This is a genomic window from Streptomyces sp. NPDC047515, assembly GCF_040643055.1.
GTDB lineage: Bacteria > Actinomycetota > Actinomycetes > Streptomycetales > Streptomycetaceae > Streptomyces.
Genome location: NZ_JBEYTM010000001.1, coordinates 114,501 through 171,463, shown reverse-complemented (window position 1 = coordinate 171,463; position 56,963 = coordinate 114,501). Strand labels below are relative to the sequence as shown.

The following is a 56,963-nucleotide window of genomic DNA, read 5'->3' as shown; positions in this document are numbered from 1 at the left end:
CTCGGCATCAGCGGCGCCGCGGAGATCATGAACGTGGTCATCCTGGTCGCCCTGCTCTCCGCGATGAACGCCAACATCTACGGCGCCTCGCGCATGGCCTGTTCGCTGGTCGCCCGCGGCCAGGGCCCGAAGCGGCTCGGCAGGATCTCCTCGGGCGTCCCGCGCGCGGCCGTCCTGGTCTCGTCCGTGTTCGGCTTCCTGTGCGTGCTGCTCAGCTACTGGCGTCCCGATGACGTCTTCCCGTGGCTGCTCAACATGATCGGCGCGGTGATCCTGGTCGTCTGGATCTTCATCGCCCTCTCCCAGCTGATCCTGCGCGACCGGCTGGAACGCGAGGCACCGGAGAGGCTCGTCGTACGGATGTGGCTCTTCCCCGTCCTGACGATCGTGGCGCTCCTGGCCATGTTCGGCATCTTCGTCCTGATGCTGCGCCAGCCCGGCACGCGTGACCAGCTGTTGGCGTCCGGCGCCCTGACCGTCGTGCTGGCGGCGATCGGTCTCGTACGGCAGCGGCGGTCCGCGGCCGTCAAGGGCTGACGTCGGGCGCGCACGGCACGTTGAGGGAGAGCAGCGCACCGCCCTGCTCCCCGATCCGCACCTCGCTGACCGCACCGTTGCGCAGCTGCGGGAAGACCCTGCGGTAGGCGCCCAGCGGAATCGACAGCAGTTCGCACAGGACGAGCCGGAGCAGGGTGTTGTGGGCGACGACGAGAACGCGCTGCCCCGGGTGCCCGTCCGCGATCCGGCGCAGCGCCACCGCCCCCCGGGCCGCCGCCGCCCTGGGGTCCTCGGCCCTGGGGAAGGGGTGGGCCACCGGATCCGCGCGGTACCGCCGGGCCCGCTCCGGGTGCTCGGCCGCGAACTCCGTCAGCGTGCGCCCCTCCACCTCGCCGAAATCGCATTCGCGCAGGTCGTATTCGAGCCGGGGGACGAGACCGAGCGCCCGGCGGACGGGCTCCGCCGTCTCGATGGCGCGCGTGAGCGGCGAGGTCCAGATCGCGTCGACCGGGTGCCGGACCGCCCACTCGCCCAGCCGCTCGGCCTGGCGACGTCCTTCGTCGGTGAGGGCGATGTCGCTGACCCCGGCGTAGCGGTTCTCCGCGTGCCAGACGGTCTGCCCGTGGCGGACGAGCAGCAGGGCGGCCGGTCTCCCGGTCATGGCTTCTCCGTTCGGGTGCGAGTGGTCATGACTTCTCCGTTCGGGTACGGGCGTGGGCGGCGACCGGGCCCGGGAGCCAGCCCCGTCGCTCCAGCTCGTCCACCAGCGTGAGGTACGGCTCGGTGTACCACGCCGTACGCACCGGATGCGGGCGCAGCACGTGCCGCAGTCGCACCATCCGGCCCGCCGCCTCCTGCAGCGTGGTCGTGGCTCGCGCCCCGTACGCGGCCATGACGGCCATGCCGAGAGCCGGCTCGCTGTACTGCGGGATGTACACGGGCCGGCCCAGGATGTCGGCGCGCAGCCGGCTCCAGTAGCCGCTGCGGACCGCGCCGCCGGTGAAGGTGAGCCGGCCGTACAGCTGGGCGCCGAGCAGGTCGAGGTAGTCGAGGCAGAGCCGTTCGACCAGGCCCACCCCGGTCAGCAGGGCGGCCCAGTGTTCGGCGTCGGTGGCGGGCTCGCCGAGCAGGAAACCGGTGGCCTCCGGCGCGACGAAGGGGAAGCGCTCGCCCGGCGCGGCGAGGGGGTACGCCACCACGCGCGCGGGCTCGTGCTCGCGAGCCGTCGCGTCCATCCGCGCCGGGTCCACGCCCGGGAAGGCAGCGGTCAGCGCCCCGCCGCCCACCCCCGAGGCCCCACCCGGAAGCCAGAGCCCGTCCGGAGCCCGGTGGTTGTAGACGACCCCGGCCCGGTCCGCGACCGGCGACGAGGTCACCCCCTTCAGGACCAGCGTCGTACCGAGCACCGAGTTCCAGGAGCCCACGGTGAGTGCGCCGGAGGCGATCTGCGCCGCGCACCCGTCCGTCATCCCCGACACCAGGAGCGTGCCCGCCGGAATCCCGGTCTCCGCCGCTGCCGCCCGCCCCACCTCACCGATCTGCCAGCCCGGCCGCACCACGTCCGGGAACAGCCCCTCGGGCAGGGCCAGCTTGCCGAACATCCGGTGCGGCCAGGCGTCCCGCTCCAGGTCGTAGCCGGTCTTCAGGGCATGGCTGGAGTCGGTGGGCAGAGGAGTCCCGGCGAGCCGCGCCAGCACCACGTCGGCCTGGTGCATGATCCGCACGGTCTCGCCCGCCCCTGCCCCGTACTCCTTCAGCAGCCACATCACCTTGGGCAGCGCCCAGCTCGGCGGGGTCCGGGCCCTGGCCGCCTCCGTCACGGCGCGCCCGTCGTCGTACATCACCCCCGGGGTCAGCGGCCGGCCGGTCCGGTCGCCGAGCAGAACGGTGCCGGAGGTGGCGCAGACGGCGAGCGCACGCGGCGGGGGGCAGTCGCGCAGCGCCTGGCGGCTGGCCGCGCAGACGGCCGTCCACCAGTCGAGGGGGCTCTGCTCATGCCGTACCCCGTCGCGTCTGCCGGCGAGCGGGGCGGAGCCGCTGCCGAGGATCTCACCACGGTCCCCCGCCACCACCGCACGGACACTCTGCGTGCCGAGATCGATGCCCATCCACATATCGGCCCTCCTTGTGAAGTTCTCACTCTGCACCGAGAATTTCCGTTGCGCGAGGGATTGACGGCCAACTTCCGTTGTTCCAAGCTCTGTTAACCAGTCGATTCGACGTGTGAACGGCATCGCTCCGCTCCCCCCCACCCATCTCCGGCCGGACCGTGGAGGTCACGGATGGACATGCACGCGCACGACCGGCGGCGTTTCCTCGCCCTCGGTGCGGCGGCGGCCGCGTCCGCCGCCCCGCTGCTCACCGCCTGCGGCGCGGGCTTCGGCGGCGGCGACAGCAAGGGCGGCGGCTCCGCGGCCGCCGACGTCACCGGCTCCTTCGACTGGAAGCGGGCCAAGGGCAGAACGGTCAAGGCGCTGCTCAACAAGCATCCGTACACCGATGCCCTGATCGCCGATCTGAAGGCGTTCACCGAGAAGACCGGCATCAAGGTCGAGTACGACGTCTTCCCCGAGGACAACTACTTCGACAAGCTCACCGTCGACCTCTCCAGCGGGCGCGCCTCCTACGACGTGTTCATGCTCGGCGCGTACATGGTGTGGCAGTACGGCCCGCCGGGCTGGCTGGAGGATCTCGGTCCCTGGATGCGCAATTCCTCGGCGACCGGGGCCGAATGGGACCAGGCGGACTTCTTCCCCAACCTCCTCCGGGCGGACCAGTGGTCGCTGAAGGCGGGTGCTCCGCTCGGGCAGGGCGGGCAGTACGCGCTGCCGTGGGGCTGGGAGACCAATGTCGTCGCGTACAACACCGAGGTGTTCGAGAAGCTGGGCCTGAAGCCCGCCGAGACCTTCGACGAACTGCGCGAGGTCGCCGGGGCCATCACCCGCAGGGCGCCGGGGGCGGGCTTCGACGGGATGTACGGGGTCGCGGTGCGCGGCTCGCGCAGCTGGGCGACGATCCACCCGGGCTTCATGACGATGTACGCCCGCAACGGGCTGAAGGACTTCACCGTCGAGGGCGGCGGGGTGAAGCCCGCGATGAACTCCCCGGAGGCGATCGCGTTCACCCGGGACTGGGCGGAGATGGTCAGGAAGGGCGGGCCGCCGTCCTGGACCTCGTACACCTGGTACCAGTGCTCCAGCGACCTCGGCGCGAAGAAGGCGGGGATGCTCTTCGACGCGGACACCGCCGCCTACTTCCAGGCCGTGAAGGGGGCCTCCCCCGCCTCCGGGAAGATCGCCTTCCACCCCGGCCCCAAGGGCCCCGACGGCTCGCTCGCCACGAACATGTGGATCTGGTCGCTCGGCATGAACGCCAGAAGCCGCAACAAGTCCGCGGCCTGGCTGTTCCTCCAGTGGGCGACCGGCAAGGAGCATCTGCGCAAGGGCGCGATCGAGCACAACCACATCGATCCGGTACGCAGGTCGGTCAGCCAGGACCCCGCGTACAAGGAGAAGATGCGAGCCATCCCCGGCTTCATCGAGACGTTCGAGACGGTCGTCGACCAGACGAAGATCCAGTTCACCCCGCAGGAGCAGTTCTTCGACGCGACGACCAGCTGGGCCGCCGCGCTCCAGGAGATCTACGGCGGGAAGAACGCCTCGTCCGTGCTGAACTCCCTGGCCGGCGATCTGGCGTCGAAGGCCGGCTGACCGATGTCCGGACGTGTGGCGCCCGTGCCGGAGACCGCCCATGGGGCGGCCTCCGGCACGGGTGCCGGGAAGCGGGCACAGCGGGCGCTGCCGGCGTGGCGCCGCTCGCTGCGGCCGTATCTGCTGATCGTGCCCGCGCTGCTGCTGACCGGGGGCATCCTCTACCCGTTCGGACTCGGTCTCTACTACACGGTATTCGACTTCGCGGCGAGCAAACCGCGGCCGGACCTGGTCGGCATCGAGAACTACCGGCGGATCCTCACCCAGCCCTCGTTCTGGGACTCGGCGCGGGTGACGACGCTGTACGCGCTGGGCGCGGCGGCCGTCGAGACCGTGCTCGGGGTGGCCGTGGCCCTGCTGCTGCACCGGTCGAGCTTCGTGGGGCGGGTGCTGGAGAAGATCCTGATCCTGCCGCTGATGATCGCGCCGGTGATCGCCGCGATCATGTGGAAGCTGATGCTCCAGCCGTCGGTCGGTGTGATCAACCATCTGCTCAAGCCCTTCGGCCTCGGCGGTGTGCAGTGGACGGACACGCCGACGGGCGCGCTGCTGTCGTCGATCGCCGTGGACGTGTGGGTCTACACGCCGTTCGTCGCGATCCTCGCGCTGGCCGGACTGCGCTCGCTGCCCGCCTCGCCGTTCGAGGCGGCAGCGGTCGACGGGGCAGGCTGGTGGTTCACCTTCCGGCGCCTCACCCTGCCGATGCTGTGGCCGTACGTCCTGGTCGCCGTGATCTTCCGGTTCATGGACTCGCTGAAGGTCTTCGACATCATCTACGCGCTGACCGAGGGCGGTCCCGGCGACTCCACGATGGTCCTCCAGATCCGGGCCTATCTGGAGGCGATCCGCTTCCAGCGCTACTCGTTCGGGATCAGCTACATGATCGTGCTCTGGGCCGTGGTCTACCTGGTCACGACGGTGCTGGTGCGCTATCTGGGCCGGATCCAGAACCGGGCGGCGGAGGTGCCGGGATGAGACGCGGACGTACGCGGGACGGACGCGGAGGTGCCGGGATGAGACGCGGACGTACGCGGGACGGACGCGGAGGTGCCGGGATGAGACGCAGGGTGCTCGCCATCGCCGCCGACCTGGCGCTGATCCTCTACTTCGTCTTCGCGCTGTTCCCGGTCGCCTGGATGCTGATCCTGTCGCTGAAGCCGACGAACGAGCTGTTCAGTACGTACTTCGCGTTCACCCCGACCTTCGACTCCTACCGCACCGTGCTCGGCGCCGGGGACGACCAGGGCGTGCCGTTCGTGCGGTTCTTCGTGAACAGCCTGGTCGTGTCGCTGGGCGCGGTCACGCTGTCGCTGCTGATCGGGCTGCCCGCCGCGTACGCCGCCGCGCGGTGGCGGTTCCGCGGCTCGGAGAACCTGATGTTCACCCTGCTCTCGTTCCGCTTCGCACCCGAACTCACCGTCATCATCCCGCTGTTCGTGCTCTACCAGAAGCTCGGGCTCTTCGACACGTATGTCGGCATGGTGTGGGTGCTGCAGCTGGTGACCCTCCCGCTGATCGTCTGGATCATGCGGTCGTACTTCTCGGACCTCTCGCCCGAGCTGGAGCAGGCGGCGCTGCTGGACGGCTACACCCGCAAGCAGGCGTTCTTCAAGGTCGCGCTGCCGTTGGTGAAACCGGGCATCGCGGCCGTCTCGCTGCTGGCGTTCATCTTCGCGTGGAACAACTTCGTCTTCCCGCTGATCCTCACCTCGTCGGACGCCCAGACGGTGACGGTGGGCGCGCTGTCCTTCCTCGGCGGCGACCGGCCCAAGTACAACCTCACGGCCGCGGCGGCCCTGGTCTCGGTGGTCCCGCCGCTGCTGCTGGCGCTCACCATCCAGCGGTATCTGGTGCGCGGGCTGTCGTTCGGGGCGGTGAAGTCGTGACCGGCCCGGCGGCGATCACGCTGCGCGGGGTCAGCAAGCGGTACGGGAGGAACACCGCGCTCGACGGTCTGGACCTGGAGGTGGCCGAGGGAGAGTTCTTCTGCCTGCTCGGCCCGTCCGGCGCCGGGAAGACAACCACGCTCAAGACGATCGCGGGCCTGGAGGAGCCACAGGCCGGGACGGTCGAGCTGGGCGGGACGGACATGGCGGGCGTGGAGCCGTACGACCGGGGCGTGGCCATGTGTTTCGAGTCGTACGCCCTGTACCCGCACCGCACCGCGTACGACAATCTCGCCTCCCCGCTCCGCTCGCCGCGCCACCGCCTCCCCGCGCACGAGGCGCGCGAGCGGATCGGGGAGGTCGCCGAACTCCTGGGCATCGGCGCCCTGTTGGACCGTCCGGTGGGGCGGCTCTCCAACGGCCAGCGGCAGCGGGTGGCACTCGGCCGGGTGCTGGTCCGGCCGGCCCACGCGTTCCTGCTCGACGAGCCGCTGTCACATCTCGACGCGAAGCTGCGGCAGGCGATGCGCGCGGAGCTGAAGGCGATCGGCTCGGTCCGGAGCACGACCACGCTGTACGTCACCCATGACTCGGTGGAGGCGCTGGCGCTCGGGGACCGGATCGGGGTGATCAGCGACGGCCGCATGGTGCAGACCGGCACCCGCGAGGAGCTGTGGCACCGCCCGTACGACACCTTCGTCGCCCGGTCCTTCGGCAGACCCCGGATCAATCTGCTGCCGGGCACGGTGACGCCCGAGGGGCACTTCCGATCGCCGGACGGGGCGTACGAGCTGCCGCTGAGGGTGCCCGCACCGCCCGGAACCGCGGTCCAGCTGGGCGTACGGCCGCGGGACATCCGGCTCCTGGGGCCCGGCGAGGACCCCGGCGCGGCGCCGGCCGGCAGCGGCGAGGGCACAGGTGCGGAGCCGACCGGCGAGGACCCGCCCGTGGCGAGGGCCGGCACCGGCGAGGGCCTGGCGCTGACCGGGGCCGTCCATGTGACCGAGCTGCTGGGCCGGGCCACCGAGGTCACCGTCCGGATCGGCGGGCAGCGGCTGTCCCTCGTCGTCCCGCGCGCCGACGCGGCGGGCCTGAGCCCCGACCGCCCGGTCCGGCTCTCCGTACCGCCTGAGAGTCTGCTGCTGTTCGAGGCCGACCGGCCGGCACGTCCAGGACGAAGGATCAGCACGTGAGCAACGTTCCGCAGCGGGGCCCCGCCCCGCGCCAGGCATCCATAGCCGAGTACGTCCTCGCGCAGGGCGAGGTGAGCGCCGCCGAACTGGCGGAGCGCTTCGACGTCAGCCTGATGACCATCCACCGCGATCTGGACGAGCTGGAACGGCAGGGCATCGTCCGCAAGTTCCGCGGCGGTGTCACCGCCCAGCCGTCCGGGGTCTTCGAGTCGAACGTCTCCTACCGGCTGAAGACGATGCGCGCCGAGAAGGCCGCCGTCGCCGAACGGGCCCTGCGGCTCATAGAGCCGGGCATGGCGGTGATGCTCGATGACTCGACGTCCACCCTGGAGATAGCGCGCAGGCTGCGCTCCATCACCCCGCTGACCGTCGTCACCAACTTCCTGGAGGCGATCAACCTGCTGTCGCAGGAGCGCGGCATCCATCTGATGGGCCTCGGCGGCGACTTCGATCCGCTGCACTCCTCCTTCCTCGGCGTCTCGTGCGTGGAGGCGGTGCAGTCGCTCCAGGTCGACATCTGCTTCACCTCCACCTCGGCCGCGTCCGGCGGTTACGCCTACCACCAGGAGCAGCACATCGTCTCCGTGAAGCGGGCGATGCTCGACTCGGCGAGCCGCAATGTGCTGCTGCTCGACCACTCCAAGCTGGGCCGGGTCGCCCTGCACCGGCTCGCCCCGCTCTCCCGGTTCGATCTGCTGCTGGTCGACGACGGGGCGTCCGAGCGGGACCTGCGCGAACTCGACGAGCACAAGGTGCCCTACGAGGTCTGCGGCACCGGCCGCGAGTCCGGACCGGGAGGCGGCGATGACGGATGACTGAACTGGTCCTGCGCGCACTGCGCAAGACCTACACCGGACGTGGCCGGGCCGCCGTCGAAGCGGTCCGCTCCCTCGACATCGAGCTGCGCTCCGGCGAACTGCTGGGGCTGCTCGGCCCGTCCGGCTGCGGCAAGTCCACCACCTTACGGATGATCGCCGGACTGGAGCCGGTCACCGGCGGCGACATCCTCATCGGCGGCACCTCGATGGTGGGGCTCCCCGCCCAGCGGCGCAACATCGGGGTGGCGTTCGAGAACTACGCCCTGTACCCGCCGCTGACGGTCGCGGAGAACCTCGGATTCGGACTCGCCGCCCGGCGCCGCCACGGGCGGGCCGAGATCCGCCGCCGGGTCGCCGACATGGCCGCACGCATCGGGATCGCGGATCTGCTGGACGCCCGCCCCGCCGCGCTCTCCAGCGGCCAGAAGCAGCGGGTCGCCCTGGCCCGCGCCCTGATCCGCACCCCGGACGTGCTGCTGCTCGACGAGCCGCTGTCCCATCTGGACGCCGCCCAGCGCGACACCACCCGACGGGAGTTGAAGCGCATCCAGCGGGACAGCGGCCACACCACCATCCTCGTCACGCACGATCAGGAGGAGGCGCTGTCGCTCGCCGACCGGATCGCGGTGATGCGGGACGGCGAGATCCAGCAGCTCGGCACCCCCGAGGAGATCTACGACGCGCCGGTGAATCTGTTCGTCGCCGACTTCGTCGGGGAACCCGCGATCAATCTGCTGCCGGGGACGGCCGACGGGGCGGGCGGGGTGCGGCTCTCGGACTCCGTGCGCATCCCCGTACCGCACCGCCCGGCGGCGGGACGCGCGGTGGTGCTCGGCATCCACCCGGAGGACCTGCGCCTGGACGACACTGGTGTACGGGCCCGGGTCGCCGCCCATGAACCCCTGCTGGAATCCGGCATCGCCACGCTCTCGCTCGACGGGGTGGCGCAGCCGCTGGTCGCCGTGACCGGTCCGGAGGTACGGCTCGACCGGGACGACACCGTACGCATCACCGCCGATCCCCGGCACATCCATGTCTTCGACGCCCGGACAGGAGACGCTCTGCGATGAACCGCCCCGCGACGGTCCGCCCCCCGACGAGAATTCTGATCGCCGGTGACCATTTCGTCCGCAACTCCCTGATCGCCGAAGCCCTGCAGCACGCCCTCGGCCCGCTCGGCACGGAGCCTCACCTCACCGAACTCGCCCTCCCCTGGCCCCTGGAGCCCTTCGGCAAGGTCGCCGAGGTCGACGAGGCCGCCGACGCCGAGGACGCGCTGATCGCCGCCCTGGACGGGGTGGAGGTGTGCGTGACGCAGATGGGCCCGTTCACCGAGCGGGTCCTGGCCGCCGCACCCGATCTGCGGCTCGTCGTGGTCTGCCGGGGCGGCCCGGTCAACGTGAACGCGGCCGCGGCACGGGCCCGGGGGGTGCGGGTCTGCTTCGCGCCCGGCCGCAACGCGGCGGCGACCGCGGAGTTCACCGTGGGTCTGATCCTCTGCGCCCTGCGCCGCATCCCCGACGCCCACCACTCCCTCGCCGCCGACGGCCGCTGGGACGCCTCCCACTACACGTACGAGAACTGCGGCCTGGAGCTGGAGGACACCCCCGTCGGCCTGATCGGCTACGGGGCGGTGGGCAGCCGGGTCGCCCGGGTGCTCTCCGCGTTCGGCGCCGAGGTCGAGGTGTACGACCCGTATGTGCGTGGCGACGTCCACGGCATGCGCGCACCCTCGCTGGAGGCACTCCTGGACCGCTCCCGTGTCCTCACCCTGCACGCCAGGCTCACCCCGGAGACCCGGCATCTCATCGGCGCCCGCGAGCTGGCCCTGCTGCCGCGCGGCGCGGTTCTGGTCAACGCGGCCCGGGGCGGACTGCTGGACACGGAGGCGCTGTGCGACGCCCTGGACTCGGGGTGGTTGCGGGCCGCAGCGCTGGACACGTACGAGCAGGAACCGCCCCCGGCCGACTCGCGGCTCTTTTGCACCCCGCATCTGCTGATGACCCCGCACGTGGCGGGCGCCAGCCGGGCCGTCGCGCAGAAGGCGGCCCGGATCGCCGCGGCCGAGGTGGCGCGCTATGTACGAGACGAACCTCTCGCCCACGCCCTGTGAGGAGGGCCGGACCCATGACGAGATACATCGGCATCGATGTCGGCACATCCGTGGTGAAGGCCGCGGCCTTCGACCCGCGCGGCCGCACACTGGCCGTCGAATCCCGCCCGGTGGGACTCACGATCCACGGCGGATCCGTGGAACAGGACATGGACGAGGTGTACGGGGCGGTCTGCGAGGTCCTGGCCGCACTGGGCTCCGACGAGGTCGCGTTCGCCGGTCTCACCGGCCAGGGCGACGGGGTCTGGCTGGTCGACGCGGCGGGCCGGCCGGTCCGTACGGCGATCTCCTGGATGGACGGCCGCGCCCATGAGCTGGTCGACGACTGGCAGGCGTCCGGTGTCTTCGGGGCGGTCTACCGGCGCACCGGCGGCGCGATGTTCCCGGGCTGTCCGGGCCCGGTGCTGGCCTGGCTCGACCGTCACGCCCCGGCCTCGCTCGACGCGGCGACGACCGCGCTGTACTGCAAGGACATGGTGTTCCAGCGGCTGACCGGGGTGCGGGCCACGGACGTCTCCGACGCGTCGATGCCGTTCCTGGACCCGATGACCCGTACGTACTCCTCCGACGTGGTGGCCGCGCTCGGCCTCGACCACCGGGCCTCGCTCCTCGCCCCGGTCAGCGACCCGGTCGCCACCGCCGAGCTCCCCTCCGGGGTGCGGATCTCCAACGGCCCGTACGACCTGCCGGCCTGCGCCCTCGGCGCCGGCGTCACCCGTCCCGGTGACGGTCTGCTGATCGTCGGCACCTGTCTGGCCGCCCTGGTGGCCACCGAGCGGCTCGATCTGAACGGCGAGCCCGCCGGTCTGCACATCTCCACCGACCGACCCGGCCACTGGCTGCGCGCCATGCCCGCGATGGTCGGCACCGCGGCCCTCGACTGGGTCCTGAACACCACCGGCGTGCGTCACACGGAGGTCGACCCCCTGCTCGCCGCCACCCCGCCCGGCGCGAACGGTGTCCGGGTACTCCCCTACTTCGCCCCGTCCGGCGAGCGCGCCCCCTTCGTCGAGCCGCGGCTGCGCGCCGAGCTCACCGGCGTGTCCCTGGAGTCCACCCCGGCGGATCTGATCCGCGCGGTCTGCGAGGGCATCGGCTTCGCGGCCCGCCACTGCCTGGAGGCCGCGGGCCTCACCGGCTCCCTCGCCCTGTGCGGCGGCGGCACCCGCTCTTCCGCCTGGATGCGCCTGTTCGCGGATGTACTGGGCCGACCGGTCCGGATCGTGGAGGGCGAGGTCGGTGCGCGGGGCGCGGTGCTCGCGGCGGCGCGGCGCTTCGGCGCGGAGCTGGAAACGGCCGCCTGGACGGCCCCGACGACGGTGGTCGAACCGGACCCGGAGCGGGCGGTGTTCTACGCGAAGGCGTACGAGGACCATCTGGCCCGGCTCGCCGATGCCCGTGCGCGGGCCCGTGCGTGACCCTGGTCCCGGGACTGAACCTCTCACGCCGGCGTGCGCACGTGAATGATCGAAGCCCGAATGGGGAAATGTCGGAAAGTGAGCACGCGTAGAAAATTTCTCGGCGCCGCTACCGCGGTCGGCGCCATGGCGTTTCTCGGCGACACTCAGGCCGCATCCGCGGATGAGGGCGATCCGGGACCGGACTCGGAGGCCCTGGAGCTCCATGCCCGCAACGCAATCGTGGCGGTCGATACCGACACGCAGAAGAATTACGGCGCGCTCCGGGCCGAGTTGATGAACCATCTCAGCCCGGTCATCGTCGTTCAGAATGACGACCGGGGCGGCCTGTACACCCTCATCCACAACGGAGAGCAGGAGTCGTTGCACCCTGTCTCCGAGATCTTCGAGCAGGCCAAGTCGATCGCCCACGCTCCGCTGGGTATCTACTCGATCATCGCGCCGTACCTGAGCCACCGGATCCCGAACCTCCCCAGCTCCGCCCGTCTCGACCAGCACGACGTGGACATGGTGGCGTTCAAGGGGCCCGGAACGAACGACTGGGTCAGCCCACTTCAGGCTTTCGGCGCCACCCTGACCACCGCCCGACAGCGGCTCGACCACGCGCACATGCCGCAGGAGCTGGAAGCGTCGAGCACGCAGATCCTCGACATCGCGCTCAAGTTCATCAACGAGTCCGTGCGGCGCGGTTCCTTCGACATGAAGTCGTTCGAGAACTTCACGGGCCGCTTGAGCGGCGCTATCGGTACCAACATGAGGTACGCGACCCGGGCGCAGATCGAGGGCGTGGAAAACCTCATGAAGCGGTGGCGGGGCAAGGTCGGCAGGGAGGACTGGCCCGGCCTGTACATCGTCGTCCTGTCGATCTGGACGACGTCCGCCCTGAACCAGAACTCGATTGTCGTCAAGCGGTTCATGGATCCCGCGAGGGCGGACTCGCACCTGATCGACCTGCCGACGGCCCAGTCGCCCGCCGACCCGGTCTTCGTCGCCCTCGACAACTTGGCCCGGATCGTGCAGGACAACGTCGCGGCGGAAATGGTGTTCCCCCTTGAGCAGAAACTGGCGGACGCGCTGAAGGGACCCGAGGATCTGCTGGCGCAGGAGATCCTGCACCAGCTCGCCTGCCCCTACCGGGGCAAGACCGGGACGAAGAAGGCCGTAGGCACGGCCTCGTAGAAACGCCCCGGCCACATCCGCCTCTGATCCGCCCGGTGCTCCAAACGACGACGGCCTGGGTCGAAGGACTGATCACCTTCCAGCCCTCCTGCTGCTAACCTGCTCCTGCACATTGGTTGCAATAACAACAGCACGGCATCTGGAGGGTTCGACCACATGGCCACGTACACGCTCCCGGAACTCCCGTACGACTACGCGGCGCTCGAACCGGTCATCAATCCGCAGATCATCGAGCTCCACCACGACAAGCACCACGCCGCCTATGTGAAGGGCGCGAACGACACCCTGGAGCAGCTGGCGGAGGCGCGCGACAAGGAGGCCTGGGGATCGATCAACGGACTCCAGAAGAACCTCGCGTTCCACCTCTCCGGCCACATCCTGCACTCGATCTACTGGCACAACATGACCGGCGACGGCGGCGGCGAGCCGCTCGCGGCGGACGGCGTCGGTGACCTCGCGGACGCGATCGCCGAGTCGTTCGGCTCGTTCGCCGGTTTCAAGTCCCAGCTGACGAAGGCCGCGGCCACCACGCAGGGCTCCGGCTGGGGCGTCCTCGCGTACGAGCCGGTCAGCGGCAAGCTGATCGTCGAGCAGGTCTACGACCACCAGGGCAACGTCGGCCAGGGCTCCGTCCCGGTCCTGGTCTTCGACGCCTGGGAGCACGCCTTCTACCTCCAGTACAAGAACCAGAAGGTCGACTTCATCGAGGCGATGTGGGCCGTCGTCAACTGGCAGGACGTGGCGAAGCGTTACGCGGCCGCCAAGGAGCGCGCCGACGTACTGCTGCTCGCCCCCTGACCGGGAGGCGCAGATTCGTCCTGCCTCGTGATCGTCTTCTCAACCTTCACCGGGCAGGCGGATGAAGGGAGGACCCTCGCCTGGACGTGACAGGCGGGGGTCCTTCTGTCGTGGCGGGCGTCGGGGGTGGTCAGGAGGCGGGGGCGTGCTTCAGCAGCGTGCTCAGCACCTGCTCGGCATGCGTCCAGAGCACCGCCCCGCCCGCATCCGGCACCAGGTGCCGGACAGCGCCCGGGATACGAGAGGTCAGCCCGGCGCCCTGGTCGGGCGAGTGACCGGTGTCCTTCTCCCCGTACCAGAGGTCCACCGGTACGTCGATGTCCGACAGTGCGATCCCCCAGCGGCCCATGGCCAGGACGGTGTCCCGGGCATAGCCGTCGGCCCCCTGCGCGAAGGCTTCCTCGAGCGCGCGCCGATAGGCGGCCGCGAACGCGGGCTGCTGATAGACGGCGAGGTCGCACTCCGGGCTGCCGGACATGACCATGTCCCACATCGCCTGCGCGGTGAACCCGGCGAAGATCTTCTCGGCGGCGGCCGGGTCGGACACCGCCAGGTCGACGAGGCGCCGCAGTTCACCCGGCAGCGCGTCGGCGAAACACGGCGCGGCGATCTCGTCCGCGCCGGAGACCACCGCGAGCGCGCCGGCCACTCCGGCAGCGGCACACGCGAGGGCGAAGGGTGCCCCCTGCGAGTTGCCGACCATCAGAGGCCGCTCCAGGCCACGCAGGACGGCGAACGCGCGGATGTCGTCGACGAAGTCGTCGAACGTACGGCCCGGCAGCGGCGAGGAGGCGCCCAGCCCCGGACGGTCGAGCGAGATCAGCCGTACGCCGAGGTCGGACGCCACGTCGTAGCCGAACCCCAGATGCCTGCTGGTGGCCGCCCCCGGCGACAGCAGCACCGGCACCCCGTCCACCGGTCCCCACTCGGCCCAGCCCAGCTGCCGCCCTCCCGACGGCTGTTCGGTACCGATACGATCCGGGTCGATCACACGCAAAGCCACATGTCTGATCATGACCGGATCCGCGGACCGTGTCGAAGGGGTTTCCGCCGAAGGACTTGCACCGAACCCCGACCGGACCGCTTCAGGAGGCGGCGGTGTCCGGCCAGGAGATGTCGGTCTCGACCGGCGCGGCATAGTCGATGCCGGGCACGGCGAACCCGTACAGGCGCTGCACTTCGGCGTGGAACCAGTCGAGGTCGGCGAGTTCGGTGATGTTCTCGGTGGTGGCGGCGTTCCACCGCTCGGTGACGGCCGTCTGGACAGCAGGATCGAGTTCCCAGGTGTCCAGGCGCACGCGCCCTTCGTCGTCGAGGTCGAGCGGACGGACACCGGTGAGCTGGTCCCACAGGTCGGTGAGCTGCCCGATCGGCGGGACCATGGCGTCGCCGAGGACGCCGCGGAGCAGCCCGACATAGAGGGCGATGCCGGGGATCGCGGTCGAGGACTGGGTGACGGCGGCCGCGTTGACAGAGGTGACCGCGCGCCCGTCGACCAGCTTCGCGAGCCGCTCGTCGAGGGTGCGGGCGGTCTGTTCGAGGTGGGACTTTGCAACGCCGATGGTGCCCTGCCGGTAGATCGCGGCCGTCAGGGCGGAGCCGATGTAGGAGAGGGCGGCGGTGCTGAATCCGTCGGCGAGCAGCCCGCGGTCGGCGAGATGGTCGATCCACCGCTCCCAGTCGGTTCCGCCCATGACGGCGATGGTCTGCTCGATGTCGTCGCCGTCGGCGGGCTGCGTCTCGACCTCCCGCACCTCGCCGGCGCCCCGGTCGTCGAAGACGAGGGTCTTGGTGCTGTACGCCTCGCCGACGGGCTTGAGGACGGACGCGTAGGTGGTCCCGGTGTCGGGGTCGGTGCGGCGCGGAGCGGCCACCGAGTAGATCAGGTGGTCCAGACGGCCGCCGAATCGCTCCTCCAGCACTTGGGTGACCTGGTGCTTCATCTCGTCGCAGAACGCGCCCCCGTTGAGGAACACCATGTCGTGACCGTGCCGCCGGACGAGTTCGGCGGTCGCGGCCGTGCGGTACCAACCGGCCGTTCCGGTGCGGCGTCCGGGTGCCTTTTCGAAGCAGACCCCGATCCCACGGATACCGGCACGGGCGAGACCGGCGATCGTCGCGGCCAGCCCGTACCCGGCGGAGGAGCCGATGACCAGTGCCACGGGTGCCCGGTCCGGCACCCGGGAGGGCGCGGGGACGGCCTGCCACATGTCCTTCACCAGGCGCTCGCAGCCGGCCGGGTGGGAGTCGAGGAAGAGGAAGCCGCGGTTCTTGGGGGCGATGACGCGTTCACTCATGGGCTCGGGCCCTTCGGGTCGTCACGAATGGAGGTGGCGGCGCGGGGGCCCTCACCACACCCTGCAAGTCTGCGACCGCACGAACACGGACGGTCGCCTCGTCAGGCACAGTAATGCTCAGCCGCTCTTGGAGTCTTTCCACCACATCGGGCGGCGCGGGACCGCCGACGCCTGGTTCCCGCGCGAGGCGCGCTTCGGGCCGCGCACCTCTCCGGCGGGGACGTCGAGACGTAAATCCGTCGACCGGCCCACTGTTCACTCCTACGCTCCTGCGCATGTACGAGGAGGAAACCGACGCCCGCGAACTCTTCCGCGCCCTGGTCGACCACGAAGGACCGGATGTCTTCGGCCGGGTGGCCGTACCGTGGCTGGCGAGGGCCGGACGCAGCTACCGCGACGCGCTCGCGCATGCCTCCGCCGACGGTGCCTGGCGCACCGGCGAGGGGGTCCCCGAGCGGCCGGATCTGTATCTCCGTCACGAGCTCTACGCCCTCGGCCGCGTCAGCGACGCCCTGCTCCACCACTTCCAGCCCGCCCCGGACCCGGACGGCACGCGGCCGTGGGCCGCTGCGCTCAGTACGTACGACGGATGGCCGGTGGTTTCCCCCGCCGAATACCTGGAGTTGTTCACCGCCCTGGGCATGAGCCCGTTCGACGGCACCGGCTTCGACCCGTTCCGGCACGAGATCACCGAAGTGGAGCAGAGCGACGATCCGGACGAGCCGATCCGGATCACGGAAGTGGTGTGGCCGGGGCTGATGCTCGGACAGCTGCTCTTCAGCCGGGCCGGGGTCCGGGTCCGGGCCGGGGCCCACCACGCCCGGCGCGGCGTCGCCGACTGCTCCCCGCTGTACTGGACGTACCTGCGCCGGTACCGGCCGACCGTCGACCTGTCCCGCGGCTGGGGAAGCAATTCGCAGTGGAGGACCGATCTCCGTCTCGACTACCGGACACCGACGTCCACGCGTCTCAATGTGGCCGGGAGCACGGATATCGACGACCCGGCACACCTCTGCGACGAGGAACAGCTGCTGACTCCGGCTGAACGCCGCGAACTCCTGCGCCACCGCTGCCTCCTGAGAGCTCCCCACGCCGCCGACGAGCTGGGCGACCCCGCCCGATGGGGCGGGGACCTCTTCCCCTACACATGGCGGTTGCCCGGTCCGGAGGAGGACACCGGGCAGGCGGGGTGAGGGGGCCCGGTCAGCCGGTGACCAGCGCCGTCATCAGCCCGTCGTGACCCTTGCCGCCGACGGTCCGCAGAGCGTGTGTTCCTAAAAGGAACTTACCTCGTGCGAGGCGAATGCAATGATGGGCGCCATGAGCGCTCCCCCTGCCGACCCCACCGTCCTTCACCCGATGCCGGGCCAGCCCCGGGTCGTCCAGCTGAAGCCCCTGGTGAAGTCCGAGCTGATCGAGGTCGGGGACTACACGTACTACGACGACCCCGACGACGCGACCGCGTTCGAGACCCGCAACGTGCTCTACCACTACGGCCCGGAGAAGCTCGTCATCGGGAAGTTCTGCGCGCTCGGGACCGGGACGCGGTTCATCATGAACGGCGCCAATCACCGGATGGACGGCCCGTCCACGTTCCCCTTCCCCACCATGGGCGGCTCCTGGACCGAGCACTTCGACCTGCTCGCCGGGCTGCCGGGCCGGGGCGACACGGTCGTCGGCAACGACGTCTGGTTCGGCTACGACTCCGTGGTGATGCCGGGCGTACGGATCGGGCACGGCGCGATCATCGGCGCCGGCTCGGTCGTCACCTCCGACGTACCCGACTACGGCATCGTCGGCGGCAATCCCGCCAAGCTGATCCGCACCCGGTACGACGACGAGACCATCGCCCGGCTCCTGGCCGTCGCCTGGTGGGACTGGCCCGTCGACCACCTCACCCAGCACATCCGCACCATCATGTCCGGCAGCGTCGACGACCTCGAAGCGGCTGCTCCGGAGGGGACATCATGACGATCACCGTTCGAGAGCTGACCTACTACCCGGTCAAGGGTTGCGCCGGAACCGTGGTCGAATCCGCGCAGGTCCTCGGGACCGGCCTCGAACACGACCGGACGTTCATGGTGGTCGACGCTGCGGACGGAGCGTTCCGCAGTCAGCGCACGCATGCCTCGATGGCCGCGATCAGGGTCGAAGTCCTGGAAGCCGGAGCGGCGTTGGGCCTGTCCGCCGAGGGCGTCGAACCGCTCTGCCTGAAGGTCGACCGGGACGGCCCGCGCCGCGAGGTCAGCATGTTCGACCGCCCGCTCGGCGCGGCAGCCGACCAGGGGGACGAGGTCGCGGAATGGTTCTCCGAGGCGCTCGGAGCCAAGTCCCGCCTGGTACGGGTGGCCCCCGGCTTCGACCGGGACGGCTGGGGCGACACCCCGGGCAAGGTCAACTTCGCCGACGCGCACGCGGTGCTGGTCGCCTCGACGGCCTCCCTGGACGACCTCAACGCCCGCATCACCGCCCGGGGCGACGCGAAGGCCGTCCCCATGGACCGTTTCCGCCCGAACATCGTCCTGGCCGGCAACGACGAACCGCACTTCGAGGACCGGATACGCCGGATGACCATCGGCTCCGCCGAACTCGCCTACTCGGTACGGGCGACGCGGTGCAGCGTCCCCCTCGTCGACCAGCGCACCGGCCGCCGCGCGGGCCCGGAACCGGTCCGGACCCTCGCCACGTACCGGCGCGAGCCGGAGTACAAGAACAAGGTGAGCTTCGGCGCGAAGAACGCGGTGGTCTGCGAGGGCGTGGTGACCGTCGGAGACACGGTCGAGGTCGCGGAGTGGATCAGCCGCTGAAGGCCCCGGCCTTCACCCCGTCGATGAACGCGGCCCACTCGTCGGGAGCGTAGAACTGGAGCCCGCCGTCAGGGTCCTTGCTGTCCCTGACGGCCCGGCCGCCGTCGGCGGTGTGGGCTACCTCGACGCACTCACCGCCTTGTCCTCCGGTGGAGTAGGACGACTTTATGAAGCGGGTGACGATGTCGCGGCTGTTCACATTTCCTCATTCTCGACGGTGACGCTGTCCATGACCTTGCGGATGAACGACACGCTCTTGCTGGGCGTAAGGGCTGCCGACCTGAGCGCATCAAACGCGTGTACGTAGCCGGCCATGGCCTCAGGTTCCTCCAGGATGAGGCAGTTGGCCAGCGCATCGAGAATGATGACCTCCGGGGACGTCTCGCGCGCGTACGAGAGCCCGACGAACGCAGGTGACACCCGCGCGGCGGCCCACTCGCTGTGTGGCAGCACCTGGATGGTCATGTTCGGCTGCTTGGACATCTTGATGAGATGGGCCAACTGCTCCCGATGGACGGAAGGGCTGGCCATGGGTCCAGTGAGCGCCGGCTCCCAGATGACAGCAGCGAATCGCGCCCCGTTCTCCTCGAAGATCCTGCGCCGCTCCTGCCTCACCCTGACAACCAGATCGGCCGCCTCGTCATCAACGACATCCGGGGTGACATCCGTCAGCGCCCGGGTGTAATTCGCCGTCTGGAGCAGCCCCGGCACGAAGACGGGCTGCCAGGTGCGGATGTACGTCGCATCGGACTCCAGGGAGAGAAAGTCACCCAGGACCTCCCGCATGGGCCGACCAGTCTCGAAGTCCAGCCACCATCCACGCTTGTTGCTGTCTCGTGCCAGCTTCTCCAGCAGCTTGCGTTCCTCGGCGTCCTCGACCTCGTACAGGTCGAGCAGCATGCGCACATCGCCCACCCGGGCACTGACCGCTCCGGACTCGATCCGGCTGATCTTGGCCGTTGAGCATGCCACCGCCTCGGCGGCATGTTCCTGGTCAAGGAGCGCGTTCAAGCGCAGGCGCTTCAGCGCCGCCCCCAACCGGCGACTACGCACCGTGGACTTCCCACCTGCGGGCATAGATCCCCCTCACTCTCCTGGCCAGTGTGCCTACTAACTGTTCGCAAGCGCCAGCAAGTTGACCCCCACGAGTGAATGCAAGCTTGCACTCATGAATGACTTGCCTTTCCTTGAAGATTAGCTCTAGCGTGACTTGCGTCACACAATGCTCATTGCAGAGCACGGAACGTGACCCGATTCCGCCTGCCACCGACCTTGGGGGACCCATGTCCGGGCGCACGCACATCAAGAGATTCCGGGCCCGCAGGGACTCCGTCCCCGCCGCTCGACGCCACGTCGAAAGCGTCCTGACCGAGTGGAGACTCGGCGGGCTCATCGACGAAACCATCCTCGTCACAAGCGAGTTGAGCACTAACGTCATCAACCACGCCAAGGGCACCGGCGACCACTTCGAGCTCGGCTTACGCCGCCGCAACGGCACGCTCGTCCTGGAGGTGTCCGACTCGTACCAGTGGCGAATGCCCGAACTCCGCACCCCCACACTCGACGACCTCTCCGGCCGGGGCCTGGTCATCGTGGACGCGATCGCCGAGAAGTGGGGCGTACGGCCGCGCGACCCCGGCAAGACGGTCTGGGTCCATCTCGCCATCGGCCGGGCGGAGTTGTCGTGAGGCAGCCCCTCAAGACCACCTGGCGGTGCGAGGTCACCGTCGCGGGAGGCGTCGTACAGGCCGAGAACGCCGTCACCCCGACGCAGGCGCTGATCTGGATGCGGGTCTCCGTGCGGACCCTGCTCTCCGGCTTCGACCCGGAGGACCGCGAGCGCACCTTCCGCTGGCTGGACCACGGTCAGTGGGAAGCCGTGATACGGCTCAAGGCCGGCGAGCCGTACACCTACACCGCGCGCGCCGGCGCCTCCGTGATCGACTGGTCCGCGCGCCCCGTGCGGGCGTTGCCCGCAGACGCCGTCACCGCGATCCCGTGTCGAGGGACTCGGCGATGTGGGCCATGACCGACCAGATGATCGCCTTCCGGCACTGGCTCAGGCCCTTGGTCCCGATGTACAGGGTGTTGCCCCCGCCGACCCGGTACTTCTCCCGGCGGGGGCAACGCCTTGAGCTTCGGAATCACCCGTCGTTGCCCGGCTCCGATGTGCCGCCCGCGGCCTATGCCTGCCCCGGGGCGATGCGAACGGCCACGCCCTTCAGCCGTCCCGCTGGGCTCCCACCAGCACATCACCCACGTCCGTACGGAAATACAGCACCGACCGTCCGGCCCTTCGGCGGCCCGCCAGGCCGCTGTCCAGCAACACCTTGAGGTGGCGGCCCACCGACCCCAGCCCCTGGCCGGTCAGGGCCACCAGCTGGGTGGTGCTCTTCGGGCTGGAGAGCAGGACCAGGACCGCCGCCCGTGCCGGGCCGAGCAGGCGGCCCAGGCTGTCGGGCACCCGTGCCCGCCCCGAATCGGCGAGGGTGCCCGAACACGGGTAGACGACCGCGTACCGCAGGGCGTCGTCGTCCCAGGAGACCCAGCCGCAGCGCTGGGTGACCGGAACGAACAACAGCCGCACACCTGTCAGTTGCTTCGGCGGGTAGTCGTGCGCGTTGATCTGGAGCCGGCTCCCGCCGAGCCACCGCATTCCCGGACGCAGGCCGCTGAGGGCGGCAGCCCAGCCGCCCTGGCTCAGCTGTCCGGTGCGTGCGACGACATCCGCCTCGATGATCCGGCGGCGGCGCGGCCAGTCCGGCAGTACGGTCCGCCGCCAGACCCAGTCCAGGAGGTCGGCGGCGCGCTGCGCCAGGTCGTCGCGGTCCAGGAGTTCCGGGAGCGGACGGCCGCCGAGGGACACCTCCAGGTCCGCTCGGGCGCGCTCGGGCGGGGTCGCCCGGACGGGTGCCAGCTCCTCCTCGAAGGAGGGTGCGCCCTCGCCCGTCGGGGTGGGGGTGATGAAGTCCGCGTTCCAGCTGCCGCCGAGCGCCGCCGGTATGAGCCGCGCGGCAACCGGATCGGCGGTCTGCCGAGCACGGTAGGCGGGCAGATGGGTGTCGAGCCAGGCCCGTTCGCCGGGGTGGTCGGGCCGTCCCCTTTCCAGGGCGTTCAGGGCGGAGATGGTCTCGGCGAGCGGCGAGACGACGAACCGGCTCCCCGCGAGCGTGTCCGTGTTGATCTGCCACAGGCCCATGACGTTTCGCCTCCCCGCGAAACAATAACGGCGTGCGGGGACGGCCTCCGAGACTCCCCGCATGCGTACCTACCAGGAGCTCTTCCGGGCGCCGCAGTTCCGGCCGCTCTTCGCGACCAGTGCCGTACAGGTCGCCGCGTCGACGATGAGCGGGCTGGCCCTCGGCACCCTCGTCTATGCCGCGACCGACTCGCCGCTGCTCGCCGCCCTGTCCATGTTCGGCTCCTCGCTCGCCCAGGTGATCGGGGCGACCGTGCTGATGTCGGCGGCGGACCGGCTGCCGCCGCGGGCCGCGATGTCCGGCATGGCGCTCGCCTTCGGGCTGGCCACCGCCGTGCTCGCCGTTCCCGGGCTCCCGCTGCCGGTGGTCTTCGCGATCATCCTGGGCGAGGGTGTGATCGCCGCCGTGGGCGGCGGGGTGCGGTACGGCCTGCTCAACGAGGTGCTGCCCAAGGACGGCTATCTGCTGGGGCGTTCGGTGCTGAACATGTGCTCCGGCCTGATGCAGATCGGCGGATTCGCGCTCGGCGGACTTCTGGTGGCGACGCTTTCCGCGCGCGGCACGCTGCTGGTCGCCGCCGCCCTGTATCTGACCGGTGCGGCCGTCGCCCGGTTCGGGCTGGTGCACCGGTTGCCGCGCGCCGCCGGGCGGCCGTCGGTCACCGAGACCTGGCGGACCAACGCCGTGCTGTGGTCCTCCGGTCCGCGCCGCCGGGTCTACCTCGCACTCTGGGTGCCGAACGGGCTGATCGTGGGCTGCGAGTCGCTGTTCGTCCCGTACTCCCCGGAGCACGCGGGGCTCCTCTTCGCATTCGGCGCTCTGGGGATGCTCGTCGGGGACACGGTGGCGGGCCGGTTCATCGCCCGGCACTGGCGGGGGCGGCTGGCGACCCCGCTGCAGCTGCTCCTGGCCGCCCCGTATCTGCTCTTCGCCGCGCACCCGGCCCTGCCTGTGGCGTTCGCTCTGACCGCGCTCGCCTCGGTCGGGTTCGCGGCGAGTCTGCTGTTCCAGGAGCGGCTGATGGCCCTGACCCCGCACGAGATCACCGGTCAGGCCGTCGGACTCCATTCCTCCGGCATGCTCACCATGCAGGGCGTCGCAGCGGCGCTCGCGGGCGCCATCGCCCAACGGACCTCGCCGGGGACGGCGATGACGGTGATGGCGGGGGCTTCCCTCGCGGTCACGCTGGCCTTGGCCGCGGCGGGGCGCCGGGCTGCGCGGGCGGTGCACGGCAGGGCGCGCCTCAGGACTTCGGACGGTGCCGGCACTCGATAGTTGCCGTGCATGAGACTCCAGTTTCCGTGCATGAGACTCCTCCGCCTGACGTGTGTGATTGGCTACCCCGTATGGGTCTCAGGCGAGTGTTCCCTGGGTGCGCGTGTATGCAGCCGAGCCGTTTCAGCGGGGACGACGGACGGTATGCCGCTGCCCGACCGGAAGGTGGGTCATGAGTGTCCACCGCGCGCCGTCGGAATCCGGCCCTGTCCCGGCACCGAAGGCAGCGCCCCCCTTCGACCCCGAACTGGGCGTCGTGCTGGCGGCCTTGAGCAAGGACGCGAGGGAGCCGGTCACCCCGGACAATCTTGAGGCCCGGCAGGAGCGGGATGCCGCGGCCCGGCCCAGGCCGACGGCCGAGGACCTTCGCGCCGACGGCCGTTTCGAGGTGACGGAGTTCTGTGTGCCGGGGCCGCCGGACGGACCGGACGTCACGCTCGTGAGCGCGCGGCCGTCCGGGCTCGTCGGGCCGCTGCCTCTGCTGTACTACATGCACGGAGGCGCGATGGTGATGGGCAACGCGTGGTCCGTGCTTCCGCGGATTCTTCGCGAGTGGGCCCTCCCGCTGGAACTGGCCGTCATCTCGGTCGAGTACCGGTTGGCGCCGCGGACGCAGTACCCGGGCCCGCTGGAGGACTGCTACGCCGGACTCGTCTGGGCGGCCGGCCACGCGGCCGAACTGGGCATCGACGCGGACCGCATCATCATCGGAGGGAAGAGCGCCGGCGGCGGGCTCGCCGCGGCCCTCGCCCTGCTGGCCCGTGACCGCGGCGGTCCCGGGCCACTGGGGCAACTGCTGCTGTGCCCGATGCTCGACGACCGCGGCAGCACCTTCTCCAGCCATCAGATGACGGGCCTCGGCGTGTGGGACCTCACGTCCAACACCACCGTGTGGAAGGCACTGCTGGGTGACCGCTACGGTGCCGCGGACCTGCCGGCCTACGCGGCCCCCTCCCGCGCCACGGACCTTTCCGGACTCCCCCCGGCCTATATCGAGGTCGGGTCGGCCGAGATGTTCCGGGACGAGGACGTGGCTTACGCGAACGCGATCTGGCAGGCCGGTGGCCAGGCTGAACTGCATGTATGGCCCGGCGCCTACCACGGCTTCGACGGCATGGCACCGCAGGCGGCCCTCAGCCGGGACGCACGCGACGCCCGTACCCGCTGGCTCCAGCGACTCCTCGCGCAGTCCGGCACGAGGACCCGGCCTGCCGGCTGACCGGGTCGCCGCCGCTGCTGCTTCCGGCGGCCATGTACGCGGCAAGCTGATCACCGTGCCGAACTGACGCGGGTACGTCCGCCCCAAGAACCTGATGGCCCTGGCCCGGCCACCGGCGGAAACTCAGCGGGACGTGAGGCCGACTTCCAGGAGCGGCAGCTCGCGGCCGGGGATGGAGCCCGATGGGGTCGCCCCGATCCGTACCGCACCCATCGCGAGGTAGAACGGCTCCGCGTTCGGGTCGGCGTCAATGGTGACGCGTACGAAGCCGAGGCGGCGGGCCTCCGCCATGGTGTGCTCGAAGAGCAGTCGGCCGATGCCCCGGCCCAGCGCGTCCGGCTCGACGAACATCATGCCGAGGGCGCCCTCGGGCGGGAAGCCCTCCAGGGTGGTGAAGCCCAGGACGCGGCCGTTCTCCTCGGCGACCGTGGTGCGGCGGCGGCCGATGTCGGCCGAGTGCAGGGTGAGTTCGTCACGGCAGGCGGCGAGGAACGCCTCGTCGTAGCCCCAGTGGGCCTTCGATGCCAGCGCCAGCTCGGTCAGCTTCCCCGCCTCGGTCCTGTGCGCCGGTCGTACGTCCATGTCCGCCTCGTTCTCTTCACCCGGTACCTGCGGCAGCTCGCCGCACCCGAGACTGTCAGACCCCTCCGGCATGCTGCACCACATGGACACCACGGACTTCTGGAATCTGATCGACGACGCCCGCGCCCGGGTCACCGACCCGGCGGACGCCGCGACCGTCGTCGGGCGGGCCTGCGAACTGCTCGCCACCCGGCCGCGGGAGGAGATCGTCGCCGCGCAGCAGTTGCTCTGGGACCTGATGGCCGCTTCCTACCGGGCGCCGCTCTGGGCCGCGGCGTACACGATCAACGGAGGCTGTTCCGACGACGGCTTCGACTACTTCCGGGGCTGGCTGATAGCGCAGGGACGTCAGGTGTTCGAGCGGGTCGTCGCCGATCCGGACACGCTGGCCGAGCTGCCGGTGATCAGGGCTGCGGCGGCGGAGAGGGAAGAGGTGGAGTGCGAGCGGATGCTCGCAGTGGCCTGGGAGGCGCACCGGGCGGCGACCGGCGAGAACCTGCCCGGTGGCTCGTTCTCGATCAGATACCCCGCGCTGGCCCCGGAGTGGGACTTCGACTTCGACGACGCGGAGCGGGTGGCGTCGCGGCTACCGAAGCTGGCCGCGCTGTACGCGTGAGAGGGAAGGGTGCGGGGCCCGCACAGCCGCCGGGCCCGCACCGCAGCGTGTGGATCAGTCGAAGATCGGGCCCTGCGTGCGGGTCCGCTTGATCTCGTAGAAGCCGGGGATCGACGCCACCAGCAGCGTGCCGTCCCACAGCTTCGCCGCCTCCTCACCCTTGGGGGCGGGGGTGACGACCGGGCCGAAGAAGGCGATCTGCTCGCCGTCCGCGCCCGGGACGGCGATGACCGGGGTGCCGACGTCCTGGCCGACCTTGTCGATGCCTTCCTTGTGGGAGGCGCGCAGCTCGGCGTCGTACGTGTCGGAGTCCGCGTACTCCACCAGCTCGGCGGGCAGGCCGACGTCCCCGAGCGCGGCCACGATCGCCTCCCGGGTGGGGCCCTCGCCCTGGTTGTGGAAGCGGGTGCCGAGCGCGGTGTACAGAGGGCCGACGATGTCGTCGCCGTGCTTCTGCTGGGCGGCGACGACGACGCGGACCGGGCCCCAGGCCTTGTTCTCCAGCAGGTCGCGGTACTCGTCGGGCAGCTCGTCGAGCTTGTCCTCGTTGAGCACGGCGAGGCTCATCACGTGCCAGCGGACCTCGACGTCACGGACCTTCTCCACCTCCAGCATCCAACGGGAGGTCATCCAGGCCCAGGGGCAGAGCGGGTCGAACCAGAAATCGGCAGGGGTCTTGCCGGTCGCCGTGCTGTTGTCAGACATTTCTCTCCTCATGAGGGCGTTCGCACCTGTGCGCGAGAACGCCTCCGGGTGCACCGGCCATTCCCGCACCCCGGGCCGAGTGGCGACATGGGAGGATCAAACTATTCGAACGTGACACAAAGGAGTGTGCCGTGCCCGGTGAGAACCTGTCCCGCGACGAGGCCCGTGTGCGGGCCGAGCTGCTGAGCGTCGACGGCTACGAGGTCGCTCTCGATCTGCGTTCCGCCGTCGGTGGGCCCGACGGGGACGGCGACGGGACCTCCTCGGGCCCGCGGACCTTCCGCTCGGTGACCACGATCCGGTTCCGCACGGCGCGGGCGGGGGCGTCGACCTTCGCGGATCTGGTGGCGCCGAGCGTGACCGCGGTGACGCTGAACGGGCAGGCGCTCGACCCGGCCGTCGTCTTCGACGGGACACGGGTGGCGCTGGAGGAACTGCCGGAGGGCGACAACGTTCTCGTGGTCGACGCGCAGTGCGCGTACAGCCGGACCGGCGAGGGCATGCACCGGTTCGTCGACCCGGAGGACGGCGAGGTCTACCTCTACACGCAGTACGAGCCGGCCGACTCGCGGCGGGTCTTCGCGAACTTCGAGCAGCCCGACCTGAAGGCTCCCTTCCGCTTCGAGGTGACGGCGCCCGAGGCCTGGACGGTCTGGAGCAACGGGGCCGAGGAGTCGCGGGACGGCGAGGTGCGACGGTTCGCCGAGACGAAGCCGATCTCGACGTACATCACGGCCATCGTGGCCGGTCCGTACCACTACGTCACCGACTCCTACAGCCGTACGTTCGACGACGGTACGAAGCTGGAGATCCCGCTCGGCGCGCTGTGCCGCAAGGGGCTCGCCCGGCACTTCGACGCGGACGACGTCTTCCTCGTCACCAAGCAGGGCCTGGACTTCTTCCACGACAACTTCGACTACCCGTACCCGTTCGGGAAGTACGACCAGGCGTTCGTGCCCGAGTACAACCTCGGCGCGATGGAGAACCCGGGCTGTGTCACCTTCCGCGAGGAGTACATCTTCCGCGGCAAGGTGACGCAGGCGGCGTACGAGAGCCGTGCCAACGTCATCCTGCACGAGATGGCGCACATGTGGTTCGGCGACCTCGTCACCATGCAGTGGTGGGACGACCTGTGGCTGAAGGAGTCGTTCGCCGACTTCATGGGCGTCTTCGCGATGGTGGAGTCGACCCGGTTCGAGGACGGCTGGATCACCTTCGCCAACAACCGCAAGTCCTGGGCGTACCGGGCCGACCAGCTGCCGTCCACGCACCCGATCACGGCCGACATCCGTGACCTGGAGGACGCCAAGCTCAACTTCGACGGCATCACCTACGCCAAGGGCGCCTCGGTGCTGAAGCAGCTGGTGGCGTACGTGGGGCGGGACGCCTTCCTGGAGGGCGCGCGGCGCTACTTCAAGAAGCACGCCTACGGCAACACGCAGCTGGACGATCTGCTCTCCGTCCTGGCCGAGACGTCCGGGCGCGACATGACCGCCTGGTCGCGGTCGTGGCTGCAGACCGCGGGCGTCAACTCGCTGACGCCGGTGGCGACGTACGACTCGGCGGACCGGATCACGGAGCTGGCGGTCCTCCAGGAGGCGGACGGTCCCCAGCCGGAACTGCGGCCGCACCGGATCGCGGTCGGGCTGTACCGGCGTGCCGCCGACGGCGACCTGGTGCGGTACGCGCGCGCCGAGGCGGACGTGGCGGGGCCGCGCACGGTCATCACGGAGCTGGCCGGCGCCGAGCGGCCCGAGCTGATCCTGGTCAACGACGACGACCTCACGTACTGCAAGGTCCGCTTCGACGAGGTGTCCCTGGCCACGCTGCGCGCGCACCTGGGAGAGATGACCGATCCTCTCGCGCGGGCACTGTGCTGGTCCGCGCTGTGGAACCTGACCCGGGACGGGCTGATGCCGGCCCGTGACTTCGTCTCCCTCGTGCTGGCCTTCTCCGGCCGGGAGTCCGACATCGGCGTTCTGCAGATGCTGCACACCTGGACCCGGACCGCGCTCACGCACTACGCGGCGCCGGGGTGGCGTGAGGTGGGCGGCCGGGCGCTGGCCGAGGCCGCGTTGCGGGAGCTGCGGAACGCCGAGCCCGGCAGCGAGCACCAGCTGGCGTGGGCGCGGTTCTTCGCGTCGGTCGCCGACTCGGACACGGACTTCCAGTTGCTCTCCGGGCTGCTCGAAGGCTCGGCCCGGATCGACGGGCTCGATGTCGACCAGGAGCTGCGCTGGGCGTTCCTGTCACCGCTGGCCGCGCACGGCGTGGCCGACGAGTCGGCGATCGACGCCGAACTGGCCCGCGACGACACGGCGTCCGGGAAGCGGCACCAGGTCCGCTGCCTGGCCTCGCGGCCGTCGGCGGCGGTCAAGGCGCAGGCGTGGGCGGGCGTCGTGGAGTCGGACGCGCTGTCCAACGCGCTGGTGGAGGCGACGATCACGGGCTTCGCGCAGTCGTCACAGCGGGAGTTGCTCGCGCCGTACACGGACACGTACTTCTCCGCGATCGAGCGGGTGTGGGCCGAGCGGTCGATCCAGATCGGCGTGATCGTGGTCAGGGGTCTGTTCCCGGCGCTCCAGGACGATCCGGCGACGCTCGCGGCGACGGACGCGTGGCTGACCGCGCACGAGGACGCGGCGCCGGCGCTGCGGAGGCTGGTGCTGGAGGCCCGGGACGATCTGGCTCGGGCGTTGCGGGCGCAGCAGTGCGACGCGGCGGCCTCGGGGACCGCGGTCTGACGGATGCTCCCGGCCGGGCACGGCCCCGGTCTCGTCGCCGCCCCGAACGGGCTCGGTCTTCACGCCCGTCCGGGGCGGCGGCCTCCCAGGGTGCCCGGCCACCCGGCGACGGAGGCCCCGGCCATCGACAACTCCACAGTCGTGGTGTTGATCGCGCTGCCCGCGCTGAAGGCGGGCGGGCAATCCTGGACTGGACGGGCTTTTCGGTGGTCGAACGTGCGTACTTCAGGGCGGCGTTGTCCCGAATTGTCGACGGGCGTGTAACAGGGGTTAGCGGCGGGGCCGTGTGCGGGATACCCCGGAGCATGACCCAGAACTCCCCGCTCTCCCCCTGTCACCTTCCCGTCGCTGGTGACGCCCGTCAACGTGTGCTCTCCGCCGCCCAACTGAGGGCGCACGGCGTGTCCGTGGCGGAGGCCGCCGCGCAGTGCAGGGCCGGTGGGCCGTGGCAGCAGCCGCTGCCCGGCGTGTACGTCCTGCACCCGGGGCCGCCCACCGCCGAGGAACGGCTGCGTTCCGTCCTGCTGTACGCCGGACGGCCGTCGGCCTCGGGCCGCCGGGATCTGCCCGCGCAGTCGGGGCCGGGCACGGAGTCCGGGTACGGCGAGGCCATGATCACCGGACTTGCCGCGCTCGCCCTGCACGGGTTCGCGCTCACGCCACCGCCCGCCCCGTCGGCCAGGATCGATGTGCTGGTGCCGCGCACCCGGCGGCTGCGCTCGGTGCGGTACGTCCGTCTCGTACGAGCCGCCGAGCCGCCCCGGCCCGAGCAGGTGGAGGGTCTGCCCGTGGCGCCGGTGGAGCGGGCGCTCGTGGACGCGGTGGCCGGACTGGGGGACGCCCCGGCCGTACGCCGTCTGCTCACCGAGGCGGTCCGCGGCGGGCATTGCGAGCCGGCCGCGATCGTACGAGAGCTGAGCCGGGCCGGGCTGCTGGACCGCCCCCAGGTGGTGAACGCCGTCGATTCACTGCTCGCCGAGGGCCGGGCGCTGGCGGAGAGCCGGCTGTACGACATGGTGCGATCGCATGGCCTGTCGGAGCCGCTGTGGAACGTGGACCTGCGGCTGCCCGGCGGCCCGCATCTCGGCGGGGTGGACGCCTACTGGCCCGAGCAGGCGGTCGCCGTGGTGCTCGACACCAGGGCGCCCCTGCACAGCGGGCTCGACGACGACCGGCGCCAGGAGGAGCACGACGCGCAGTGGTCCTCGTACGTCGCCGAGCGGGAGCATCTGGAGCGGCTCGGCGTCACCGTCGTCCACCTCTCGCCGACGAAGCTCCGGGACGCACGGGAGCAGCAGGCGGTCGTGGTGCGTACGGCGCTGATGGCGGCGGCCGATCGCGAGCCGGCCGCGTATGTGATGATCCTGCCCCGCTGAAGCCGGGCCTCAGGGGCCACTTATCTCCCGTTTCGTTCCTGATGGCACATCAGCCCCACTGGCGGAAGCCCGCCATGTCCACATCTCGCCCCCTACAACTCTCCACAAACCCCTGTCATTTACGAAAGGGTGAGCGGTCATCCGGTACCGAATTCCGGACTCTCTCTTTCACTTCAGGGATGCTGATGACCACCAAGTCCCCCAGTTCCATACCCGGGGCGAGACGCGCGGCCCGAGTCGCGGCTGCCGCCGGCCTGGTGGCCGCGCTGGCCGCCACCGGCGCCGCACCGGTCTTCGCCGCCGACGACCCCGCCCCCGCCCCCGTCAAGTCCGCCGCCAAGGACGCCACGGCCGACAAGCTCGGCACGGCCGACGCCGAGCTGTTGGCCAAGGCCAAGGCCAAGGGCGAGAAGAACATCACCATGATGGTCGCCACCGCTCCCGGTGCGACCGCGCAGGTCACCAAGCAACTGGACGCCGTCGAGGGGTCCGTGCTGGGACGTGCGTACGACAAGCTCGGCTACGTACGGGCCACCGTGCCCACCGCGTCCGCCGAGGCGACCATCAAGGCGGCCGCCAAGCTGTCGTCCGTCCACGGCATCGATCTCAAGCAGGAGATCAAGCTGGACGACCCGACGCCCGCGGCCGACCGCGCGGCCGGGACCACGGCGAAGACGAAGTCCACCGGCTCCTACCCGGCGCCGGGCAAGAAGACCCCGGCGAAGAACCCGTACAACCCGTCCTTCGAGACGGGTGCGGTCGACTTCGTCCAGCAGCACCCGAAGGCCGACGGCCGCGGGGTGACCATCGGCATCCTCGACTCGGGTGTCGACCTCGGCCACCCGGCGCTGCAGAAGACCACCACGGGCGCCCGCAAGATCGTCGACTGGGTGACCGCCACCGACCCGGTCAGCGACGGCGACGGCACCTGGCTGCGGATGACGGACGCCGTGTCCGGCCCGACGTTCACGTACCAGGGCCGCACCTACAAGGCGCCCGAGGGCTCGTACAAGATCAAGCTGTTCGCCGAGGCCGCCACCAAGGGCGGCGACATGGCGGGCGACCTGAACCGCGACGGCGACACCACCGACGTCTGGGCCGTGCTCTACGACCCGGTCACCGGCACCGTGCGCGTCGACCTGGACAACGACGGCGACTTCACCGACGAAACCGCCATGAAGCCGTACAAGGAGAAGCACCAGGTCTCCTACTTCGGCAAGGACGACCCGCGGACGGATGTCGTCGAGCGCATCCCGTTCACCGTGGAGACGCGCAAGAACGTCGTCTACAACGCGGCCGGCGCCACGTCCGACTACGTGAACATCGGCGTCATCGAGAGCGAGCACGGCACCCACGTCGCGGGCATCACCTCCGCGAACGGCCTGTTCGGCGGCGAGATGAACGGTGCCGCGCCGGGTGCGCAGATCGTCTCCTCGCGCGCCTGCACCTGGTCCGGCGGCTGCACCAACATCGCGCTCACCGAGGGCATGATCGACCTCGTCGTGAACCGCGGTGTCGATGTCGTCAACATGTCGATCGGTGGCCTGCCGCCGCTCAACGACGGCAGCAACGCCCGCGCGGAGCTGTACAAGCGGCTCATCGACATCTACGGCGTCCAGCTGGTCATCTCGGCCGGCAACGACGGCCCGGGTGTGAACACCATCGGTGACCCCGGCCTCGCCGACCACGTCATCTCCGTCGGCGCGTCCGTCTCCAAGGAGACGTGGGCCGCCAACTACGGCTCGAACGTCACCAAGAAGTACGACATGCTGCCCTTCTCCTCGCGCGGTCCGCGTGAGGACGGCGGCTTCGCGCCGATCCTGACCGCTCCGGGTGCGTCGATCAACACGACCCAGACCTGGCTGCCCGGCAGCCCGGTCAAGGAGGCGGGCTACTCGCTCCCGGCCGGCTACTCCATGCTGCAGGGCACCTCGATGTCCTCGCCGCAGGCCGCCGGTGCGACCGCACTGCTGCTGTCCGCCGCGAAGCAGAAGCACATCGAGCTGCCCCCGGCCGATCTGCGTACCGCGCTGACCAGCACCGCCACCCACATCAAGGATGTGCCCGCGCACGCCCAGGGCTCCGGTCTGATCAACATCGTCGGCGCCTGGAAACAGATCGAGAAGCAGGGCGCCCCGGCGCACGAGTACACGGTGAAGGCCCCGGTCGACACGAGCCTCTCCGACCGGCTCAAGACCCCGGGCTTCGGCACCGGCCTCTACGACCGCAACGGCGGCCTGAAGGTCGGCCAGAAGAAGTCGTACGACGTCACGATCACCCGCACCACGGGACCGGACAAGGCCGTCAAGCACCAGCTGTCGTGGAAGAACAACGACGGCACCTTCAAGCTGACCGATCCGGGCACGGTCTCGCTGCCGCTGGGCAAGCCGGTCACCGTCAAGGTCGAGGCGAAGCCGGGCAGCGCGGGCGTGCACAGCGCGATCCTGCTGGTGGACGACAACAAGACCGTCGGCGTGGACCAGCAGATCCTCACCACGGTGGTCGTCTCCAAGCAGCTCGTGAAGCCCGCCTACGCGTTCAAGGCGTCCGACTCGGTGCAGCGCAACAGCACCACGTCGTACTTCCTGACCGTTCCGGAGGGCGCCAAGACCCTTGAGGTCTCCCTCGGCGCGCTGCGTTCGGGCAGCCAGACCCGCTTCATCTCGCTCCACCCGTACGGCGTGCAGATGGAGAACAGCTCCACGATCTTCTGCTACCCGAACTACGAGAGCCCGACCAACACCTGCCGCCCCGACGTGCGCTCCTACAAGGACCCGCAGCCGGGCGTCTGGGAGATCGAGGTCGAGGCACGGCGTACGTCGCCGCTGCTGGACAACCCGTACAAGCTGGACGTCTCGCTGCTCGGCGCGACCTTCGACCCGGCGGTGCAGACCATCGCCGAGGCGAAGATCGGCACGCCCGCCCCGGTGAGCTGGAAGGCCACCAACAACGCGGGCGACCTGGAGGGCACCCTCAAGGGCGGCTCGCTGGGCACGGCCAAGGTCGCCAAGCCGTCGATCAAGACGGGCGACGAGCAGGAGTTCGAGGTCACCATCGGTGAGGGCGTCGAGAAGCTGGACGTCGCCATCGGCGGTACGTCGGACGCCAACGCCGACCTCGACCTGTACGTCTTCCGGGGCAACACCCAGGTCGGCAAGTCCACCACGGCCGGCTCCGAGGAGTCGGTCAGCCTGGTGAAGCCGGCCGCCGGTACTTACACCGTCGTGATCGACGGCTACAGCGTTCCGGCCGGGACCACCACGTACGACTACCGCGACGTGTACTACGCGCCGTCGCTCGGCACGATCAAGGTCGACGAGTCGAAGGCCGTGAAGCTGGCCAACGGCGCCTCCGCCCAGATCGGTGCCGAGGTCTCGGTCGCCGGGGCGGCCCCCGAGGGCCGGCAGTTCTTCGGCGAGGTCCACCTGGTGAACAGCCACGGGACCGCCGCGGGCACCGGCAGCGTCGTGATCGAGAAGGTCACTCCGTAGCGGAGCCCGTGATCACACGGTGACCCCGGTCACCGTGTGATCCGTACGACAGTGGGGCGGGTGCTCGATGGAGCGCCCGCCCCACTGCTCTGCCCGCCCGACGGGCGGGAGGTGTCCACAGCGCGGACAATGGATTGGACAAGGAAGCCGTGGACATACGCATCATGGAGCGGCAACCGTGCCAGTTTCGTACGTTCGAAGGAGTCCCTGTGAAGGTCGGAATCGTCGGCGCCACCGGTCAGGTCGGCACAGTCATGCGCAGGATCCTGGCCGAGCGGAAGTTCCCGGCCGACGAACTGCGACTGTTCGCCTCCGCGCGCTCCGCGGGCTCCACGATCGAGTGGCAGGGCCGGGAGATCACCGTCGAGGACGCCTCGACGGCCGATTACACCGGGCTGGACATCGTGCTGTTCTCGGCCGGTGGCGCGACCTCGAAGGCGCTCGCCGAGAAGGTCGCCGCACAGTGCGCCGTCGTGATCGACAACTCCTCCGCCTGGCGCAAGGACCCCGAGGTCCCGCTGGTCGTCTCCGAGGTCAACGCGCACGCGATCGCGAACCGCCCCAAGGGCATCATCGCCAACCCGAACTGCACCACGATGGCCGCCATGCCCGTGCTGCGCCCGCTGCACGACGAGGCGGGTCTCCAGGCCCTGACCGTCGCCACCTACCAGGCGGTGTCCGGCTCCGGTCTGGCCGGTGTCGCCGAGCTGCACGGCCAGGCGTCCAAGGTCGTCGCCGAGGCCGACAGGCTCACCCATGACGGCGAGGCCGTCGACTTCCCCGAGCCGGGCGTCTACAAGCGCCCGATCGCCTTCAACGTGCTGCCGATGGCCGGCTCGATCGTCGACGACGGCTCCTTCGAGACGGACGAGGAGCAGAAGCTCCGCAACGAGTCCCGCAAGATCCTGGAGATCCCGGAGCTCAAGGTGTCCGGCACCTGTGTCCGGGTGCCGGTCTTCTCCGGCCACTCGCTCCAGATCAACGCCCGTTTCGCCCGTCCGGTCAGCGTCGAGCGCGCCTATGAGCTGCTGAAGGACGCCCCGGGCGTCGAGATCTCCGAGATCCCCACCCCGCTGCAGGCGGCCGGCAAGGACGCCGCGTTCGTCGGCCGGATCCGGGTCGACGAGACCGTGGAGAACGGCCTCGCACTCTTCGTCTCCAACGACAACCTGCGCAAGGGCGCGGCGCTGAACGCGGTGCAGATCGCGGAGCTGGTGGCGGCCGAGCTGAACGGCTGACCCGTTCAGCCCCTCCGGCGACCGAGCAGCGGGGCCCGGGGCCGAGCCCCGAGCCCGGCCGTCGCTCAGAGCCTGTCGGGCGGCCTTCGATCGGACAGCGGACGCGGTCTGGTGCGTGCGATTCCAAGGCGCCGGGATGTCCTTGTAGCGGAGCTACCAGGGCATTTCGGCAACGCGGGAAGCGTGCGTGCCAGGGCGTGGCCGCCCGATCAGAGGCCGCCCGGCGGGCTCTCAGGGGCGGCGCACCTCGAAGTGCAGGCAGCCGTACTCCACGGCCCTGACGTGCACCAGCGCCACCTCCGGATCGGCGAAGGCCTCGTCGAGGGCCTCGTCGTACCCCCGCTCCTCGTCGGCCGGGATCTCCAGCAGCCGGCCGCCGACGATGTGGCCTTCCGCGTTGTAGCGCCGGACGGTACGCAGCGCTCCCGCCCGGGAGAACGGATATCCGGCCCGGTCGGCCGCCGGCCCCCCGCACTCCTCGGCGTGGATGAAGACCGGACCCTGCTCGTCGTACGCCCCCGGCCTCGCCCACGTCTCGGACGCCCAGCGGCGCAGCGGCGCGTACGAGACGAGGGCGATCCGCTCCCCCGCCTCGCTCCCCCGCAGGCAGCAGCGCAGCGGGTGCCCGCTGTCGGTGGCGGTGTACGGAGCGCAGGGACGGCCCGCGTCGTCGGTGTCGCGGAGCTCCTTGAGCGTGGCCGGGTCGATCGGGCGTGCCTCATATGTCGTCATGCGTCGAGCGTGGCCCGACGCGCAGGAACGGTCCGGCGGAAAACGGACATCGCGCTGCGCACAGGTCGCATGGAAGGATGACCGGAAACGTCACACACCAAGGAGATGACCGCGTGCCTGGCACCAATCTGACCCGCGAAGAGGCACAGGAGCGGGCGCGCCTGCTGACCGTGGACGCGTACGAGATCGACCTCGACCTCTCCGGAGCGCAGGAGGGCGGCACCTACCGGTCCGTCACCACCGTGCGCTTCGACTCCGCCGAAGCCGGTGCGAAGACCTTCATCGACCTGGTCGCCCCGGCCGTGCACGAGGTCGAGCTGAACGGCACGTCGTTGGATGTCGCGGCCGTCTTCCGCGACTCGCGCATCGCGCTCCCGCACCTGGTGGCGGGCTCCAACGAGCTGAAGGTCGTCGCCGACTGCTCGTACACCAACACGGGTGAGGGCCTGCACCGCTTCGTCGACCCGGTCGACCAGCAGGCCTACCTCTACACCCAGTTCGAGGTGCCGGACGCGCGCCGCGTGTTCGCGAGCTTCGAGCAACCCGATCTGAAGGCGACGTTCCAGTTCACGGTGAAGGCGCCGCAGGGCTGGACGGTCGTCTCGAACTCCCCGACGCCCGAGCCGCAGGACGACGTCTGGACCTTCGAGCCGACGCCGCGCATCTCGACGTACATCACGGCGCTGATCGTCGGCCCGTACCACTCGGTGCACAGCAGCTACGAGAAGGGCGGCCAGTCCGTTCCGCTCGGCATCTACTGCCGGCCGTCGCTGGCCGAGTACCTCGACGCGGACGAGATCTTCGACGTCACGCGGCAGGGCTTCGACTGGTTCCAGGAGAAGTTCGACTACGACTACCCCTTCGCCAAGTACGACCAGCTGTTCGTCCCGGAGTTCAACGCCGGTGCGATGGAGAACGCGGGCGCGGTCACCATCCGCGACCAGTACGTGTTCCGTTCGAAGGTGACGGACGCGGCGTACGAGCGGCGTGCGGAGACCATCCTGCACGAGCTGGCGCACATGTGGTTCGGCGACCTCGTCACCATGGAGTGGTGGAACGACCTGTGGCTGAACGAGTCGTTCGCCACGTACACCTCGGTGGCCTGCCAGGCGTACGCGCAGGGCTCGAAGTGGCCGAACGCGTGGACCACGTTCGCCAACAGCGAGAAGACCTGGGCCTACCGCCAGGACCAGCTGCCCTCCACGCATCCGATCATGGCGGACATCCGTGACCTGGACGACGTGCTGGTCAACTTCGACGGGATCACGTACGCCAAGGGCGCCTCGGTCCTGAAGCAGCTGGTGGCGTACGTCGGCATGAACGAGTTCTTCAAGGGCGTCCAGGCGTACTTCAAGGCGCACGCGTTCGGCAACACCCGGCTGTCCGATCTGCTGGGCGCGCTGGAGGAGACCTCCGGCCGCGACCTGAAGACCTGGTCGAAGGCGTGGCTGGAGACGGCGGGCATCAACATCCTGCGCCCGGAGGTCGCCACGGACGAGAACGGCCACGTCACGGCCTTCACCGTCCTCCAGGAGGCCCCGGCCCTCCCCGCCGGTGCGAAGGGCGAGCCGACGCTGCGGCCCCACCGCATCGCGATCGGCTGCTACGACCTCGACGCGAACGGCAAGCTGGTTCGTACGAACCGGATCGAGCTGGACGTCGACGGCGCGCGCACGACCGTTCCGTTCCCGGCCGGCACCGCCCGTCCCGCCGTGATCCTGCTCAACGACGACGACCTCTCGTACGCGAAGGTCCGCCTCGACGAGGAGTCGCTGCGTGTCGTCACCGAGCACCTCGGCGACTTCACCGAGTCCCTGCCGCGCGCCCTGTGCTGGGCCTCCGCCTGGGACATGACCCGCGACGGCGAGCTGGCGACCCGGGACTACCTCTCCCTGGTGCTCTCCGGCATCGGCAAGGAGTCGGACATCGGCGTCGTCCAGTCGCTGCACCGCCAGGTGAAGCTGGCGCTGGACCTGTACGCGGCGCCGGAGTGGCGCGAGGCCGGGCTGACGCAGTGGACCGAGGCCACGCTCGCGCACCTGCGCGCGGCGGAGCCGGGCAGCGACCACCAGCTGGCCTGGGCCCGCGCCTTCGCGGCGACGGCCCGCACCCCGCAGCAGACGGACCTGCTGCAGTCGCTGCTCGACGGCAAGGAGACGGTCGAGGGCCTGGCCGTCGACACGGAGCTGCGCTGGGCGTTCGTGGAACGGCTCGCCGCGGCCGGTCTGCTCGAAGAGGACGAGATCGCCGCCGAGTACGAGCGCGACAAGACGGCGGCGGGTGAGCGCCACGCGGCGACCGCCCGCGCGGCACGCCCCACGGAGGAGGCGAAGGCGGAGGCGTGGGCCTCGGTCGTCGAGTCCGACAAGCTGCCGAACTCCCTCCAGGAAGCGGTCATCGCCGGCTTCGTCCAGACCGACCAGCGCGAGCTGCTGGCCCCGTACACGGAGAAGTTCTTCGCAGCGGTCAAGGGCGTCTGGGAGGCGCGCAGCCACGAGATGGCGCAGCAGATCGCCGTGGGCCTGTACCCGGCCCTCCAGGTCTCGCAGGCCACCCTGGACGCCACGGACGCCTGGCTGTCCTCGGCGGGGCCGACCGCGGCCCTGCGCCGTCTGATGTCCGAGTCGCGCGCGGGCGTGGAGCGTGCCCTGAGGGCCCAGGCAGCGGACGCGGCGGCCTCGTAGGCCGGGGCTCCGGACTGCCGGGGCGGGTACGGTGCATGCCCTGTGGGGCTGGGCACCGTACCCGCCCCTTTGTCGTCCGTCGCCCCGTGCGCGCGTATGGAAACCGCCCGTCGGGCGGGCGCCGATGCGCAACCGTCCGACGGGCGGGGGCAGAAGGGTATGCGGGGAGGAGACGGGGCCGGGGCGAGGAGGCCCCGGAGGAACGGGGCCTGCGGCCCCGATCGGCCGGACGGTGTGAGCTCCTCCTACGCGCCCGCCTCCTCGTAGCGCCGGGTCAGTTCGGCGGCGCCCGTCTCCGTCAGGCTGCCGTGCAGGCGCATCCGGGCGACGCCGCCGTCCGGGAAGGCGTCGAGGCGGACGTGGGTGACGATCGCCCGGGCGCGCAGGGGGAAGCGGTGGAGGGTGTCGGGCTGGAGCCTGGTGCGCGGGATGATCTCGAACCACTCGCCGGTCTCGCCGTTGCGGCCCTGGAGGGCGATCCAGCCGGCCGCGTTGCCCTTGAGGTAGGCCGTGTCGATCTCGACCGCGCGGACCGCGCCCTGGGCGGGGAGGCGGAAGCGGACCCAGTCGTTCGTGTCGCGGACCCGGCGGCGGCGGTTCTCCCAGCCGTCGTCCATCTTGCGGGAGGTGCCGGGCAGGATGATCTGGGTCGGCGAGGAGTAGAAGCGGTCGGAGGCGTCCTCGTAGCTGCCGCCGTTCAGGACCGAGATCAGGTCGAACGTGCCGAGGGTGGCGAGCCAGGACGGGTCGGGGAGGACCTCGCCGGGGACGCGGAGGCGGGCAATGCCGCCGTCGGGGTGCTGGCAGAGGCGGACGTGGGTGTAGCGGCGACCGCCGGTGATCTCGAAGCCGTTGGCGGCGTGGCCGCGTACGGGGGTCGGCGGGACGATCTCCTCCCACTTCACGTCGTCCGCGAGGAGTTCGGCGGGGCTCGGCGAGCCCTCGACGGCGGTGGCCTGGATCGAGACGCGCTGCGGGTAGTTGCCGCGGAAGTGGGCGGTGTCGACGACGATGCCGCGGATGATGCCGGGGGCACCGAGTCGGATCAGCGCCCAGTCGTGCTCCTCGGGGGCCGGGAACGGGTGGGCCGCGTCCGCCCCGCGTCGGCGGCGGGTCTCCCAGCCGTCCATGATCTTGCCCTTGTGGCCGAAGTGCTCGGGGTCGAAGACCGCGCGCTCCCGGACGAGGAGGTTCTCGCGCTCGGCGAAGAACTCGTCGTTGGCGGCGATCACGCCCGCGCCGAGGCGGCGGTCGGCGAGGTCGACGAGTTCGGTGAAGGGGAGGTCGGTGGTGCGGTAGTCGGCGTACGGGTCACCACCGCCGTACGGGGCCGCGTCGTTGGCGTGGGGATTCTCCTGCTGGTTCTCGTTCTCGTCGAAGGTCATGCCTCTACTGTCGCGGCAAACGACCCATTAGGTCCATCGAAAGTTTTTGCATTATCTATTCAGTCGAACTGAACGATTTGGCTGTTTCGGTGAGCGCCGCCAGGACTCGGGCCACCGCCGGCCCCTGCTCGGCCCCCTGCCGTACGGCCGCCACCACATGACGTCGCGGCTGATCGGCTTCGAGGGCCCGCATCACCACGCCACCCCGGCTGTGCCGTTCCGCCGACGCCATGCGCGGGACCAGGGCGACCCCCATGCCCGCCTCGACCATGGCCAGGATCGCCGTCCAGCCGGAGGCGCTGTGCGCCTGCTCGGGTACGAATCCGGCGGCCTCGCAGGCGGCCGTCGTGATCTGCGACCAGGGCCCGGAGCCGCCGTAGATCCAGGGGTCGCCGGACAGGTCCGCCAGCCGGAGGGCGGGGGCCGCGGCAAGGTGGTGGTCCGCGGGCAGCGCCACGTCCAGCGGATCCGCCAGCAGGGGCAGCACGGCGAACCGGGGGTCGCGGGCCGTCGGGGCGTGCGCGGCGAGGGACAGCGCGAGATCCACCTCACCGGCGACCAGGAGTTCGTACGCCTGCGCGGCCTCCGCCTCCCGCACCCGTACGTCCGGTCCCGGCCGTTCCTCGGCGCGCAGCCGCTGGATCGCGGGCACGACGAGGGCGGGCACCGCCGTGGCGAACGCCCCGATCCGCACCTCTCCGGCCTCGCCGCGCAGGTAGCCGGTCAGTTCGGCGTCGGCGCGCTCCAGTTGGGCGAAGACGGCTTCGGCGTGGTGCAGCACGAGATGCGCGGCGTCGGTGAGACGGACCCGCCGGCCCTGCGCCTCCAGCAGCGGTACGCCGAGCTGTCCCGACAGGTTGGACAGTTGCTGCGAGACCGCGGACGGGGTCATCAGCAGGGCCTGCGCGGTCGCGGTGACCGTGCCCCGGTCACGCAGGGTGCGGAGGATACGGAGCTTCTTGACGTCCCACTCGATCATGGCCGCAACCTACCCGGGCCCCGGGACGGGGCACCCGGAGCCGGACATGCGTGTGCGCCGCACGGTACGGGGTACCTGCGGCGCACACGGGAAGAGCTTCGGTGCCAGGGGTGTGCTGAAGAGCGTGGCGCGAGTCCGGCCAGGATCTCCAGCGCCTTCCTAGGCCTGCTTCTTGGACTTGTCGAGGATCATGACCAGGCCCGCGATGACCACGAACAGGGCGATGGGGGCCACGACGTACAGACCGATGGTCTCCATCACGCTCAGGCCCGGACCGGGGTCGTCACCGGCGTCGCGGGTGAGCGCGAGCGCGGGGGACGACATGAGCAGCATCATCAGCGTCGTTCCGGCCGCGACGGCGCCGGCGCGCATAGCGTTCTTCTTGTCCACAGTGCAAACGTAGCGAACGTCCGGAACGGGCGCGCGCCCGGGGGTGCCGTACGGAGTCACGGGCGGGGTTCCGCGCGGGGTTCCGGGGGTGTCTCGCGGGGCGCGAGGACCTCCATCAGCCGGTGGAGACGGGGTGCGACGGCCAGCTCCTCCAGGGTGACCGGGTGGCCTTCCACGTCTGCTACGGGTAGACGCCAGTTGGGATACTGGTCCCAGGTGCCGGGGAGATTCTGCGGGCGGCGGTCGCCGAGCGCGTCGGGCAGCCAGACCCCGACCAGACGGGCGGGGGTGCGCAGCAGGAAGCGGTGCACGGCGCGGACGGCCCCCTCCTCGTCGCCCTCCCCCTCCGGAAGCAGACCGAGCCGGGCGAGATACCCCAGCCACTCGGCGGTGTCGCTCGCGTCGGCCGTCATTTCCTCCGCGAGGCCGCCGGTGAGCAGGCCGAGGCGGTGGCGCAGTCTCACGTGGTCGCCGGTCAGCCGGGCGGCGGTGGAGGGCAGATCGTGCGTGGTGACGGTGGCCAGGCAGCCCTCGCGCCACTCCTCGGGGGCCAGGGGACGCCCCGAGCCCGCCCAGTCCCGTTCGAACCAGAGGACGGAGGTGCCGAGCACGCCGCGCCGCGCCAGCGCCTCGCGCACCCCCGGTTCGACGGTGCCGAGGTCCTCCCCCATGACGACCGCGCCGGCCCGGTGCGCCTCCAGGACGAGGACGGCGAGCATCGCCTCGGCGTCGTGAACGACATAGGTGCCCTCGGTGGGCGGGCGCCCCTCGGGCACCCACCAGAGCCGGAACAGGCCCATGACGTGGTCGATGCGCAGGGCGCCCGCGTGGGCGAGGAGCCCGCGCAGCAGCCCGCGGAACGGGGCGTAGCCGGACGCGGCGAGGGCGTCGGGGCGCCAGGGCGGCAGGCCCCAGTCCTGACCCTGGGCGTTGAAGGCGTCCGGGGGCGCGCCGACGGACATGCCGTGCGCGAGGGCGTCCTGCTGGGCCCAGGCGTCGGCGCCGCCGGGGTGCACTCCGACGGCGAGGTCGTGGACGATGCCGACGGCCATTCCGGCGTCCAGGGCGGCGCGCTGGGCGGCGGCGAGCTGGCTGTCGGTCAGCCAGGCGAGCCGACAGTGGAAGTCGACCCGGGCCATCAGCTCGCGGCGGGCACGGGCGGTCGCCTGGGAGCGGGGGTCGCGGAGCTCGGCCGGCCAGCTGTGCCAGTCGGAGCCGTGCACCTCGGCGAGGGCGCACCACAGGGCGTGGTCCTCCAGGGCCTGTCCCTGCTCGGCCAGGAAGTCGCAGTACGCGGCGCGGCGGCCCGGCGTGAGGGGCACGTCCACCACGAGTCGGAGGGCCTGGCGCTTGAGTTCCCAGACGGCGTCCCGGTCGATCAGGGCGCCCTTGTTCAGCACGGTGTCGCTGAGGGTCGCCGCGTCCTGCCGCAGATCGTCGAGCGCGCCCCGGTCCGGCACGTGCCCGTACTCGGGCACGGACTCGACGTGCAGATGGACGGGGTCGGGGAAACGCCGTGACGACGGGCGGTACGGGGACGGGTCGGTGGGGTCGCCGAGCACGGCGGCGTGGAGCGGGTTGACCTGAACGAACCCGGCGCCGAGGGTCCGCCCGGACCAGGCGGCGAGATCCGCGAGGTCCCCGAGGTCCCCCATGCCCCAGGAGCGGGCGGAGAGCAGGGAGTAGAGCTGGACGAGGAAGCCGTGGCTGCGCGCGGGCGGCTGCGGCACCCGGGGCGGGGCGACGACGAGCGTGCAGCTCGCGCCCCGGCCGCCCGGTACGCGTACGGTCAACCGGTGCACCCCGAACGGCGGTTCGACCCACCAGGCGGGGGCCGGGGACGCACCCGCACCTCGCACGGCGCCCGCGCCGGAGCCGCGACCCGCGCCCGGCCCGTCGCCCACGTCCGCGCCCGTGTCGCCGCCCGAGCCCCTGCCCGCACCCGCGTCGGCCGTCGCCCGTCCCGAAACGGCCGGTTCCGGCCGGTCGGGCCGGACACGCATCCGCGGGAGCGGGGGCGATCCGGCGTCCTCAAGTCCGATGTGCAGCGTGGCGCCAGGCGGCAGGGCGGTCAGGGCCCGGGGCAGCGGCTCCCCGGTCCACACCACCAGCGTCGACGGGAGCAGCCGACCCGCGGCCGAGTCCTCGGCGTCGGCGAGCGATTCCCGTACCGCTTCGGGCGTGGCGGCGTCCACCCCGAGCGCGGCGAGCACGGCGACGACCGTGTCGTCGGGGACGGCCACCGTGACATCGGCGGACGGGGAGTAGGAGGTGGCGACGCCGTAAAGTGCGGCGAGCCGGGACAGGCCCATTCAGACTCCTGGGGACTCCATGCCCCACGCGTTGCCGGACGAGGCCGGTTCGCTGGTCAGCGGGGCGTTGACGGCGAGCGGGGGTTCGCTGGTCAGCGGCGTGGCGTCGGCGAGCGGCGGCTCGCTGGTGAGCGGTATCGCGTCGGCGAGCGGCGGCTCGCTCGTCAGCGGGCCGGGGCCGGTCGCGGGGCCCGGAAGGGCGGCGGGCAGCGGGGCGGGACCGGACGCCTGTTTGGAGAGGGCGGAGAGCAGAAGCTGCGCGGCAGCGGGCATGGCGGCCTCCTGGCCGTGGCGGAACAGGACACTGCGCGCCTACCCAGCGGACTCGGCCGCAGACGTAGGCGTTACCACAACGAGTTCAACGTGCCCTGGGTCACATTCCGTTCCCCGGCGGCCGGTTCTCCGCAAGTTGTCCGCTCTTTTCGGCCATTCGGCGTCATCTTTGGCGTCGCCGCCCGCTCTCGACCATCCCTCACCCCACCTGCCTCATCGGGCATTTACGGCACAACAACCACCCGCATTGACACCCTCGCGCGCGGGTGGTGGGCTCGGAGCCCATGCGGCGAAGGCGAGGGAGAAGAGCGATGCGGCTCAGGCGCGGAAAGCAGGCAACGGCCGTCGCGGTCGCCGTCCTCGGCGGTCTGCTCTCCACGGGTGCTCCGGCCGCCGTCGCGGTCCCGTCGGCGCCCGGCTCCTCCACCGTCACCACGCCCGACCGCGCCGACGACGGCGCCGTGCCCCCGGTGTGGCCCCGGCCCCGGTCCATCAAGGCGTCCGGGCCGTCCGCGCCGCTCGCCGGCGAGGTCACGCTCGTGGCCGACGCGCACGCCGATCCGTACGCCGTGGACGCGCTGCGGCAGGTCCTGCGGGACGTGGGCGTACGGACCGTCCACGAGACGCTGCCGGGCCGCGGCCCGGTCATCCGGCTCGGCGGCGACGGCGCCCGGGACGCCCTGCGCACGCTGCGCGCTCCCGAGCGCGGGGATCTGCCCGCCGGCGGCTACCGCCTCGCGGTCGGCCGGTTCGCGGGCCGGGACACGGTCGCCGTGGAGGGCGTCGGCGAGGACGGCCTCTTCCACGGTGTGCAGACGCTGCGTCAGCTGATCCGGGACGGAGGCGTCGCCGGGGTCACCGTCAGGGACTGGCCCGGCACCGCCGTCCGCGGGATGACGGAAGGCTTCTACGGGCAGCCGTGGACCCGGGCGGAACGGCTGGCGCAGATCGGCTTCATGGCGCGTACGAAGCAGAACAGGTATCTGTACGCGGCGGGCGACGACCCGTACCGGCAGGCCCGCTGGCGCGACCCGTACCCCGCCGACCGGCGCGCCGACTTCCGGGCGCTGGCCGAGCGGGCCCGCGCCGAGCATGTGACGCTCGGCTGGGCCGTCGCCCCCGGCCAGGCCATGTGCATGTCGTCCGACGACGACGTCAGGGCGCTGACGCGAAAGCTCGACGCGATGTGGGCACTGGGTGTGCGCGCCTTCCAGCTGCAGTTCCAGGACGTCAGCTACAGCGAGTGGCACTGCGACGGCGACGCCGACGCCTTCGGCAGCGGCCCCGAGGCGGCAGCCCGCGCGCAGGCGCGGGTGGCGAGCGAGGTGGCGCGGCATCTCGCGGACCGCCATCCGGGGGCCGAGCCGCTGTCGGTGATGCCGACGGAGTTCTACCAGGACGGGGCGACCGACTACCGCACGGCGCTCGCCGAGGAGCTGGACGGCCGGGTCCAGATCGCCTGGACCGGTGTCGGGGTCGTGCCGCGGACCATCACCGGCGCGGAACTGGCCGGTGCCCGTGCCGCGTTCCGGCATCCGCTGGTCACGATGGACAACTACCCGGTCAACGACTACGCCCAGGACCGCATCTTCCTCGGCCCGTACACCGGCCGGGACCCGGCGGTGGCGGCGGGTTCCGCGGCACTGCTGGCCAATGCGATGGAACAGTCGTCCGCATCCCGCATTCCGCTGTTCACCGCCGCCGACTTCGCCTGGAACCCGCAGGGCTACCGGCCGCGGGAATCCTGGCAGGCGGCGATCGACGATCTGGCGGGCGGCGACACCCGCACCCGGGACGCGCTGCGGGCGCTGGCCGGGAACAGCGCGGCGTCCGTCCTGGGCGGTGACGAGTCGGCGTATCTGCGGCCGCTGCTGGCCGCGTTCTGGAAGTCCCGTGCGACGACCGACGCCGGCGCGCGGGCCGGTGCGGCACGCGCGCTGCGCGAGGCCTTCACCGTGATGCGGGAGACCCCGCAGCGGCTGGAGGGGCTGGGCGACGGACGCCTCGACGCCGAGGTGCGGCCGTGGACGGAGCAGTTGTCCCGGTACGGCCGGGCGGGCGAACTGGCCGTCGATCTGCTGGAGGCCCAGTCGCGCGGTGACGGTGCCGCCGCGTGGCGGGCCTCGCTGGCGCTGGAGCCGGTGCGCGGGGCCACGAAGGCGAGCGGTGCGACGGTCGGCGAGGGCGTGCTGGGCCCGTTCCTGGACCGGGTGCGCAAGGAGGCGGACGCCTGGACGGGCGCGGACCGCGACGTCGGTACGGTGACCGAGGCCCCGGGCAGTTACACGGTCCGGCTGAACCGGTCGCGCCCGGTGGAGACCGTGACGGCGATGACCGTGCCCGGCGGCTCGGTGGCCGGTGCGACGCTGGAGGCCCATGTGCCTGGCGAGGGCTGGCGCCGCCTCGGCACATTGTCGGCGACCGGCTGGACCCAGACGCCGGCCAGGGGACTGCGGGCCGACGCCATCCGGATCAGCCGGCCCGTGGGCGGCCCGTCCGCGCCGCCGGTGCTCACCGGCCCGAGGTCGCCGTTCGTCCCGGGTGGCCGGACGGGAACCGGCGCTCCCCAGAACGCCTCGGCCCTGGCCCCCCAGGTGCGCGCGCTCGTGCCGTGGTTCGGCGACGAACCCGCCGCCCGGCTCGACCTGGCGCGCGAGGAGACGGACGCCGAGATCGGTGGCGAACCGCAGCGGGTCGAGGCGCGGCTGGCGGCCCGGCGCCCCGCCGAGGTGCGCGGCGCGCTCACCGCGCGGGCGCCCGAGGGCATCGAGGTGAGCGTGCCGAAGCAGACGAGGGTGCCGCGTGGCTCCCGTACCCACGTTCCCGTCGAGATCACGGTCCCCGCGGGCACCCCGGCCGGTGAGTACGAGGTGCCGTTCAGCTTCGGCGACGAGCGCAGCACGCTCACCGTCCGGGCGTACCCGCGCACGGCGGGTCCCGACCTGGTGCGCACCGCCACCGCCTCCTCCTCCGGCGACGAGACCCCGGACTTCCCGGCGTCGGCCGCCTCCGACGGCGATCCGGAGACCCGCTGGTCCTCGCCGGCCGAGGACGGCGCCTGGTGGCAGGCGGAACTGCCGCAGCCGGCCCGGGTCGGCCAGGTGGTGCTGCACTGGCAGGACGCGTACGCCTCCCGCTACCGCGTCCAGGTCTCCGCGGACGGCCGCAGCTGGCGCACGGCGGCGACCGTGCGCGACGGGCGGGGCGGGCGCGAGTCGGTCCGGATGGACGCGAAGGACACCCGCTACCTCAGGATCCAGGGCGACGGCCGGGCCACCGAGTTCGGCTACTCCCTCTGGTCTGTGAAGGCGTACGCCGTCGCCCAGTAGCCGCACGCAGGCACGCCGCCCTGCGAACCAGCGCCAGTTCACCACCCCACCGGCAATCGCTGCTTCACCAGTCGCTTCGTCAACAGGCAACTCCCGGCCACCGCCTGCCCAACTATTCACTCAGTACATGTATCGAGTATATAGTCGGCCGCATGAGCATCCGCCATATCCTTCTGGGACTGCTCGCCGGAGGTTCAAGCCACGGCTACGACCTCAAACGGCGGTACGACGAACGCTTCCCGCAAGCCCGCCCACTGGCTTACGGGCAGGTCTATACGACCCTGCAACGTCTGGTGCGTGACGGCCTCGCCGCCGTCGAAGGCACCGATTCCGACAGCGGGCCCGAACGCACCCTGTACCGCTCCACCGACGACGGATCACGCGAACTGGCCAGGTGGGCCGACGAGACCGCCCCGCCCGCCCCCTTCGTGGCGAACGAGATCTTCGCCAAGGTCGTGGTCTCGATCCTCGTCGCTGCCGCCGCCGACGGCAACCGCACCACCGACGCGGCCGCCTATCTGCAAGCCCAGCGTGCCGCCCACATGGAGCGCATGCGTGAACTCACCGCACTCAAGACCACCCCGGGCGCCGACCTCAGCACGGTGCTCTCGGCCGACTACGCCCTCGCCCATCTGGACGCCGACGTCCGGTGGATGACCACGACGGCGAGCCGGCTCGCCACCCTGACCGCGGAGGTCAACGCAGCATGAGCACACATACCGAACAGGACACCCCGGAAGCAGCGCCCCTGCTCACCGCCACGGGACTGCGGAAGTCCTACGGCAGGTCGGAGGCGTTGCGCGGCGCTTCGATCGACCTCCACGCGGGCGAGATTCTCGCTGTCACCGGTGCCAGCGGCAGCGGAAAATCCACGCTGCTGCACTGCCTGGCGGGGATCGTCCGCCCCGACGAGGGTTCGGTCGCGTACGGACAGGAGCGGCTCGACCGACTTTCCGAGGCCCGGCTCGGCGAACTGCGACGCACCGACTTCGGCGTGGTGTTCCAGTTCGGGCAGCTGATCCCCGAGCTCACCGTGCTCGACAACGCGGCACTGCCGCTGTTGCTCGCAGGGACGTCCCGCGCCGCGGCACAAGCGCGGGCGGGCGAATGGCTGGAACGCTTCGGGGTGCGTGGCCACGCCGGTCTGCGGCCCGGCGAGCTGAGTGGTGGCCAGAGCCAACGCGTTGCGCTGGCACGCGCGTTGGTGACCGGTCCGAAGGCGGTCTTCGCGGACGAACCGACCGGGGCGCTCGACTCACTCGCCGGGGAGCAGGTGATGACGGCGCTGGTGCACGCCACCCGCGAAACCGGCACCGCGGTGCTGCTGATCACCCATGACGCGCAGGTCGCCGCGTACGCGGACCGCGAGGTGTGGCTGCGGGACGGGGCCGTCCACGCCGACGTTGCGCCGGTCACCGTCCGGGAGGCCGCCCGCCATGAAGGCTGACGCCCGCATCGCATGGATCCTGACGCGCGGCTCGCACCACCGCGAGTGGTGGCGGATCTCGCTCACCGCGGTGGGCGCGCTGCTCGCCACGGGCTTCGCCCTCGCGGCGGTCACGGTCGCCGCCGTCCCCGGGCAGGTGTCGATCCCCTACGGACACGGCCTGCTGAACCAGCCGGGCGAGCGCGCCGGTGTGGTGCTCACGCTGCTGCTCCTGCTCGTCCCCGTGCTCGGCTTCCTCGGTCAGTGCGCCCGCATCGGCGCCGTGCACCGCGACCGGCGGATGGCCGGGCTGCGGCTCGCGGGGGCGTCGCCCGCGCAGGTGCGGCGCATCTCGGCGCTGGAGTCCGCGGTCGCGTGCCTGGCCGGATCGGCCGGCGCGCTGGCCGTCTTCGCCGCGGTCCTCACCGGCGCCGGTCACATGCCGCCGCCGGCGACATGGGCGGCCTTCGTCCTGGTTGTCCTCGCCGTGCCGGTCGTGGCCGCGCTGGTGAGCGCACTCGCCCTGCGGCGGGTGGTCGCCTCGCCGCTCGGCTGGGTGCGCCGTGTCCGGCCGGACAGCGGACACCGGACGTTGCTCGCGCTCCTGGTCCCGACCGTGGTGATCGCCGTGACGCTCTTCCTCCTTGTCGGCCGCGACAGCCGTCCCGGCGAGGTGTCCGTCCCGTTCATGGTGTTCGCCGTGGTGCTTCTCACCGGAGCGGGTGCGGTCTGGCTGGCCGGAGCGACGGCTTCCCTCATGGGCCGGTGGCTGACCCTCCGCGCGAAGAGCCCCGCAGTGCTGATCGCCGCAGGCCGGCTCAAGGACGACCCGTGGGCCGCCGCGCGCACCCATGCCGCTCTGCTGCTGGTGACCGTCGTCGGGGTGGGTTTCGTCGGCGTACGGCAGGTGCTGCTCGACAAGTTGAACCGGCAGAGCGGCTACGTGGCGGAGGACCTCGACTTCTACACCACGGGGATCGACCTCGCCGGGACCGCAGTCCTGGTGGCTCTCGTCATCAGCCTCTTCGGCCTCGCGGTGGGCACAGCGGAATCCGTCGCCTCCCGCCGCAGGGGGCTCGCCGCCCAGACCGCGGCCGGAGTACCGCGGACGGTTCTGGCCCGGACCCTCCTCCTGGAAACGGCGCTCCCACTGGCCCCCGCAGTCCTGCTCGCCGGCATCGGAGGCATGGCGGTGCACCTCACGTACGCCTCGCTGGTGGCTCCCGAGGCCGTCCCGTCGATGCTTCCGCTGCTCGTACCCGTGCTGGTGTACGCCGCCTGTCTGCTGGCCGCATCGGCCTCGCTGCCGTTGCTGCGGCGGGCGGTGCACCCCGCGGAGCTGCGGTTCACGTAGCGCGCGGCGCTGCGCGAGGCCGCAGATCCCCGGACGCGAAAGCCCGGATCCCTCAGGCCGAAATGCCATCGATCCGAGCCATGGCGTCATCCGCGCCGAAGGGTTGCAAGTACGGCAACCAGCGCGGGTCGCGATGTCCCGTCCCGATGATGCGCCAGGCGAGGCCCGTCGGCGGGGCGGGCTGCTGGTGCAGCCGCCAGCCGAGCTCCGGCAGGTGCCGGTCCGCCTTGACGTGATTGCAGCGGCGGCAGGCCGCCACCACGTTGTCCCAGGCGTGCTGTCCGCCGCGACTGCGCGGAATGACGTGGTCGACACTGGTCGCGGCGGCGCCGCAGTACATGCAGCGCCCCCCGTCCCGGGCGAACAGCGCCCTGCGGGTCAGTGGGACGGGCCCCCGGTAGGGAACCCGTACGAACCGCTTCAGGCGGACGACGCTGGGGGCCGGAACGGCCCGGGTGGCACTGTGCATGAAGGCGCCCGACTCCTCAAGACAGATGGCCTTGTTTTCGAGCACGAGGACGAGCGCGCGGCGGAGCGGTACGACGCCGAGCGGCTCGTACGACGCGTTGAGAACCAGGACATGCGGCACGGTGGATGCCTCCTTGTACGCCGGCGGCGCGTGGCTCGCGCCGGGACGATCCGCTCTCAGTTTCTACTCACGCCTGGTCGAAGCGCCACCACGTGCGGGTAACGGGCCGGGAGGATTTTTCCCCGCTCGCCGCGGCCGGCACCGTCCCTGCCCGGCCCAGCAGGCGCTTCCGGGCCCCGGCCGGGGCTGCCGCGGCCCGATGTGCGATCGGCCACACGCCACCCGTACGGGCCCCGCCCCCGTACCTCTTCTCCGCTCCCGTTTCGCCCTTCCTGGACGTGTCTGTCCCCTTGCTCACGGCAACGGAGCACTGCCGATGCCCCGTTAGTGTGGTTGGGCCGCCGTCGCCCAGCTGGAGGTTCCACCGTGTCCCTGTCCGCCCTGTTGGCCGCAGCTCCGTCACCCGGGGCCGGGACCTCGTTGGACGAGGCCGCCGAGCAGGCCGGGAACGCCGCGGGCTGGGTGGAGGAGAACTGGTCCACCTGGCTGAGCACCGGTCTGCGCATCGTGCTCATCGCCGCGGTCGCGGTCGTGTTGCGCATCGCGATCCGCCGTGCTCTCACCAAGCTCATCGACCGGATGAACCGCAGCGCCCAGGCGGTGGAGGGCACCGCGCTGGGCGGGCTGCTGGTCAATGCGGAACGCCGCCGTCAGCGCTCCGAGGCGATCGGTTCCGTACTCCGCTCCGTCGCGTCGTTCCTGATCCTCGGCACGGCCGCCCTGATGATCCTGGGCGCGTTCCAGATCAATCTGGCGCCGCTGCTCGCCTCCGCCGGTGTGGCCGGTGTGGCGCTCGGTTTCGGTGCGCGCAACCTGGTCACCGACTTCCTCTCCGGTGTCTTCATGATCCTGGAGGACCAGTACGGCGTGGGCGACACCGTCGACGCGGGCGTCGCCTCCGGCGAGGTCATCGAGGTCGGCCTGCGGGTCACGAAGCTGCGCGGCGACAACGGTGAGATCTGGTACGTCCGCAACGGCGAGGTGAAGCGGATCGGCAACCTCAGCCAGGGCTGGTCGACGGCGGGCATCGATGTGACGGTGCGCCCCACGGAGGACCTCGACACGGTCCGTACGGTCATCGACGAGGCCGCCGCGGCGATGGCCAAGGAGGACCCGTGGAACGAGCGGCTGTGGGGCCCCGTGGAGATCCTGGGCCTGGACTCCGTGCTCCTGGACTCGATGACGATCCGGCTGACCGCGAAGACGATGCCGGGCAAGGCGCTGGGCGTGGAGCGCGAGTTGCGCTGGCGGATCAAGCGGGCCTTCGACGAGGCGGGCGTCCGGATGATCGGCGGCGTCCCGGCCCCGGCGGACGAGCCCTCCGCGGGCGACCCGACGGCCGCGATGGCGGCCCCGTCCGCGTACGCTTCGGCGACCTCGCCGCAGTCCCTGGCCACGACCCCGATACCCCCGCCGAACATCTCGAAGTAGGACCGGCCGGGCCGTGCGCGTTCGGCCGCACGAGTGAGGGGCGCCCCGCGAGGTCTGCGGGGCGCCCCTCGTCCGTATGTCCGTGAGCGAGGCAGCGTGACCACAACTCGGTTCCCCCATAACCTGATTGGGAAGGCGTCGGCAAGGCCCCCGTATTCCGCACACGCCTCAGGTAACGCTTTGGTAGCCACCGGAGCGCTGCCCATTGACGGCCCGGTGACGTGCGCATACCGTCCTCTCACCGAATAGGAAACTTTCCTAACAGAGGGCAGGTGCAGTGCTCATGGCCGGAACCACACCGGGTACCCCCCGCGTTCTGCGGGCCATGAACGACCGGGCCGCCCTCGATCTGCTGCTGGAGCACGGGCCCCTGTCCCGGACCAGGATCGGGAAGCTGACCGGGCTCTCCAAGCCCACCGCGTCGCAGCTGCTGGCGCGACTGGAAGCGGCCGGGCTGGTCGTCGCGACCGGGACCGTGGCGGGACGGCCGGGGCCCAATGCCCAGCTGTACGCGGTGAACGCGCGGGCCGCCCATGTCGCGGGACTGGACGTGAGCGCCCACCGGATCGTGGCCGCCGTCGCCGATGTGACCGGAGAGACGGTCGGGGAGTTCGAGCTGCGCACGCCGGGACGGCGCGCCGCTTCCGTGGTACGGCAGGTGGCGGATGCGCTGGACGGGGCGGTCAAGGACGCCGGCCTCACCCGCTCCGATGTGCACCGGGTCGTCATCGGCACCCCGGGCGCCTTCGACCCCGGCACCGGGCGGCTGCGCTACGCCTCGCACCTGCCCGGCTGGCACTCCCCCACGCTGCTGGACGAGCTGGCGGCCTTCCTGCCGATGCCGGTCGAGTACGAGAACGACGTGAACCTGGTCGCGGTGGCCGAACAACGGCGCGGCGCGGCGCGCGGGCACGACGACTTCGTCCTGTTGTGGAACGAGGAGGGGCTCGGTGCCGCCCTCGTCATCAACGGGCGGCTGCACCGCGGCTTCACCGGCGGCGCCGGCGAGGTCGGCTTCCTCCCGGTGCCGGGAGCCCCGCTGGTCCGCCAGGTCACCAAGGTGAACGCGGGCGGGTTCCAGGAGCTGGCGGGCGCCCAGGTGCTGTCCCGGCTGGCCCGGGAGCTCGGCATCGACGACGAGCTGAGCCGGGGCTCGGGCACGCATCACGAGGTCGCGGCGCGGCTCGTCACCCGGGCCGCCGAGGCCGCGGAGTCGGGCGAGGACGGCCCGTACCCCCGGCTGCTGGATCTGTTCGCCACCGGACTCGCGACCGGCCTCGCCTCCATGATCGCCGTGCTGGACCCGGAACTCGTCGTGCTGTCCGGCGAGCTGCTCGCGGCCGGCGGGGAACAGCTGCGCGGACGGGTCGAGTCGGAACTCGTCGAGCTGGCCGCCTCCCGGCCCCGGCTGATCACCGGTGAGGTGACGCACCGCCCCGTACTGCGCGGCGCGCTGGAGAGCGCGCTCGCCACCACCCGTGACGAAGTCTTCGACACCTCGCGCTGACCCCCTTTTCCACTGCTTCCTTCCCTCTCGCCCTGCTCCTTCCCCACCTTCATCGGGAGACACCGCCATGTCCGGAAACCGCCGGAAGTCGGCCGCCGCGCTCGCCGCGGCCGCCGCGCTATCGCTGTTCGCCTCCGCCTGTACGGGCCAGAGCAACTCCGGTGCCAGTGATGACGCGTCCAAGGACACGACCATCAACTTCTGGCACGGCTGGAGCGCCCCGAACGAGGTCGCGGGGATCAAGGCCACGGTCGACGCCTTCACGAAGGCGCACCCCAACATCCATGTGAAGATCGTCGGCAATATGACCGACGACAAGATCAACCAGGCGCTGCGGGCGGGTGGTTCGAACGCCCCGGACGTCGTCTCGTCGTTCACCACGAACAATGTCGGCAAGTTCTGCTCGTCGAAGGCGTTCGTCGATCTGAACCCCTTCCTGAAGAAGGACGGGATCGACCCGGACAAGACCTTCCCGAAGGCGATGAACGAGTACACGCAGTTCGACGGGGTGCGCTGCACCGTGCCGTTGCTCGGTGACGCGTACGGCCTCTACTACAACAAGGACGCGTTCGAGGCCGCCGGCATCAGCAACCCGCCGAAGACCTGGTCGGAGTTGGCCGCGGACGCCAAGAAGCTGACGAAGACCAAGGGCGACTCGTACGAGCAGCTCGGCTTCATGCCGAACTACCACGGCTACGAGTCGACGACCGAGCACTACCTCGGCAGCTGGGACCCGGAGTACTTCGACGCGGACGGCAAGTCGAACATCGCCGAGGACCCGGCGTTCGCCGCCATGCTCACCACCCAGAAGAAGCTGGTCGACGACCTCGGCGGCTACGAGAAGCTGGAGAAGTACCGTACGGCGTTCGGTGACGAGTGGGGCGCCAAGCACCCGTTCCACACCGGTCAGGTGGCCATGCAACTGGACGGCGAGTGGCGGCTCGGGATGGCCGAGGAGGCCAAGCCGAAGTTCGAGGTCGGGGTCGCCCCGATGCCCGTCGCCGACGACGAGGCCGACACCTACGGCAAGGGGTATCTGACCGGCACCATCGCCGGCATCGCCGCCACCTCGCAGAAGCAGAACGCGGCGTGGGAGCTGGTGAAGTTCATGACGACCGACACCGACGCGGTGGTCGGCTTCGCCAACGCCATTCACAATGTGCCGTCCACGCTGGAGGCGCTGAAGTCGCCGAAGCTCAAGTACGACCCGCGGTTCAAGACGTTCCTGGACATCGCCGCGAACCCGAACAGCACCACCACTCCGCCCTCGGTGAACGGCGGCGCGTACCTGGTGTCCCTGCAGAACCTCGGATTCGACATCGAGACGGGCAAGCAGACGGACATCAAGGCGGGTCTGGAGAAGACCGCCGAGGAAATCGACGCGGCCATCGCACAGGCGAAGTAGAACAGCGATGAGCACGTACACACTGCGCTCGAAGCGCCGCCGGTCGGCCCTTCGGACGGCGGCCTTCATGTCGCCGTGGCTGATCGGGTTCTGCGTCTTCTTCGCCTATCCGCTGATCTCCACGCTCTACTTCTCCTTCACCAGCTACGACGGTTTCGCGGCCCCGGAGTTCAGCGGGCTGAAGAACTGGTCGTACGTCTTCAACGACTACCCACTGTTCTGGCCCGCGCTGCGCAACACGCTCTGGCTGGTCGTGGTCATGGTGACCTTCCGGGTGGTGTTCGGCCTCGGCGTCGGGCTGCTGATCACCAAGATCAAGACGGGTACCGGGGTCTTCCGCACCCTGTTCTACCTGCCGTATCTGGCCCCGCCGGTCGCGGCGACCCTCGGCTTCGTCTTCCTGCTCAACCCGGGGACGGGTCCGGTCAATTCGATCCTCGGCGATCTGGGGCTGCCCACGCCGGGCTGGTTCACCGACGCCACCTGGTCCAAGCCGGCGCTGACCGCGCTCGCGGTGTGGGGGGTGGGCGACCTGATGGTGATCTTCATGGCCGCGCTGCTCGACGTACCCAAGGAGCAGTACGAGGCGGCGGAGCTGGACGGGGCGTCCTCGTTCCAGCGGTTCCGCTTCGTCACCCTGCCGAACATCTCGCCGATCGTGATGTTCGCCGTGGTCACCGGGATCATCCAGACGATGCAGTACTACACCCAGCCACTCGTGGCGGGGAAGGTCGCCTCGGGCGTGATGGGCGGATCCGGGCAGCAGTTCGAGCCGGGCTATCCCGACAAGTCGACACTGACGCTTCCGCAGCTCGTCTACAACCTCGGCTTCCAGCGCTTCGACTACGGCTCGGCCTGCGTGGTCGCGCTCGTTCTCTTCGTACTCGCCATGGCGTTCACCGCACTGTTGATGCGACGCCGCAGCGGGCTGATCCAGGCAGGTGAGTGACGTGGCGCAGGCTCTCGACACCCTGAAGGCGGCCGACCGGGCGACCGAACCGGCCACCCCGGCCGAGCGCACGGCACGCCGCAAGGCGCTGCTGAACTGGATCGCCGTGCACGCGCTCGGCGTCGCGGCCGCGCTCTTCTTCGTGCTGCCGTTCGTCTTCCTGCTGCTCACCTCGCTGATGAGCGACCAGCAGGCGCTGACCCGCGACCTGTGGCCGCACCCCTTCGAGTGGAGCAACTACAAGAAGGTCTTCGACACCCCGGGCTTTCTGACCTGGTGGAAGAACACCCTGCTGTACGCGGGGCTCGGCACGGTACTCACCGTCGTGTCGTCGCTGCCCGTGGCGTACGCGCTCGCCAAATTCCGCTTCCGGGGGCGGCAGCTGTCGCTGATGCTCGTCATCTCGATGATGATGCTGCCGCCGCAGGTCGTCGTCATCCCGATGTATCTGTTCTGGGCGAAGCAGCTGGACATGTCCGGCACGCTCTGGCCGCTGATCATTCCGATGGTCTTCGGCGACGCGTTCTCCATCTTCCTGCTGCGGCAGTTCCTGCTGACCATCCCGAACGAGTACCTCGACGCGGCGAAGGTCGACGGCTGCGGTGAGTTCCGTACGCTGATGAAGGTCGTCGTGCCGATGGCCAAGCCGGGCATCGCCGCTGTCGCCCTCTTCCAGTTCTTCTACGCCTGGAACGACTACTTCGGCCCGCAGATCTACGCCTCCGAGAACCCGGCCGCCTGGACGCTCAGTTACGGCCTGGAGTCCTTCAAGGGCGCACACCACACCGACTGGAACCTGACCATGGCCGCGACCGTACTGGTCATGGCCCCCGTGATCCTCGTCTTCTTCTTCGCCCAGAAGGCTTTCGTCGAGGGCGTCACACTGACCGGAGTAAAGGGCTGACCTATGAAGCTCGCAGTAGTTGGTGGCGGGTCCACCTACACACCTGAACTGATCGACGGCTTCGCCCGGCTGCGGGACACGCTGCCCATCGAGGAGCTCGTGCTCGTCGATCCGGCGGCCGACCGCCTCGAACTCGTCGGCGGCCTCGCCC

Annotated in this window: 50 protein-coding genes (2 of these 50 cut by a window edge); 34 read left to right on the top strand and 16 right to left on the bottom strand. The window is 70.9% G+C overall.

Annotated features, from left to right (window positions below; all coding sequences use genetic code 11):
* Positions 1-537, top strand: partial view of an amino acid permease gene (locus tag ABZ826_RS00725; protein WP_361440057.1) — the final stretch only. Its footprint begins 882 nt before the window's first position; only the last 537 of its 1,419 coding nucleotides appear in the window; its start codon lies off the left edge, out of view; its stop codon occupies positions 535-537.
* Here the strand turns inward: ABZ826_RS00725 and ABZ826_RS00720 are convergent.
* Both ABZ826_RS00720 and ABZ826_RS00715 read right to left on the bottom strand, forming a co-directional pair.
* A complete protein-coding gene (locus ABZ826_RS00720) occupies positions 527-1,159 on the bottom strand; it encodes a histidine phosphatase family protein (RefSeq protein ID WP_361440054.1) in 633 nt (210 codons plus the stop codon). The genes ABZ826_RS00725 and ABZ826_RS00720 overlap by 11 nt on opposite strands.
* Positions 1,160-1,184: 25 nt before the next feature.
* Positions 1,185-2,612: an FGGY family carbohydrate kinase gene (locus tag ABZ826_RS00715; protein WP_361440051.1), complete on the bottom strand. Its 1,428-nt coding sequence runs from the start codon at positions 2,610-2,612 to the stop codon at positions 1,185-1,187.
* A 168-nt stretch (positions 2,613-2,780) separates the two neighbouring features.
* Here ABZ826_RS00715 and ABZ826_RS00710 point away from each other — a divergent pair, with 168 nt between their 5' ends.
* The 10 genes from ABZ826_RS00710 (at position 2,781) to ABZ826_RS00665 (ending at position 13,613) form a co-directional block, all read left to right on the top strand.
* A complete protein-coding gene (locus ABZ826_RS00710; protein WP_361440048.1) occupies positions 2,781-4,208 on the top strand; it encodes a sugar ABC transporter substrate-binding protein in 1,428 nt (475 codons plus the stop codon).
* Between the two features lie 3 nt (positions 4,209-4,211).
* A complete protein-coding gene (locus tag ABZ826_RS00705; protein WP_361440045.1) occupies positions 4,212-5,183 on the top strand; it encodes a sugar ABC transporter permease in 972 nt (323 codons plus the stop codon).
* Positions 5,184-5,263: 80 nt separating this feature from the next.
* Positions 5,264-6,094 (top strand): carbohydrate ABC transporter permease, encoded by an 831-nt coding sequence (locus ABZ826_RS00700; RefSeq protein WP_361440042.1) that lies wholly within the window; start codon positions 5,264-5,266, stop codon positions 6,092-6,094.
* Complete coding sequence (locus ABZ826_RS00695; RefSeq protein WP_361440039.1) at positions 6,091-7,287, top strand: ABC transporter ATP-binding protein; 1,197 nt, start codon at positions 6,091-6,093, stop codon at positions 7,285-7,287. The genes ABZ826_RS00700 and ABZ826_RS00695 overlap by 4 nt, the downstream gene beginning before the upstream one ends.
* The gene (locus ABZ826_RS00690) at positions 7,284-8,102 is read left to right on the top strand and encodes a DeoR/GlpR family DNA-binding transcription regulator (protein WP_361440036.1); all 819 of its coding nucleotides are present in this window, start codon (positions 7,284-7,286) and stop codon (positions 8,100-8,102) included. Before ABZ826_RS00695 ends, ABZ826_RS00690 begins: the two co-directional genes overlap by 4 nt.
* Positions 8,099-9,175 carry an ABC transporter ATP-binding protein gene (locus tag ABZ826_RS00685; protein WP_361440033.1) on the top strand — a complete coding sequence of 359 codons (1,077 nt, stop codon included), beginning with the start codon at positions 8,099-8,101 and terminating at the stop codon, positions 9,173-9,175. The genes ABZ826_RS00690 and ABZ826_RS00685 overlap by 4 nt, the downstream gene beginning before the upstream one ends.
* Positions 9,172-10,218: an NAD(P)-dependent oxidoreductase gene (locus ABZ826_RS00680; RefSeq protein WP_361440030.1), complete on the top strand. Its 1,047-nt coding sequence runs from the start codon at positions 9,172-9,174 to the stop codon at positions 10,216-10,218. The genes ABZ826_RS00685 and ABZ826_RS00680 overlap by 4 nt, the downstream gene beginning before the upstream one ends.
* Before the next feature lie 14 nt (positions 10,219-10,232).
* Positions 10,233-11,636, top strand: a complete 1,404-nt coding sequence (locus ABZ826_RS00675) for an FGGY-family carbohydrate kinase (RefSeq protein WP_361440027.1) — start codon at positions 10,233-10,235, stop codon at positions 11,634-11,636.
* Positions 11,637-11,714: 78 nt separating this feature from the next.
* A complete protein-coding gene (locus ABZ826_RS00670; protein WP_361440024.1) occupies positions 11,715-12,815 on the top strand; it encodes a hypothetical protein in 1,101 nt (366 codons plus the stop codon).
* A 156-nt stretch (positions 12,816-12,971) separates the two neighbouring features.
* Positions 12,972-13,613, top strand: coding sequence for a superoxide dismutase (locus ABZ826_RS00665; protein WP_361440021.1), 642 nt, complete (start codon positions 12,972-12,974; stop codon positions 13,611-13,613).
* A gap of 130 nt (positions 13,614-13,743) precedes the next feature.
* Here the strand turns inward: ABZ826_RS00665 and ABZ826_RS00660 are convergent, their stop codons facing one another.
* Complete coding sequence (locus tag ABZ826_RS00660) at positions 13,744-14,616, bottom strand: alpha/beta hydrolase (RefSeq protein WP_361440018.1); 873 nt, start codon at positions 14,614-14,616, stop codon at positions 13,744-13,746.
* Between the two features lie 82 nt (positions 14,617-14,698).
* Positions 14,699-15,910, bottom strand: coding sequence for an enoyl-[acyl-carrier-protein] reductase FabV (fabV, locus tag ABZ826_RS00655; protein WP_361440015.1), 1,212 nt, complete (start codon positions 15,908-15,910; stop codon positions 14,699-14,701).
* 275 nt (positions 15,911-16,185) lie between these two features.
* On the opposite strand from fabV, the gene ABZ826_RS00650 reads away from it, so the two are divergent.
* The 3 genes from ABZ826_RS00650 (at position 16,186) to ABZ826_RS00640 (ending at position 18,717) form a co-directional block, all read left to right on the top strand.
* A complete protein-coding gene (locus ABZ826_RS00650) occupies positions 16,186-17,103 on the top strand; it encodes a hypothetical protein (protein WP_361440012.1) in 918 nt (305 codons plus the stop codon).
* A gap of 127 nt (positions 17,104-17,230) precedes the next feature.
* Complete coding sequence (locus ABZ826_RS00645) at positions 17,231-17,881, top strand: CatB-related O-acetyltransferase (protein ID WP_361440009.1); 651 nt, start codon at positions 17,231-17,233, stop codon at positions 17,879-17,881.
* The gene (locus ABZ826_RS00640) at positions 17,878-18,717 is read left to right on the top strand and encodes an MOSC N-terminal beta barrel domain-containing protein (protein WP_361440006.1); all 840 of its coding nucleotides are present in this window, start codon (positions 17,878-17,880) and stop codon (positions 18,715-18,717) included. Before ABZ826_RS00645 ends, ABZ826_RS00640 begins: the two co-directional genes overlap by 4 nt.
* Here ABZ826_RS00640 and ABZ826_RS00635 read toward each other — a convergent pair.
* Together ABZ826_RS00635 and ABZ826_RS00630 are read right to left on the bottom strand one after the other, a co-directional pair.
* The gene (locus ABZ826_RS00635; protein WP_361440003.1) at positions 18,707-18,916 is read right to left on the bottom strand and encodes a DUF397 domain-containing protein; all 210 of its coding nucleotides are present in this window, start codon (positions 18,914-18,916) and stop codon (positions 18,707-18,709) included. The two genes, ABZ826_RS00640 and ABZ826_RS00635, sit on opposite strands and share 11 nt — an antisense overlap.
* Positions 18,913-19,794, bottom strand: coding sequence for a helix-turn-helix transcriptional regulator (locus ABZ826_RS00630; RefSeq protein ID WP_361439999.1), 882 nt, complete (start codon positions 19,792-19,794; stop codon positions 18,913-18,915). The genes ABZ826_RS00635 and ABZ826_RS00630 overlap by 4 nt, the downstream gene beginning before the upstream one ends.
* Before the next feature lie 95 nt (positions 19,795-19,889).
* Here ABZ826_RS00630 and ABZ826_RS00625 point away from each other — a divergent pair, with 95 nt between their 5' ends.
* Both ABZ826_RS00625 and ABZ826_RS00620 read left to right on the top strand, forming a co-directional pair.
* Complete coding sequence (locus ABZ826_RS00625; protein WP_361439996.1) at positions 19,890-20,405, top strand: ATP-binding protein; 516 nt, start codon at positions 19,890-19,892, stop codon at positions 20,403-20,405.
* Complete coding sequence (locus tag ABZ826_RS00620; protein WP_361439993.1) at positions 20,402-20,746, top strand: hypothetical protein; 345 nt, start codon at positions 20,402-20,404, stop codon at positions 20,744-20,746. Before ABZ826_RS00625 ends, ABZ826_RS00620 begins: the two co-directional genes overlap by 4 nt.
* Positions 20,747-20,938: 192 nt before the next feature.
* On the opposite strand, the gene ABZ826_RS00615 is transcribed toward ABZ826_RS00620, so the two are convergent.
* Complete coding sequence (locus tag ABZ826_RS00615; protein ID WP_361439990.1) at positions 20,939-21,916, bottom strand: transcriptional regulator; 978 nt, start codon at positions 21,914-21,916, stop codon at positions 20,939-20,941.
* 61 nt (positions 21,917-21,977) lie between these two features.
* Between ABZ826_RS00615 and ABZ826_RS00610 the strand changes: the two genes are divergently transcribed.
* Together ABZ826_RS00610 and ABZ826_RS00605 are read left to right on the top strand one after the other, a co-directional pair.
* Positions 21,978-23,192: an MFS transporter gene (locus tag ABZ826_RS00610; RefSeq protein ID WP_361439987.1), complete on the top strand. Its 1,215-nt coding sequence runs from the start codon at positions 21,978-21,980 to the stop codon at positions 23,190-23,192.
* 172 nt (positions 23,193-23,364) lie between these two features.
* A complete protein-coding gene (locus ABZ826_RS00605) occupies positions 23,365-24,411 on the top strand; it encodes an alpha/beta hydrolase (protein WP_361439984.1) in 1,047 nt (348 codons plus the stop codon).
* A 123-nt stretch (positions 24,412-24,534) separates the two neighbouring features.
* Here the strand turns inward: ABZ826_RS00605 and ABZ826_RS00600 are convergent, their stop codons facing one another.
* Positions 24,535-24,993 (bottom strand): GNAT family N-acetyltransferase, encoded by a 459-nt coding sequence (locus ABZ826_RS00600; RefSeq protein ID WP_361439981.1) that lies wholly within the window; start codon positions 24,991-24,993, stop codon positions 24,535-24,537.
* Between the two features lie 82 nt (positions 24,994-25,075).
* Between ABZ826_RS00600 and ABZ826_RS00595 the strand changes: the two genes are divergently transcribed.
* Positions 25,076-25,609, top strand: coding sequence for a DUF4240 domain-containing protein (locus ABZ826_RS00595; RefSeq protein ID WP_361439978.1), 534 nt, complete (start codon positions 25,076-25,078; stop codon positions 25,607-25,609).
* Positions 25,610-25,663: 54 nt separating this feature from the next.
* On the opposite strand, the gene ABZ826_RS00590 is transcribed toward ABZ826_RS00595, so the two are convergent.
* The gene (locus tag ABZ826_RS00590) at positions 25,664-26,314 is read right to left on the bottom strand and encodes a DsbA family protein (RefSeq protein WP_361439975.1); all 651 of its coding nucleotides are present in this window, start codon (positions 26,312-26,314) and stop codon (positions 25,664-25,666) included.
* A gap of 131 nt (positions 26,315-26,445) precedes the next feature.
* On the opposite strand from ABZ826_RS00590, the gene pepN (ABZ826_RS00585) reads away from it, so the two are divergent.
* The 4 genes from pepN (ABZ826_RS00585) (at position 26,446) to ABZ826_RS00570 (ending at position 35,163) form a co-directional block, all read left to right on the top strand.
* Positions 26,446-29,058 carry an aminopeptidase N gene (gene pepN / locus ABZ826_RS00585; RefSeq protein ID WP_361439972.1) on the top strand — a complete coding sequence of 871 codons (2,613 nt, stop codon included), beginning with the start codon at positions 26,446-26,448 and terminating at the stop codon, positions 29,056-29,058.
* 305 nt (positions 29,059-29,363) lie between these two features.
* Positions 29,364-30,434, top strand: coding sequence for a hypothetical protein (locus ABZ826_RS00580; protein WP_361439969.1), 1,071 nt, complete (start codon positions 29,364-29,366; stop codon positions 30,432-30,434).
* A 179-nt stretch (positions 30,435-30,613) separates the two neighbouring features.
* A complete protein-coding gene (locus ABZ826_RS00575; protein ID WP_361439966.1) occupies positions 30,614-33,925 on the top strand; it encodes a S8 family serine peptidase in 3,312 nt (1,103 codons plus the stop codon).
* A gap of 209 nt (positions 33,926-34,134) precedes the next feature.
* Positions 34,135-35,163, top strand: a complete 1,029-nt coding sequence (locus ABZ826_RS00570) for an aspartate-semialdehyde dehydrogenase (RefSeq protein ID WP_361439963.1) — start codon at positions 34,135-34,137, stop codon at positions 35,161-35,163.
* Between the two features lie 231 nt (positions 35,164-35,394).
* On the opposite strand, the gene ABZ826_RS00565 is transcribed toward ABZ826_RS00570, so the two are convergent.
* Positions 35,395-35,895: a DUF1203 domain-containing protein gene (locus tag ABZ826_RS00565; protein ID WP_361439960.1), complete on the bottom strand. Its 501-nt coding sequence runs from the start codon at positions 35,893-35,895 to the stop codon at positions 35,395-35,397.
* A gap of 113 nt (positions 35,896-36,008) precedes the next feature.
* Here ABZ826_RS00565 and pepN (ABZ826_RS00560) point away from each other — a divergent pair, with 113 nt between their 5' ends.
* On the top strand, positions 36,009-38,579 hold the full coding sequence (gene pepN / locus ABZ826_RS00560; RefSeq protein ID WP_361439957.1) for an aminopeptidase N: 2,571 nt from the start codon (positions 36,009-36,011) through the stop codon (positions 38,577-38,579).
* Positions 38,580-38,824: 245 nt separating this feature from the next.
* Here pepN (ABZ826_RS00560) and alc read toward each other — a convergent pair whose 3' ends face one another.
* The 5 genes from alc to ABZ826_RS00535 form a co-directional block, all read right to left on the bottom strand.
* Entirely contained in the window at positions 38,825-39,964 is a 1,140-nt protein-coding gene (gene alc, locus ABZ826_RS00555) for an allantoicase (RefSeq protein WP_361439955.1), read from the bottom strand.
* A 55-nt stretch (positions 39,965-40,019) separates the two neighbouring features.
* Positions 40,020-40,943 carry a LysR family transcriptional regulator gene (locus ABZ826_RS00550; protein ID WP_361439952.1) on the bottom strand — a complete coding sequence of 308 codons (924 nt, stop codon included), beginning with the start codon at positions 40,941-40,943 and terminating at the stop codon, positions 40,020-40,022.
* Between the two features lie 159 nt (positions 40,944-41,102).
* Positions 41,103-41,333: a hypothetical protein gene (locus ABZ826_RS00545; RefSeq protein WP_361439949.1), complete on the bottom strand. Its 231-nt coding sequence runs from the start codon at positions 41,331-41,333 to the stop codon at positions 41,103-41,105.
* A gap of 56 nt (positions 41,334-41,389) precedes the next feature.
* A complete protein-coding gene (gene malQ / locus ABZ826_RS00540) occupies positions 41,390-43,645 on the bottom strand; it encodes a 4-alpha-glucanotransferase (RefSeq protein ID WP_361439946.1) in 2,256 nt (751 codons plus the stop codon).
* On the bottom strand, positions 43,646-43,918 hold the full coding sequence (locus ABZ826_RS00535) for a hypothetical protein (RefSeq protein ID WP_361439943.1): 273 nt from the start codon (positions 43,916-43,918) through the stop codon (positions 43,646-43,648).
* Positions 43,919-44,229: 311 nt separating this feature from the next.
* Between ABZ826_RS00535 and ABZ826_RS00530 the strand changes: the two genes are divergently transcribed.
* From ABZ826_RS00530 to ABZ826_RS00515, 4 genes are all read left to right on the top strand, one after another.
* Complete coding sequence (locus ABZ826_RS00530) at positions 44,230-47,247, top strand: beta-N-acetylglucosaminidase domain-containing protein (RefSeq protein ID WP_361439940.1); 3,018 nt, start codon at positions 44,230-44,232, stop codon at positions 47,245-47,247.
* 152 nt (positions 47,248-47,399) lie between these two features.
* Entirely contained in the window at positions 47,400-47,957 is a 558-nt protein-coding gene (locus ABZ826_RS00525; protein WP_361439937.1) for a PadR family transcriptional regulator, read from the top strand.
* A complete protein-coding gene (locus ABZ826_RS00520; protein ID WP_361439934.1) occupies positions 47,954-48,694 on the top strand; it encodes an ABC transporter ATP-binding protein in 741 nt (246 codons plus the stop codon). The genes ABZ826_RS00525 and ABZ826_RS00520 overlap by 4 nt, the downstream gene beginning before the upstream one ends.
* Positions 48,684-50,027: an FtsX-like permease family protein gene (locus ABZ826_RS00515; RefSeq protein WP_361439931.1), complete on the top strand. Its 1,344-nt coding sequence runs from the start codon at positions 48,684-48,686 to the stop codon at positions 50,025-50,027. Before ABZ826_RS00520 ends, ABZ826_RS00515 begins: the two co-directional genes overlap by 11 nt.
* Positions 50,028-50,079: 52 nt before the next feature.
* On the opposite strand, the gene ABZ826_RS00510 is transcribed toward ABZ826_RS00515, so the two are convergent.
* Positions 50,080-50,616 carry an HNH endonuclease gene (locus ABZ826_RS00510; protein ID WP_018552807.1) on the bottom strand — a complete coding sequence of 179 codons (537 nt, stop codon included), beginning with the start codon at positions 50,614-50,616 and terminating at the stop codon, positions 50,080-50,082.
* Between the two features lie 366 nt (positions 50,617-50,982).
* Here ABZ826_RS00510 and ABZ826_RS00505 point away from each other — a divergent pair, with 366 nt between their 5' ends.
* The 6 genes from ABZ826_RS00505 to ABZ826_RS00480 all read left to right on the top strand — a co-directional run.
* Positions 50,983-52,047 (top strand): mechanosensitive ion channel family protein, encoded by a 1,065-nt coding sequence (locus ABZ826_RS00505; RefSeq protein ID WP_361439927.1) that lies wholly within the window; start codon positions 50,983-50,985, stop codon positions 52,045-52,047.
* A gap of 283 nt (positions 52,048-52,330) precedes the next feature.
* The gene (locus tag ABZ826_RS00500) at positions 52,331-53,554 is read left to right on the top strand and encodes an ROK family transcriptional regulator (protein WP_361439924.1); all 1,224 of its coding nucleotides are present in this window, start codon (positions 52,331-52,333) and stop codon (positions 53,552-53,554) included.
* Positions 53,555-53,621: 67 nt separating this feature from the next.
* Entirely contained in the window at positions 53,622-54,959 is a 1,338-nt protein-coding gene (locus ABZ826_RS00495) for an ABC transporter substrate-binding protein (protein WP_361439921.1), read from the top strand.
* A 7-nt stretch (positions 54,960-54,966) separates the two neighbouring features.
* Positions 54,967-55,908, top strand: coding sequence for a sugar ABC transporter permease (locus ABZ826_RS00490; protein WP_361439918.1), 942 nt, complete (start codon positions 54,967-54,969; stop codon positions 55,906-55,908).
* Between the two features lie 22 nt (positions 55,909-55,930).
* Positions 55,931-56,812: a carbohydrate ABC transporter permease gene (locus tag ABZ826_RS00485; protein ID WP_361440419.1), complete on the top strand. Its 882-nt coding sequence runs from the start codon at positions 55,931-55,933 to the stop codon at positions 56,810-56,812.
* A gap of 3 nt (positions 56,813-56,815) precedes the next feature.
* Positions 56,816-56,963, top strand: partial view of a 6-phospho-beta-glucosidase gene (locus ABZ826_RS00480; protein ID WP_361439915.1) — the 5' end (the start) only. 1,118 nt of this gene lie beyond the right edge of the window; 148 of the gene's 1,266 nt are visible here — the first part of the coding sequence; it begins with the start codon at positions 56,816-56,818; the stop codon falls past the right edge of the window.

What these genes read in the sequence shown, in the direction of transcription:
- ABZ826_RS00610 (WP_361439987.1), top strand. Translation starts at nt 21,978, where the DNA reads ATGCGTACCTACCAGGAGCTCTTCCGGGCGCCGCAGTTCCGGCCGCTC.
- ABZ826_RS00650 (WP_361440012.1), top strand. Translation starts at nt 16,186, where the DNA reads ATGTACGAGGAGGAAACCGACGCCCGCGAACTCTTCCGCGCCCTGGTC.
- ABZ826_RS00665 (WP_361440021.1), top strand. Translation starts at nt 12,972, where the DNA reads ATGGCCACGTACACGCTCCCGGAACTCCCGTACGACTACGCGGCGCTC.
- ABZ826_RS00615 (WP_361439990.1), bottom strand. Translation starts at nt 21,916, where the DNA reads ATGGGCCTGTGGCAGATCAACACGGACACGCTCGCGGGGAGCCGGTTC.
- ABZ826_RS00625 (WP_361439996.1), top strand. Translation starts at nt 19,890, where the DNA reads ATGACTTGCCTTTCCTTGAAGATTAGCTCTAGCGTGACTTGCGTCACA.
- ABZ826_RS00645 (WP_361440009.1), top strand. Translation starts at nt 17,231, where the DNA reads ATGAGCGCTCCCCCTGCCGACCCCACCGTCCTTCACCCGATGCCGGGC.
- ABZ826_RS00525 (WP_361439937.1), top strand. Translation starts at nt 47,400, where the DNA reads ATGAGCATCCGCCATATCCTTCTGGGACTGCTCGCCGGAGGTTCAAGC.
- fabV (WP_361440015.1), bottom strand. Translation starts at nt 15,910, where the DNA reads ATGAGTGAACGCGTCATCGCCCCCAAGAACCGCGGCTTCCTCTTCCTC.
- ABZ826_RS00710 (WP_361440048.1), top strand. Translation starts at nt 2,781, where the DNA reads ATGGACATGCACGCGCACGACCGGCGGCGTTTCCTCGCCCTCGGTGCG.
- ABZ826_RS00575 (WP_361439966.1), top strand. Translation starts at nt 30,614, where the DNA reads ATGCTGATGACCACCAAGTCCCCCAGTTCCATACCCGGGGCGAGACGC.
- ABZ826_RS00720 (WP_361440054.1), bottom strand. Translation starts at nt 1,159, where the DNA reads ATGACCGGGAGACCGGCCGCCCTGCTGCTCGTCCGCCACGGGCAGACC.
- ABZ826_RS00680 (WP_361440030.1), top strand. Translation starts at nt 9,172, where the DNA reads ATGAACCGCCCCGCGACGGTCCGCCCCCCGACGAGAATTCTGATCGCC.
- alc (WP_361439955.1), bottom strand. Translation starts at nt 39,964, where the DNA reads ATGACCTTCGACGAGAACGAGAACCAGCAGGAGAATCCCCACGCCAAC.
- ABZ826_RS00530 (WP_361439940.1), top strand. Translation starts at nt 44,230, where the DNA reads ATGCGGCTCAGGCGCGGAAAGCAGGCAACGGCCGTCGCGGTCGCCGTC.
- ABZ826_RS00550 (WP_361439952.1), bottom strand. Translation starts at nt 40,943, where the DNA reads ATGATCGAGTGGGACGTCAAGAAGCTCCGTATCCTCCGCACCCTGCGT.
- ABZ826_RS00630 (WP_361439999.1), bottom strand. Translation starts at nt 19,794, where the DNA reads ATGCCCGCAGGTGGGAAGTCCACGGTGCGTAGTCGCCGGTTGGGGGCG.
- ABZ826_RS00640 (WP_361440006.1), top strand. Translation starts at nt 17,878, where the DNA reads ATGACGATCACCGTTCGAGAGCTGACCTACTACCCGGTCAAGGGTTGC.
- ABZ826_RS00565 (WP_361439960.1), bottom strand. Translation starts at nt 35,895, where the DNA reads ATGACGACATATGAGGCACGCCCGATCGACCCGGCCACGCTCAAGGAG.
- ABZ826_RS00715 (WP_361440051.1), bottom strand. Translation starts at nt 2,612, where the DNA reads ATGTGGATGGGCATCGATCTCGGCACGCAGAGTGTCCGTGCGGTGGTG.
- ABZ826_RS00500 (WP_361439924.1), top strand. Translation starts at nt 52,331, where the DNA reads ATGGCCGGAACCACACCGGGTACCCCCCGCGTTCTGCGGGCCATGAAC.
- ABZ826_RS00520 (WP_361439934.1), top strand. Translation starts at nt 47,954, where the DNA reads ATGAGCACACATACCGAACAGGACACCCCGGAAGCAGCGCCCCTGCTC.
- ABZ826_RS00490 (WP_361439918.1), top strand. Translation starts at nt 54,967, where the DNA reads ATGAGCACGTACACACTGCGCTCGAAGCGCCGCCGGTCGGCCCTTCGG.
- ABZ826_RS00515 (WP_361439931.1), top strand. Translation starts at nt 48,684, where the DNA reads ATGAAGGCTGACGCCCGCATCGCATGGATCCTGACGCGCGGCTCGCAC.
- ABZ826_RS00605 (WP_361439984.1), top strand. Translation starts at nt 23,365, where the DNA reads ATGAGTGTCCACCGCGCGCCGTCGGAATCCGGCCCTGTCCCGGCACCG.
- ABZ826_RS00495 (WP_361439921.1), top strand. Translation starts at nt 53,622, where the DNA reads ATGTCCGGAAACCGCCGGAAGTCGGCCGCCGCGCTCGCCGCGGCCGCC.
- ABZ826_RS00705 (WP_361440045.1), top strand. Translation starts at nt 4,212, where the DNA reads ATGTCCGGACGTGTGGCGCCCGTGCCGGAGACCGCCCATGGGGCGGCC.
- ABZ826_RS00675 (WP_361440027.1), top strand. Translation starts at nt 10,233, where the DNA reads ATGACGAGATACATCGGCATCGATGTCGGCACATCCGTGGTGAAGGCC.
- ABZ826_RS00535 (WP_361439943.1), bottom strand. Translation starts at nt 43,918, where the DNA reads ATGCCCGCTGCCGCGCAGCTTCTGCTCTCCGCCCTCTCCAAACAGGCG.
- ABZ826_RS00700 (WP_361440042.1), top strand. Translation starts at nt 5,264, where the DNA reads ATGAGACGCAGGGTGCTCGCCATCGCCGCCGACCTGGCGCTGATCCTC.
- ABZ826_RS00600 (WP_361439981.1), bottom strand. Translation starts at nt 24,993, where the DNA reads ATGGACGTACGACCGGCGCACAGGACCGAGGCGGGGAAGCTGACCGAG.
- ABZ826_RS00685 (WP_361440033.1), top strand. Translation starts at nt 8,099, where the DNA reads ATGACTGAACTGGTCCTGCGCGCACTGCGCAAGACCTACACCGGACGT.
- ABZ826_RS00590 (WP_361439975.1), bottom strand. Translation starts at nt 26,314, where the DNA reads ATGTCTGACAACAGCACGGCGACCGGCAAGACCCCTGCCGATTTCTGG.
- ABZ826_RS00580 (WP_361439969.1), top strand. Translation starts at nt 29,364, where the DNA reads ATGACCCAGAACTCCCCGCTCTCCCCCTGTCACCTTCCCGTCGCTGGT.
- malQ (WP_361439946.1), bottom strand. Translation starts at nt 43,645, where the DNA reads ATGGGCCTGTCCCGGCTCGCCGCACTTTACGGCGTCGCCACCTCCTAC.
- ABZ826_RS00595 (WP_361439978.1), top strand. Translation starts at nt 25,076, where the DNA reads ATGGACACCACGGACTTCTGGAATCTGATCGACGACGCCCGCGCCCGG.